General features: G+C 43.4%; 77 protein-coding genes, 1 tRNA gene and 1 pseudogene (1 of these 79 cut by a window edge). 38 read left to right on the plus strand and 41 right to left on the minus strand.

All coding sequences use genetic code 11. The annotated features are described in order from the left end of the window. The first annotated feature begins 157 nt into the window (after positions 1-157). A complete protein-coding gene (locus QZ942_RS00310) occupies positions 158-709 on the plus strand; it encodes an acyloxyacyl hydrolase (RefSeq protein ID WP_292992501.1) in 552 nt (183 codons plus the stop codon). A 181-nt stretch (positions 710-890) separates the two neighbouring features. After that, complete coding sequence (locus tag QZ942_RS00315) at positions 891-1,274, plus strand: VOC family protein (protein ID WP_292992503.1); 384 nt, start codon at positions 891-893, stop codon at positions 1,272-1,274. A gap of 155 nt (positions 1,275-1,429) precedes the next feature. On the opposite strand, the gene QZ942_RS00320 is transcribed toward QZ942_RS00315, so the two are convergent. Continuing rightward, on the minus strand, positions 1,430-2,602 hold the full coding sequence (locus QZ942_RS00320; RefSeq protein ID WP_292992504.1) for a type III PLP-dependent enzyme: 1,173 nt from the start codon (positions 2,600-2,602) through the stop codon (positions 1,430-1,432). A gap of 655 nt (positions 2,603-3,257) precedes the next feature. On the opposite strand from QZ942_RS00320, the gene QZ942_RS00325 reads away from it, so the two are divergent. Then, positions 3,258-4,454 (plus strand): site-specific integrase, encoded by a 1,197-nt coding sequence (locus QZ942_RS00325; protein WP_292992506.1) that lies wholly within the window; start codon positions 3,258-3,260, stop codon positions 4,452-4,454. On the opposite strand, the gene QZ942_RS00330 is transcribed toward QZ942_RS00325, so the two are convergent. The 23 genes from QZ942_RS00330 to QZ942_RS00440 all read right to left on the minus strand — a co-directional run bounded on the left by QZ942_RS00330 (position 4,455) and on the right by QZ942_RS00440 (position 15,274). Next, the gene (locus QZ942_RS00330) at positions 4,455-4,667 is read right to left on the minus strand and encodes a helix-turn-helix domain-containing protein (protein WP_292992508.1); all 213 of its coding nucleotides are present in this window, start codon (positions 4,665-4,667) and stop codon (positions 4,455-4,457) included. A gap of 12 nt (positions 4,668-4,679) precedes the next feature. After that, a complete protein-coding gene (locus tag QZ942_RS00335; protein ID WP_292992510.1) occupies positions 4,680-4,895 on the minus strand; it encodes a hypothetical protein in 216 nt (71 codons plus the stop codon). A 22-nt stretch (positions 4,896-4,917) separates the two neighbouring features. Then, the gene (locus tag QZ942_RS00340; RefSeq protein WP_292992511.1) at positions 4,918-5,184 is read right to left on the minus strand and encodes a hypothetical protein; all 267 of its coding nucleotides are present in this window, start codon (positions 5,182-5,184) and stop codon (positions 4,918-4,920) included. Continuing rightward, the gene (locus tag QZ942_RS00345; RefSeq protein WP_292992513.1) at positions 5,184-5,504 is read right to left on the minus strand and encodes a hypothetical protein; all 321 of its coding nucleotides are present in this window, start codon (positions 5,502-5,504) and stop codon (positions 5,184-5,186) included. Before QZ942_RS00345 ends, QZ942_RS00340 begins: the two co-directional genes overlap by 1 nt. Positions 5,505-5,506: 2 nt before the next feature. Further along, on the minus strand, positions 5,507-5,707 hold the full coding sequence (locus QZ942_RS00350) for a hypothetical protein (protein WP_292992515.1): 201 nt from the start codon (positions 5,705-5,707) through the stop codon (positions 5,507-5,509). Next, positions 5,700-5,921 carry a hypothetical protein gene (locus QZ942_RS00355; RefSeq protein WP_292992516.1) on the minus strand — a complete coding sequence of 74 codons (222 nt, stop codon included), beginning with the start codon at positions 5,919-5,921 and terminating at the stop codon, positions 5,700-5,702. Before QZ942_RS00355 ends, QZ942_RS00350 begins: the two co-directional genes overlap by 8 nt. Beyond that, positions 5,918-6,142, minus strand: a complete 225-nt coding sequence (locus QZ942_RS00360) for a hypothetical protein (RefSeq protein ID WP_292992517.1) — start codon at positions 6,140-6,142, stop codon at positions 5,918-5,920. Before QZ942_RS00360 ends, QZ942_RS00355 begins: the two co-directional genes overlap by 4 nt. 2 nt (positions 6,143-6,144) lie before the next feature. Beyond that, positions 6,145-6,402, minus strand: a complete 258-nt coding sequence (locus QZ942_RS00365; RefSeq protein WP_292992518.1) for a hypothetical protein — start codon at positions 6,400-6,402, stop codon at positions 6,145-6,147. A 12-nt stretch (positions 6,403-6,414) separates the two neighbouring features. Then, positions 6,415-6,669 (minus strand): hypothetical protein, encoded by a 255-nt coding sequence (locus QZ942_RS00370; protein WP_292992519.1) that lies wholly within the window; start codon positions 6,667-6,669, stop codon positions 6,415-6,417. A gap of 2 nt (positions 6,670-6,671) precedes the next feature. Further along, positions 6,672-6,863, minus strand: a complete 192-nt coding sequence (locus QZ942_RS00375) for a hypothetical protein (RefSeq protein WP_292992520.1) — start codon at positions 6,861-6,863, stop codon at positions 6,672-6,674. Next, the gene (locus QZ942_RS00380) at positions 6,856-7,080 is read right to left on the minus strand and encodes a hypothetical protein (RefSeq protein ID WP_292992521.1); all 225 of its coding nucleotides are present in this window, start codon (positions 7,078-7,080) and stop codon (positions 6,856-6,858) included. The genes QZ942_RS00375 and QZ942_RS00380 overlap by 8 nt, the downstream gene beginning before the upstream one ends. A 2-nt stretch (positions 7,081-7,082) precedes the next feature. After that, a complete protein-coding gene (locus QZ942_RS00385; protein WP_292992522.1) occupies positions 7,083-7,268 on the minus strand; it encodes a hypothetical protein in 186 nt (61 codons plus the stop codon). Between the two features lie 2 nt (positions 7,269-7,270). Beyond that, positions 7,271-7,885, minus strand: a complete 615-nt coding sequence (locus QZ942_RS00390) for a hypothetical protein (protein ID WP_292992523.1) — start codon at positions 7,883-7,885, stop codon at positions 7,271-7,273. Continuing rightward, a complete protein-coding gene (locus tag QZ942_RS00395) occupies positions 7,878-8,441 on the minus strand; it encodes a hypothetical protein (RefSeq protein WP_292992524.1) in 564 nt (187 codons plus the stop codon). Before QZ942_RS00395 ends, QZ942_RS00390 begins: the two co-directional genes overlap by 8 nt. Further along, positions 8,428-9,057, minus strand: a complete 630-nt coding sequence (locus QZ942_RS00400; RefSeq protein ID WP_292992525.1) for a hypothetical protein — start codon at positions 9,055-9,057, stop codon at positions 8,428-8,430. Before QZ942_RS00400 ends, QZ942_RS00395 begins: the two co-directional genes overlap by 14 nt. After that, positions 9,050-9,286, minus strand: coding sequence for a hypothetical protein (locus tag QZ942_RS00405; RefSeq protein WP_292992526.1), 237 nt, complete (start codon positions 9,284-9,286; stop codon positions 9,050-9,052). The genes QZ942_RS00400 and QZ942_RS00405 overlap by 8 nt, the downstream gene beginning before the upstream one ends. Beyond that, positions 9,287-11,011, minus strand: coding sequence for an AAA family ATPase (locus tag QZ942_RS00410; RefSeq protein ID WP_292992527.1), 1,725 nt, complete (start codon positions 11,009-11,011; stop codon positions 9,287-9,289). It abuts the gene before it with no gap. A gap of 48 nt (positions 11,012-11,059) precedes the next feature. Next, on the minus strand, positions 11,060-11,947 hold the full coding sequence (gene rdgC, locus QZ942_RS00415) for a recombination-associated protein RdgC (protein ID WP_292992528.1): 888 nt from the start codon (positions 11,945-11,947) through the stop codon (positions 11,060-11,062). Positions 11,948-11,975: 28 nt separating this feature from the next. After that, positions 11,976-12,458, minus strand: a complete 483-nt coding sequence (locus QZ942_RS00420) for a hypothetical protein (RefSeq protein ID WP_292992529.1) — start codon at positions 12,456-12,458, stop codon at positions 11,976-11,978. Between the two features lie 5 nt (positions 12,459-12,463). Then, positions 12,464-13,504, minus strand: coding sequence for a hypothetical protein (locus QZ942_RS00425; protein ID WP_292992530.1), 1,041 nt, complete (start codon positions 13,502-13,504; stop codon positions 12,464-12,466). Positions 13,505-13,509: 5 nt separating this feature from the next. Further along, positions 13,510-14,322 carry a PD-(D/E)XK nuclease family protein gene (locus QZ942_RS00430; protein ID WP_292992531.1) on the minus strand — a complete coding sequence of 271 codons (813 nt, stop codon included), beginning with the start codon at positions 14,320-14,322 and terminating at the stop codon, positions 13,510-13,512. 311 nt (positions 14,323-14,633) lie between these two features. Beyond that, positions 14,634-14,879: a hypothetical protein gene (locus QZ942_RS00435; protein WP_292992532.1), complete on the minus strand. Its 246-nt coding sequence runs from the start codon at positions 14,877-14,879 to the stop codon at positions 14,634-14,636. Further along, complete coding sequence (locus tag QZ942_RS00440) at positions 14,879-15,274, minus strand: hypothetical protein (RefSeq protein ID WP_292992533.1); 396 nt, start codon at positions 15,272-15,274, stop codon at positions 14,879-14,881. Before QZ942_RS00440 ends, QZ942_RS00435 begins: the two co-directional genes overlap by 1 nt. A gap of 320 nt (positions 15,275-15,594) precedes the next feature. On the opposite strand from QZ942_RS00440, the gene QZ942_RS00445 reads away from it, so the two are divergent. Beyond that, a complete protein-coding gene (locus tag QZ942_RS00445) occupies positions 15,595-16,344 on the plus strand; it encodes a DUF5131 family protein (protein ID WP_292992534.1) in 750 nt (249 codons plus the stop codon). Here QZ942_RS00445 and QZ942_RS00450 read toward each other — a convergent pair. The 10 genes and pseudogenes from QZ942_RS00450 to QZ942_RS00490 form a co-directional block, all read right to left on the minus strand. Beyond that, positions 16,339-17,256, minus strand: a complete 918-nt coding sequence (locus QZ942_RS00450) for a three-Cys-motif partner protein TcmP (RefSeq protein ID WP_292992535.1) — start codon at positions 17,254-17,256, stop codon at positions 16,339-16,341. The genes QZ942_RS00445 and QZ942_RS00450 overlap by 6 nt on opposite strands. A 208-nt stretch (positions 17,257-17,464) precedes the next feature. After that, positions 17,465-17,896 carry a hypothetical protein gene (locus QZ942_RS00455; RefSeq protein ID WP_292992536.1) on the minus strand — a complete coding sequence of 144 codons (432 nt, stop codon included), beginning with the start codon at positions 17,894-17,896 and terminating at the stop codon, positions 17,465-17,467. Beyond that, complete coding sequence (locus tag QZ942_RS00460) at positions 17,893-18,456, minus strand: toxin-antitoxin system HicB family antitoxin (RefSeq protein ID WP_292992537.1); 564 nt, start codon at positions 18,454-18,456, stop codon at positions 17,893-17,895. The genes QZ942_RS00455 and QZ942_RS00460 overlap by 4 nt, the downstream gene beginning before the upstream one ends. Continuing rightward, entirely contained in the window at positions 18,440-18,748 is a 309-nt protein-coding gene (locus QZ942_RS00465; RefSeq protein ID WP_292992538.1) for a hypothetical protein, read from the minus strand. Before QZ942_RS00465 ends, QZ942_RS00460 begins: the two co-directional genes overlap by 17 nt. A 112-nt stretch (positions 18,749-18,860) precedes the next feature. Then, positions 18,861-18,926 (minus strand): annotated as a pseudogene (locus QZ942_RS13995) (PEP-CTERM sorting domain-containing protein); the annotation flags it as partial. 11 nt (positions 18,927-18,937) lie between these two features. Further along, entirely contained in the window at positions 18,938-19,303 is a 366-nt protein-coding gene (locus tag QZ942_RS00470) for a hypothetical protein (protein WP_292992539.1), read from the minus strand. A gap of 54 nt (positions 19,304-19,357) precedes the next feature. Beyond that, positions 19,358-20,632 (minus strand): Y-family DNA polymerase, encoded by a 1,275-nt coding sequence (locus QZ942_RS00475; RefSeq protein WP_292992540.1) that lies wholly within the window; start codon positions 20,630-20,632, stop codon positions 19,358-19,360. Positions 20,633-20,947: 315 nt separating this feature from the next. Continuing rightward, positions 20,948-21,289 carry a hypothetical protein gene (locus QZ942_RS00480; RefSeq protein WP_292992541.1) on the minus strand — a complete coding sequence of 114 codons (342 nt, stop codon included), beginning with the start codon at positions 21,287-21,289 and terminating at the stop codon, positions 20,948-20,950. A 17-nt stretch (positions 21,290-21,306) separates the two neighbouring features. Then, positions 21,307-22,071 (minus strand): PEP-CTERM sorting domain-containing protein, encoded by a 765-nt coding sequence (locus QZ942_RS00485; protein ID WP_292992543.1) that lies wholly within the window; start codon positions 22,069-22,071, stop codon positions 21,307-21,309. 72 nt (positions 22,072-22,143) lie between these two features. After that, positions 22,144-22,587 carry a hypothetical protein gene (locus QZ942_RS00490; protein ID WP_292992545.1) on the minus strand — a complete coding sequence of 148 codons (444 nt, stop codon included), beginning with the start codon at positions 22,585-22,587 and terminating at the stop codon, positions 22,144-22,146. Positions 22,588-22,664: 77 nt separating this feature from the next. Between QZ942_RS00490 and QZ942_RS00495 the strand changes: the two genes are divergently transcribed. The 3 genes from QZ942_RS00495 to QZ942_RS00505 all read left to right on the plus strand — a co-directional run bounded on the left by QZ942_RS00495 (position 22,665) and on the right by QZ942_RS00505 (position 23,734). Beyond that, complete coding sequence (locus tag QZ942_RS00495) at positions 22,665-22,916, plus strand: helix-turn-helix domain-containing protein (RefSeq protein ID WP_292992547.1); 252 nt, start codon at positions 22,665-22,667, stop codon at positions 22,914-22,916. Between the two features lie 41 nt (positions 22,917-22,957). Further along, on the plus strand, positions 22,958-23,554 hold the full coding sequence (locus QZ942_RS00500; protein ID WP_292992549.1) for a hypothetical protein: 597 nt from the start codon (positions 22,958-22,960) through the stop codon (positions 23,552-23,554). 114 nt (positions 23,555-23,668) lie between these two features. Beyond that, positions 23,669-23,734, plus strand: a tRNA-OTHER gene (locus QZ942_RS00505). Between the two features lie 83 nt (positions 23,735-23,817). Here QZ942_RS00505 and QZ942_RS00510 read toward each other — a convergent pair. Next, on the minus strand, positions 23,818-24,135 hold the full coding sequence (locus tag QZ942_RS00510) for a hypothetical protein (RefSeq protein WP_292992551.1): 318 nt from the start codon (positions 24,133-24,135) through the stop codon (positions 23,818-23,820). Here QZ942_RS00510 and QZ942_RS00515 point away from each other — a divergent pair. From QZ942_RS00515 to QZ942_RS00615, 21 genes are all read left to right on the plus strand, one after another. Beyond that, positions 24,134-24,382: a hypothetical protein gene (locus QZ942_RS00515; protein WP_292992553.1), complete on the plus strand. Its 249-nt coding sequence runs from the start codon at positions 24,134-24,136 to the stop codon at positions 24,380-24,382. The genes QZ942_RS00510 and QZ942_RS00515 overlap by 2 nt on opposite strands. A 34-nt stretch (positions 24,383-24,416) precedes the next feature. Continuing rightward, the gene (locus QZ942_RS00520) at positions 24,417-24,731 is read left to right on the plus strand and encodes a hypothetical protein (protein ID WP_292992555.1); all 315 of its coding nucleotides are present in this window, start codon (positions 24,417-24,419) and stop codon (positions 24,729-24,731) included. Beyond that, on the plus strand, positions 24,724-25,527 hold the full coding sequence (locus QZ942_RS00525; RefSeq protein WP_292992557.1) for a hypothetical protein: 804 nt from the start codon (positions 24,724-24,726) through the stop codon (positions 25,525-25,527). Before QZ942_RS00520 ends, QZ942_RS00525 begins: the two co-directional genes overlap by 8 nt. Continuing rightward, positions 25,496-26,314: an ATP-binding protein gene (locus QZ942_RS00530; protein WP_292992559.1), complete on the plus strand. Its 819-nt coding sequence runs from the start codon at positions 25,496-25,498 to the stop codon at positions 26,312-26,314. Before QZ942_RS00525 ends, QZ942_RS00530 begins: the two co-directional genes overlap by 32 nt. 30 nt (positions 26,315-26,344) lie before the next feature. After that, positions 26,345-26,551 carry a hypothetical protein gene (locus QZ942_RS00535; RefSeq protein WP_292992561.1) on the plus strand — a complete coding sequence of 69 codons (207 nt, stop codon included), beginning with the start codon at positions 26,345-26,347 and terminating at the stop codon, positions 26,549-26,551. A gap of 105 nt (positions 26,552-26,656) precedes the next feature. Beyond that, complete coding sequence (locus QZ942_RS00540) at positions 26,657-27,007, plus strand: hypothetical protein (protein ID WP_292992562.1); 351 nt, start codon at positions 26,657-26,659, stop codon at positions 27,005-27,007. 354 nt (positions 27,008-27,361) lie between these two features. Next, positions 27,362-27,571, plus strand: coding sequence for a hypothetical protein (locus tag QZ942_RS00545; protein ID WP_292992564.1), 210 nt, complete (start codon positions 27,362-27,364; stop codon positions 27,569-27,571). Between the two features lie 3 nt (positions 27,572-27,574). Beyond that, the gene (locus tag QZ942_RS00550) at positions 27,575-28,267 is read left to right on the plus strand and encodes a DNA methyltransferase (protein WP_292992565.1); all 693 of its coding nucleotides are present in this window, start codon (positions 27,575-27,577) and stop codon (positions 28,265-28,267) included. Then, on the plus strand, positions 28,264-28,971 hold the full coding sequence (locus tag QZ942_RS00555; protein WP_292992566.1) for a hypothetical protein: 708 nt from the start codon (positions 28,264-28,266) through the stop codon (positions 28,969-28,971). Before QZ942_RS00550 ends, QZ942_RS00555 begins: the two co-directional genes overlap by 4 nt. A gap of 10 nt (positions 28,972-28,981) precedes the next feature. Beyond that, a complete protein-coding gene (locus QZ942_RS00560) occupies positions 28,982-29,389 on the plus strand; it encodes a hypothetical protein (protein WP_292992567.1) in 408 nt (135 codons plus the stop codon). Positions 29,390-29,668: 279 nt separating this feature from the next. Further along, positions 29,669-30,022, plus strand: coding sequence for a hypothetical protein (locus QZ942_RS00565; RefSeq protein ID WP_292992568.1), 354 nt, complete (start codon positions 29,669-29,671; stop codon positions 30,020-30,022). A 4-nt stretch (positions 30,023-30,026) separates the two neighbouring features. Beyond that, positions 30,027-30,521 (plus strand): hypothetical protein, encoded by a 495-nt coding sequence (locus tag QZ942_RS00570; RefSeq protein WP_292992569.1) that lies wholly within the window; start codon positions 30,027-30,029, stop codon positions 30,519-30,521. A 55-nt stretch (positions 30,522-30,576) separates the two neighbouring features. Further along, positions 30,577-31,230, plus strand: a complete 654-nt coding sequence (locus tag QZ942_RS00575; protein WP_292992570.1) for a helix-turn-helix transcriptional regulator — start codon at positions 30,577-30,579, stop codon at positions 31,228-31,230. Positions 31,231-31,236: 6 nt separating this feature from the next. Next, positions 31,237-32,217, plus strand: a complete 981-nt coding sequence (locus QZ942_RS00580; RefSeq protein WP_292992571.1) for a hypothetical protein — start codon at positions 31,237-31,239, stop codon at positions 32,215-32,217. After that, on the plus strand, positions 32,210-33,730 hold the full coding sequence (locus QZ942_RS00585; RefSeq protein WP_292992572.1) for a hypothetical protein: 1,521 nt from the start codon (positions 32,210-32,212) through the stop codon (positions 33,728-33,730). The genes QZ942_RS00580 and QZ942_RS00585 overlap by 8 nt, the downstream gene beginning before the upstream one ends. Before the next feature lie 13 nt (positions 33,731-33,743). Continuing rightward, complete coding sequence (locus tag QZ942_RS00590; protein WP_292992574.1) at positions 33,744-34,082, plus strand: acyl carrier protein; 339 nt, start codon at positions 33,744-33,746, stop codon at positions 34,080-34,082. Positions 34,083-34,097: 15 nt separating this feature from the next. After that, positions 34,098-34,343: a hypothetical protein gene (locus tag QZ942_RS00595; protein ID WP_292992575.1), complete on the plus strand. Its 246-nt coding sequence runs from the start codon at positions 34,098-34,100 to the stop codon at positions 34,341-34,343. Then, positions 34,340-34,807 carry a dUTP diphosphatase gene (gene dut / locus QZ942_RS00600; RefSeq protein ID WP_292992576.1) on the plus strand — a complete coding sequence of 156 codons (468 nt, stop codon included), beginning with the start codon at positions 34,340-34,342 and terminating at the stop codon, positions 34,805-34,807. The genes QZ942_RS00595 and dut overlap by 4 nt, the downstream gene beginning before the upstream one ends. Before the next feature lie 259 nt (positions 34,808-35,066). Beyond that, complete coding sequence (locus tag QZ942_RS00605) at positions 35,067-35,528, plus strand: hypothetical protein (RefSeq protein WP_292992578.1); 462 nt, start codon at positions 35,067-35,069, stop codon at positions 35,526-35,528. 270 nt (positions 35,529-35,798) lie between these two features. Further along, positions 35,799-37,331, plus strand: coding sequence for a hypothetical protein (locus QZ942_RS00610; RefSeq protein ID WP_292992579.1), 1,533 nt, complete (start codon positions 35,799-35,801; stop codon positions 37,329-37,331). A 288-nt stretch (positions 37,332-37,619) separates the two neighbouring features. Beyond that, the gene (locus QZ942_RS00615) at positions 37,620-37,979 is read left to right on the plus strand and encodes a hypothetical protein (protein ID WP_292992580.1); all 360 of its coding nucleotides are present in this window, start codon (positions 37,620-37,622) and stop codon (positions 37,977-37,979) included. Between the two features lie 383 nt (positions 37,980-38,362). On the opposite strand, the gene QZ942_RS00620 is transcribed toward QZ942_RS00615, so the two are convergent. Continuing rightward, complete coding sequence (locus tag QZ942_RS00620) at positions 38,363-39,592, minus strand: DUF3466 family protein (protein WP_292992581.1); 1,230 nt, start codon at positions 39,590-39,592, stop codon at positions 38,363-38,365. A 44-nt stretch (positions 39,593-39,636) separates the two neighbouring features. Continuing rightward, positions 39,637-40,245, minus strand: coding sequence for a hypothetical protein (locus QZ942_RS00625; RefSeq protein ID WP_292992582.1), 609 nt, complete (start codon positions 40,243-40,245; stop codon positions 39,637-39,639). A gap of 561 nt (positions 40,246-40,806) precedes the next feature. Here QZ942_RS00625 and QZ942_RS00630 point away from each other — a divergent pair. Both QZ942_RS00630 and QZ942_RS00635 read left to right on the plus strand, forming a co-directional pair. Beyond that, a complete protein-coding gene (locus QZ942_RS00630) occupies positions 40,807-41,295 on the plus strand; it encodes a GNAT family protein (protein WP_292992583.1) in 489 nt (162 codons plus the stop codon). A 107-nt stretch (positions 41,296-41,402) separates the two neighbouring features. Next, positions 41,403-41,678, plus strand: coding sequence for a hypothetical protein (locus tag QZ942_RS00635; RefSeq protein ID WP_292992584.1), 276 nt, complete (start codon positions 41,403-41,405; stop codon positions 41,676-41,678). 78 nt (positions 41,679-41,756) lie between these two features. Here the strand turns inward: QZ942_RS00635 and QZ942_RS00640 are convergent, their stop codons facing one another. From QZ942_RS00640 to QZ942_RS00650, 3 genes are read right to left on the minus strand one after another with little or no spacing between them, the layout of a single operon-like run. Beyond that, positions 41,757-43,775, minus strand: coding sequence for a transglycosylase SLT domain-containing protein (locus tag QZ942_RS00640; protein ID WP_292992585.1), 2,019 nt, complete (start codon positions 43,773-43,775; stop codon positions 41,757-41,759). 2 nt (positions 43,776-43,777) lie between these two features. Further along, positions 43,778-44,689, minus strand: coding sequence for a hypothetical protein (locus tag QZ942_RS00645; RefSeq protein ID WP_292992587.1), 912 nt, complete (start codon positions 44,687-44,689; stop codon positions 43,778-43,780). Between the two features lie 2 nt (positions 44,690-44,691). Next, a complete protein-coding gene (locus QZ942_RS00650; protein ID WP_292992589.1) occupies positions 44,692-46,347 on the minus strand; it encodes a hypothetical protein in 1,656 nt (551 codons plus the stop codon). A 161-nt stretch (positions 46,348-46,508) separates the two neighbouring features. Here QZ942_RS00650 and QZ942_RS00655 point away from each other — a divergent pair, with 161 nt between their 5' ends. Genes QZ942_RS00655 through QZ942_RS00685 form a run of 7 tightly spaced genes read left to right on the plus strand, consistent with a single transcriptional unit; the run spans position 46,509 to position 50,838 of the window. After that, positions 46,509-47,357 carry a hypothetical protein gene (locus tag QZ942_RS00655; RefSeq protein ID WP_292992591.1) on the plus strand — a complete coding sequence of 283 codons (849 nt, stop codon included), beginning with the start codon at positions 46,509-46,511 and terminating at the stop codon, positions 47,355-47,357. 8 nt (positions 47,358-47,365) lie between these two features. Then, positions 47,366-48,091, plus strand: coding sequence for a hypothetical protein (locus QZ942_RS00660; RefSeq protein ID WP_292992593.1), 726 nt, complete (start codon positions 47,366-47,368; stop codon positions 48,089-48,091). Continuing rightward, a complete protein-coding gene (locus tag QZ942_RS00665) occupies positions 48,091-48,423 on the plus strand; it encodes a hypothetical protein (RefSeq protein ID WP_292992595.1) in 333 nt (110 codons plus the stop codon). The genes QZ942_RS00660 and QZ942_RS00665 overlap by 1 nt, the downstream gene beginning before the upstream one ends. Continuing rightward, positions 48,420-48,908, plus strand: coding sequence for a hypothetical protein (locus QZ942_RS00670; RefSeq protein ID WP_292992597.1), 489 nt, complete (start codon positions 48,420-48,422; stop codon positions 48,906-48,908). Before QZ942_RS00665 ends, QZ942_RS00670 begins: the two co-directional genes overlap by 4 nt. An 11-nt stretch (positions 48,909-48,919) precedes the next feature. Further along, entirely contained in the window at positions 48,920-49,255 is a 336-nt protein-coding gene (locus QZ942_RS00675; protein ID WP_292992599.1) for a hypothetical protein, read from the plus strand. Between the two features lie 3 nt (positions 49,256-49,258). Continuing rightward, positions 49,259-50,350: a hypothetical protein gene (locus tag QZ942_RS00680; RefSeq protein WP_292992600.1), complete on the plus strand. Its 1,092-nt coding sequence runs from the start codon at positions 49,259-49,261 to the stop codon at positions 50,348-50,350. A gap of 5 nt (positions 50,351-50,355) precedes the next feature. Beyond that, entirely contained in the window at positions 50,356-50,838 is a 483-nt protein-coding gene (locus QZ942_RS00685; protein WP_292992602.1) for a hypothetical protein, read from the plus strand. A 72-nt stretch (positions 50,839-50,910) separates the two neighbouring features. Here QZ942_RS00685 and QZ942_RS00690 read toward each other — a convergent pair whose 3' ends face one another. Continuing rightward, positions 50,911-51,738, minus strand: coding sequence for a PEP-CTERM sorting domain-containing protein (locus tag QZ942_RS00690; protein ID WP_292992603.1), 828 nt, complete (start codon positions 51,736-51,738; stop codon positions 50,911-50,913). Positions 51,739-52,043: 305 nt separating this feature from the next. On the opposite strand from QZ942_RS00690, the gene QZ942_RS00695 reads away from it, so the two are divergent. Beyond that, positions 52,044-52,612 carry the start of a hypothetical protein gene (locus QZ942_RS00695; protein ID WP_292992605.1) on the plus strand. The gene runs 1,123 nt beyond the window's last position, so the window shows 569 of its 1,692 coding nt (coding positions 1-569); the start codon lies at positions 52,044-52,046; the stop codon falls past the right edge of the window.

A 52,612-nucleotide genomic window follows, 5' to 3' on the forward strand; every position in this document is an offset into this window, starting at 1 on the left:
GCCCATAAGGAATCTCTGAATAACTGTCATTTCGAGCAGAGCGAGAAATCTATATTGTTGATTGCCAAAGATTCCTCACTACGTTCGGAATGACAAAGGTGAGTTATTCAGAGATTCCATAAAGTAATCATCAGGATCTGAACGGGAGGATCTGATCATGCGTACACAGATTAAACTATTGTTTTGTTGCTTGAGTTGTGTGATTTCATCCGCTGTAGTCGCGGATGAACGGAGGGTATCCGCTTGGCTGCACGAGGTTAAGTTCGGCGTGCTTCACCATGACACGGGTGATTTGTGGAGTGGCTTTCGTCGCGAGAGCGGTGTTGATCTGAATCTGGAAGGTATTTTTTCGCCGCATATTAAATTTTTGGGCGGAACCGTTCGTCCCGCCTTGGGCGGATCGGTAAATACCAACGGTGATACGTCCAAGCTTTACTCCGGCCTTCGCTGGCAATATGAGCACGCGAGCGGTATGTTTTTTGGTATTGGTTTGGGCGGGGCGATTCATGACGGCAAACTCCATCTTCAGCACAATGACCGCAAAGCGTTCGGCTCACGAGTGCTGTTTCACATTCCGGTCGAAATCGGCTATCGCCTGACTGCCAAAAGTTCATTATCCGTGTACTTTGATCACGTCTCCAATGCCTATCTCGCGAATTCCAATGAAGGCATGGATACCTTGGGCGGACGTTTCGGTTACCGATTTTAGTATTCTTGGTGTAATGCGCTTCGCTCATTGACACCCTACATCATGGATGGATGCGCGTTCATTCAGCGTTATGTGCTTGAGTGGGGTGTTTTATCAAATAATTCAGCATATCTCTGAATTTTTGAGAAATTTCTGAGAAATCTCCTTGACTCTTAATAGATGTTTTTCGAAGGAGAAGTTTATGGCTATAACACTGAATCACACAATTGTGCCTTGCTTTAATAATGTCGAATCTGCCAGATTCTATTGCAAATTATTTGGTTTTGAATATGCCGGCGAGTTTTCACGTTTCATCGTAGTCCGTGTAAATGATACGTTGTGCTTGGATTTTGATAGTAGGGATCAGTTTGAATCCAATCACTATGCATTCAAAGTCTCCGAGCAGGAATTTGACGAAATATTCGAACGCTTACAGACCGAGAATATTAAATATGGCAGCGGACCCAGTGAGGTTGATAATATGATTATCAACCACAACTATGGCGGACGCGGGGTTTATTTTCGTGACTCGAACGGGCATTTGCTGGAGTTGCTGACAGTTGACTATGTTATACCTACCCACTAACCATAATCAGCACTACGGTCATTTAGGGAATCTCTGAATAACTGTCATTTCGAGCATGGCGAGAAATCTATGCTATTGATCCTCGAAGATTCCTCGCTACGTTCGGAATGACAAAGGCGGGTTAAGAGATTTCTTAGAAAACATTCGTTTTCGCGTTAGATGTAGTAATCCTTCAACGGCGGAAAGCCGTTGAACTCTACCGAGCTGTATGTCGTTGTGTAGGCGCCGGTTGACAGCCAATACAGTCGATCTCCGGTTGCGAGATTCAGCGGCAATCCGTACTTATAGTTCTCGTACATGATATCTGCGCTGTCGCACGTCGGCCCGGCGATGATCGCGTTCTCGAGCTCGCCGTTTTTCTCGGTGTAGATCGGATACTTGATCGATTCGTCAAGCGTCTCGATCAACCCGGTAAACTTTCCGACATCGGTGTACACCCATCGATGCAACGCCGTGCGTGATTTACGTGCGATCAGCACGACTTCGCTCACAAGTACGCCGGCATTCGAGACCAACGAGCGGCCAGGCTCGATGATAATTTCCGGCATGTCATCCATGAAATCTTCGTGCAGGAATCGTGTAATTTCCTCGGCGTAGATCGCAAGTTCGTTCGTGCGTTGCAAATAGTTGGCCGGAAATCCACCGCCCATGTTGATCATCTTCAGTTTGATGCGGTCTTCTTCCCACAAGCGGTTGAAGATCACTTTCACCTTGCCGAGTGCCGCGTCCCAAGCGCCGATTTCACGCTGTTGCGAGCCGACGTGGAACGATACGCCGTATGGTTCGAGACCGAGATCGCGCGCGAGGATCAGCAGATCCATAGCCATGTCACTCTCGCATCCGAACTTGCGCGATAGCGGCCAATCGGCGGTCAATGTGCCTTCTGTCAGGATGCGAGCGTAGATACGCGCACCGGGTGCAGCCTTCGCAATATTGCGCAGATCCGCCTCGGAATCGGTCGCGAACATGCGCACACCCTTCTGGTAGAAGGTGCGGATATCCTTGGCTTTCTTGATAGTATTGCCGAAGCTGATTCGATCGGGCGTCACGCCGAGTGCGAGCACCTTGTCAAGTTCGTATGTCGACGCGATGTCAAAGCAGGCACCTTTGTCTCTGAGCAATGTCAGGACTTGTGGTGCCGGATTGGCTTTGACCGCGTAATAGGTGCGCGCGTACGGAAAATGCCGCAACATATCATCGTATTGGCGATCGATCGTTGTGAGATCAACAACCAGGAACGGCGTTTCGTGCGTGTCGGAGAAGGCTTTAATTCGCCCCCAGGTGGTCTCATCGAAATAATCGTTAACTGTAACCGCTGTGTCGGACATTGGCTGATGGATTCTCCAAGTAAGGTGTTCGGGGATATGGGTACAGCGCGGAGATCTTACAGGGTATCTGGCTGTTATTGCAATTGGAAATTCTGGTTATTTTAAGGATTATAGTATCGAAGCTTATTGGTGGAGCTAACTTTGCGCAACCTTACTATTGAGCACCCTTCGTATTGATGGGGAATTGGTTGTGATGGGAATATTAATATTATTCGATGACAAGTGACTTAAGTGGTTATTCTAATATTTTGAATAGCTGGCTGATTCATTAGTTTTAGAGAAATTGCTTGATCAGTTAAATGAGAAAACCCTTTTTATGTTCGATTTATTCCAGTTCTCTACCTGCTTCGTTTAGAGTTGTATTTAAATTTCCTACATTGTGGCTACACAAGCGCAGAAAATAAAAAAGCACTTAAGATTATCGATCTTTAAGCGCTTGTTTTTATTGGTGGCCAAGGGCGGAATCGAACCACCGACACAAGGATTTTCAGTCCGAGTTCCGCGCCATTCTCGCACATTCACGCAGATTCATAAAAGTTCACAAAACTTGATGTAAAGCCATTCTTGGGGTAATCTGTTATTAATGGGCATTCATGAAAATACGTTAAAATGCCTGCAAATTGTTACCCCAATGTTACCCCGGTGTTACCCCAGAATGAGCAGAAGATTCAATTTCACAAAGTCCGAAATAGACGGATTACCAATCCCGGACCACGGCAAACGTGAAGATTATCAGGATACAAAAGCTGCTGGCTTGTATTTGCGGATATCGCATACTGGAATTAAAACATTCAGCGTTTTAAAGCGCATCAAACGCGGCCAGCTCGAAAGAGTTACCCTTGGGCGATACCCAGAAATGACGATTGATCAAGCGCGTCGCAAGACAATGGAAATAAACCTTAAAATTTCAGAGGGCAATAACCCGGCTGAGATCAAGCGCGCGGCAAGAGATGAAATTCTTTTTAGTGATCTTTTCGCTGACTATCTTGAGAGGCATTCAAAGCAGCATAAAAAAACATGGATGGAAGATCAGGAAAAATACAATAATCACATATCAGGCACGCTGGGTAACAAAAGGTTGTCAGCAATCGATAGGAGCATCATTTCAATGCTGCACAGCTCTATCACTAAACAAGGTCACCCAATCGCAGCAAATCGTATCCTGGCGTTAATTTCAAGCGTGTTCGGCTGGGCGATGTCAGCGGGTATGTGGGAATCAAACCCGGCATTGGGAATCAGAAGAAATAAAGAAAAAAGCCGCGATAGATTCATTCAGGGCGATGAATTGCCGCGATTCTTTCAGGCCGTGGCGGATGAGCCAAATGAAACTGTGCGTGATTATGTGCTAATTTCACTGCTTACCGGGGCAAGGCGCTCAAACGTTTGCTCAATGCGCTGGCAAGATATTAATTTTGATAGGGCAGAGTGGCGTATCGAAGAAACTAAGAACGGTACCCCGCAAACTGTTGCTCTGTCTCCAGAAGCGCTTCACGTACTCAGGAATCGCAAATCAGATAAGTCAGTTTTTGTATTTCCTGGCACCGGAAAATATGGATATCTTGCGGAGCCTCGTAAGGGATGGGAAAGAATTCTGAAACGCGCCGGGATCGACAATCTTCGGATTCACGATTTACGGCGTACTTTGGGAAGCTGGCAAGCTAAAACAGGCGCTTCTTTGGCGATTATTGGCAAATCTCTAAACCATAAGCACCAAAACACCACGGCGATTTATGCAAGGCTTGATTTAGATCCGGTGCGAGACAGTATAAATACGGCCACAAGCGCAATGCTGAGTGCTGCTGGTCTCAAAGAGCCTGCTGATGTGATCAACATCAAAAAGAAAACAAAGTAATCAAGCTGCGACTCTCTTGCTCTCAAGCCACGCAAGCAAATCCTGTTCTCGGTAATACACTTTCCCCCCCACTTTGTAGTATGGGATACTTTCTTTCTTCGTGCATCGCCATGCCGCCATTGTCTGTTTTGATACGCCCACAATTGCGGCGGCCTCATCTGGTGTGAGTTGCTTCGGTTTACTGTTTATGATTTTTTCTATCGCTTGGCTCATTATATTCATCCATCAATTAAGCACGAGGTTATCGTTAATTTCTTTCTTGCATTCAATCGTTACTACGTGAGTTCCGAAATCTACATCGTGATTGATCACCGCGCCCGGTTCATAATCGTTAAGAATATTAGAGATATACACCCCATAATATGCTCTTAGTTCTAGCTCGAATTCTTCCTGCGTCATTCCGCTTTCAAGTGCCAGTGTTTTCAGGTTCTTAGTGATCATTGTGTTGTGACATGGCCTTCAATCAATAATTAATCTTGTATTCTTCAATCTGTCCCGGTACCAAAAAGCAATTCACGCCTTCAAATGTAAGATTTAGAAAACCGTAACATATAGGAGGATTGTCAATTTTTGCTGCTTCCAAAAACTTGCTTAATCCTAAATTATTAAAAGTTATGCACTTTGGTATAGGGGGTAATGATTTAGCGAGTTCTATTCCGGCTTGTAGATCAGCTAATGTGAAATTCTTCTGCGTTCCGGTCGTGGCGATGCTTGCTGGATAAGCATTCATTACTTAATCTCCAATCTATTGGATTCATTGACGATAAGAATGGATTTATCCAAAGTTTCAGCATCAACAGTATCACCTGATTCCTTAACCACTTTTTCTAGCGCCGCCACTGCCCGCCTAATGTACTGTGGCACGCTCGCTGCTTTCCTGACGCTTTCCACAATCCGCTGCTTGGCTGCTTCATCAAGATCGTGATCGACTATTCCTGATAATTCAGCGCATCGTTGGATGGTTTCTTGCTCATCGCCACCGATTTGGCATTTAACATACCCAAGCAGCCGTCTTAAATGGTTGATGTCTGATTGTTTGATGGTTTTCATTACTAGACTGCCTTTGCCCAACGCGGGAATTTGTTGTCGCCGGTTATGCGATTCCACTGCTTGTAATACGCAGACACCTCATGTCGTAGAATTACATCGTTTTCATTGCTATGAGCGATTGATTCTAGTTCTTTCAGCATTGCCCAGAATGTGCCTAGTACGCCTTCTTGCTCGTTTTCAGGTATATGCTTTAAGTTAGGCATTTATGGCCTTATCCGCTAATTTATCTCTCAGAGATAGCATGTGGTTTTTCGCATCACCCGATGAGTCGAATACGCTTTGTGTGTTTAGTACAGGTCTACCATTTGGCATGGATATCCATCCTGAAAATTTACCGTTGCTGTCAGGACCGGCATACGTAAAAATAAGATCCTCGTTATTTACGATTATCATAGCGGTCAGGTTAGATATACTCACTTCAGCTCCTCCTGTAGCTCTTCTTGTTTCTCTGCAAAGAAAAGGAATTCGTTTTCGTTTGATGGGTCTCTATATTTGTAAGCTGGCTTGCATTCAGAGAAATTTGAGTCACAAGGAACTAGGTCGCTAACATCACATCCGCATTCAGCGTAGCCATTCACAAGTCCATCAAACTCGTTATCAACCAGGTGCTGTTTAAGTATTTCTATAACTGTTGGCATAATCACCGCTCCATCAGCTCATCAAGGTTTTTGATGTTCCCGATATTCGCGCTTGATATTGCTTTATCAGCCGCAGCCATGTCGCCCGCATCTAAAGCCTGCTCTATCAAATCAAGCCTGCGCATTTCGTGATCACACGATACCACAGTAACTGAAAACGGCTTTCCCTCTGATGCACTCATGCTATCAATGATAGATTTGCGGGTTTCCTCGAAAGCTGCCGGGTCATTGATTGTGTAAACCACTGTTAGGAATTGCATGGCTTCTCCTTATTACTCAGTATTAGTGCCATTGCCAGACTCAGATTCATCATTAATAAACTTGATCATGTTTGCAGCTGGTGTGATAACAGATCCATCTGGCATTTCTACTATGGCAGTCGAATATGAGGAAAAGCCACGATCATCTTCCATGCAGTCATATCCGAACTGATGGAATATGCCAGTTCCCAATTCACCTTTAACCAAAGGATCTCCAAATTTATTTGTGTACTCATAAACAACTACTTTTCTACGTTGCGCGCTCATATTCATCCATTCTCAGTAACCGTTTCCCATATTTCCTCGAGCTTATCGATCTGTGCCTCACTCAAATTCCGGCCCTCATCAATCTGATTGCGTATCGTTTCAATGAACTCACATTCCCAGTCACTCATCATCGATTTGTCGACCTCGCAATCTTCAATCATATTCAGCAAGTAGCTGTTATTGTCATTATCCATACCAGTCCCCTCCATCATTTTCTATGTTTATTGTCGCAACAACATGCTCCTGACAAACTCCGCCAGTTTCATTAATGGCTCTATTGTTTCCTCCTGCTTTCTTCAATACACATAGAGAACCTGATCCGGAGAAAAGCCATAAACTTTTTGGCCATTTCTTAGCTACTCTTTTAAGCGCATCAATCGCTTTTTTTTCTTCCTTACTAAGTTCTTCCATAATCACCTTCCACTCACGGGCACAAACCCACACTCATCAGTACGCATATCCGAAAAATCAATCGGTGGCTCACCATCGCTTCCCCACCATGCGCGTGCGTGCGCCATCACGTCATCATTAAAATTCCTGCTGCAATCGGTATTCGCGCACGGCTGGTTGCAGAATCGTTTGTCTAGGTAGCAGGGCATTTTTAAATCCGACAGCCCATGATTGCTCCGATTGTGTCAGAGCCTGTCCGAAACACGAGCATTCCGTTTTCTTTTGCGGAAGAGAATTCCAGGCTTTCTTCGTCGATTATTAGCCGCAAATACTTTTCTTGCACATTGATTCCGAGAATTTCCACACAAGCGTATGGCTTGTATACTTTCCCAGAGCCATTGCAATCCGGGCATGTTTCATCGGTTTCCAGATTGTTGTCATAACCGGCTCCACCGCATAGCGCGCACTGAAGATCATAGTATGTGCTGTAGTCTGTTTCCGCATCAACAGTGCCATCGCCTTCGCATTCTTCGCACTTTATTTTCTTTGCCTTGCCTGTGCCACGGCACACCAGGCATGGCACCATCTCCGGCAAAACCATTCCATCTTTATTCACAGTTAACCATGCGGTCGCTGATTCGATTATGTTTATCACCCGCGCAGCGTTGAACCTTTCCGGGCATTGCGGATACTCGTTTTTGCCGTCGTTTGGCATTACGATAATTACGTGTCCGTTAGTTGCAACAATTCTGTTGTCAACAATGAATGGTGCGTTTAGATGGCTGCGAATATCGTCTTTTCCGCAGAATTGATTAATGTCAATCATGTTTTGCCTCCAAATCAACTATTGCCGCAAACTTTCCTGGATGCCAACTCACGGTTCCAGCATCAACCAATGCTTTATTAAAGACTGCTAACGCCTCCTCTACGCTATCCGGCAATTCACCATCCTCTGGAAGATCGTCATTCCAATATTCCGAATTTATTTGCGACAATTCATTTGGTTCACAGATAAACAACTCCAATTCATCGGGATCTGTCACTTGGGTTTCGCACATCAAATCAAACAGATCATCTTTATCGAAGAGATACTTGTCATGATCCTGTGAATAGAGCGGCGTTTTATGATCCCATTCGATTTTTTGGGCATTCTTGTATTTCTCGATATCTTTCCTTCTTGAACATGCCCTGCAATAAGACCTTTGTTCAACTACCTCGCCACAATCGCAATGCCTATGCGTAGATCCTGAATATCTGGCCATTTTTTCATCGGCACCCCAAAACCGGCCATCACGATCAACCCACCCACTAATGCCGGTGACAAATTTAGCCGCTTCCTCGGATTCTGGGAATATTGGTTTTTCTGGGTTATTTGCTTGCATTTTTTGCCTCGTCATATTTCATGATCCCCCACACAATCGCGTACAGGTTCCAGATAAACTGCGGCGAATAGCATTCAGTTCCTCCGCCGTCAAAGAAATCAGAGAATTCAAATGTATGATCACCAATCTCATATCTAAAATCATTAACAGATTGATACGCCCTGTGTTCCTCGTCAGAGTTGTATAAAACCTCATCCTCTATTTCTTTCCACAATTCACCCTTCTGTAATTCATCCTGAATGCGGGTAACCATATAATCTTCAAAATGTTCTTTGACCCGGTTCTTGAATTTTTCCTGATCAAATCTTAGGAATCCCCCAAATCTGCTAATAGACTCAAGCTTTTCGCCCCAATAATGTGGATTGATTAACATCACTCCATTTTTGGATCTAAAAAATCCGAACATGTCGTTAGTGCGTGAAAAAACATAGGTACCGCAATCACCTGAAATACACAGTGTCCCAGACCAAGTAATGAGATTAAACCAATAAGTGCAGCTATCTGCTTGTTTGAACTGAATGTGTCTATGAACACCATCATCTTTGATGATAGTCATATGGTGACCCTTAACATCCTCAAGAAATCGTTCTTGAGTGCATTCGTGTTGGTTACTCATCACGCGCCTCTTTTGCTCGTTCTGCAAGATTCTTTATTGTTTCAAAAACAAGGTGAGCCTCATCTTTGTGCATTGGCACCGATACAAAAAGCCTTCCTTGCTCCAAATTGCTCCTTTCTTTCCGGATGACTCTCTCAGCAAACCACTGACCCCAGCCGAACCCGGAAACAAAAAATATGACAGCTATCACTGCAAAATAAGTAATCACGATTTTCATATCCTTGAGCATTTAAGCTGCCTTTGCCTTGTTATCCTGAGCAATAACCCCGTCCTGTATCCAATAAGCACTTGTTAAAGATGGAAGCTTTTCAGGCAATTCTTTGAGCGTTCCAAACACCATCACTGTTTCAATCTCTTTATTTTTTGCCAAGGTAACAAGCCATTTCATGCAAGTGACGCGACTAGGTGGATCAAGCAAATCAAACTCATCGGCCATAAAAAACTTCAATTCGGTTATGTGGCTGATAGCTTCTGCAATCATTACATTGGCGCGCCACTTGGCAGATTGTGATGCTAGACCGTATGGTTTGCCGCCATAACTGATGGTCATGTCATCATTGATAAAAACTTGCTTCCAGCCGGTATCTGTAGAAGTTTTTGCCAGCCGCTCATTGATTGGGGTAATTGCAGTTTTAAGTATTTCTCCTGGTATTCCATCAGGAGCTAATGCATACGAAATTGCATCCCATTCCTGAACATCAGTGTGATAGCCAGCGGCTTTTTTGGTCTTTTCATCTGCTTCAAGGGCAAGTTTTACGTTCTTATTGATCAGGTCGAGTGCATCCTGGGATTCTTTGCGCTTTGTTCTCAGCGAATCAAGCTTTTCTTTAAGTAGATTAATGCGTTCCTCGCTGATTACCTCTTTTGATTCTTTTTCGAGTTCTACCAGTTTTTCTTTGGCATATTTCGCAGCCGCAAGATCACGCTCACCGTTTTCAACTGAATTCTTGAGCAATGTAAGTGCGCTTTCTAATCCAGGAAGCGCCAAAACAGCATCTTCATTGCCTTGCAAATCGCCTTCCCGTTTAACAAGTTCCTTTCCATTCCAGAATAAGTCAGAATCGCATGATGGGCACTTGCACGCGATATTGTCAGGCGTTGATCCTTGAGCAAGTCTGCGTGCGTCCTCTACCTTTACCGTAATCAATGCTAGTTCTTTCTTATCAATCGACAACTTTGTTTCAATACGATCAATCTGCCCAGATTTAGCGCGTAATCCATTAATCTCAGCTTCATTCTTATTGGCATTGTTAAATTGTGTCTGCAATGATCCAAGTTTCTGGTTTTCCGCATCAAATTCAGCGCTGATATCTTCGAGTGCTTTCTGTGCCGCAGCCATTGCAGATTGATCCACTTCCGGCTTGACTGCCTTCCAATCGACAGCCTTTTTATCGCCATACACTTCGCCGGTCGTAGCTTTCCAACTGGATCGCGCATCTTTGGTATTATCGATGGCTTGCTTTTGGGCATTGCTAAAGCCTGACACCAGGAATGGCAGTATTGATTCAGTTTTTTTCTCATTGCATTTGCGTTCTAGCATTTTCTTTTTAATGCTAGGCAGGTCTCGTTTTGTACCGGTAATCTCTATGATGAGACCGCGCCTTAAATCCTCGGTGGCACTCGAAAATAGGGCAGGGTTTAGCACATACGGAAGGGCAGAATGAATCTGTTCTTTAATCTCATGCGCGCCATTAGGCAGGGTAATACTTGCGCGCTTGCCACCATCCCATTCAACGTAGCAATATCCAACCGTGTCATTATCATTAACAAGATGTTTTAATTCTTTTTTGCCTACCCGCGTGCTGGCACCGGTAAAAGCGTGAATGATTGCTTCATAAATACTGGATTTCCCGGCTTCATTTGATCCGCAGATCATGTTTACCGGGTTACTCAATTGGATATCTGCGCTTCTTGCTGCAATTATGTTGTGTGCTGATATTTGTTCGATTTTCATGATTATTCGACCTTAATTGATGTAAGTTCTTGTCTGTTTTGATGATGATTACGCAGCCGCTTTCTCATCACTCAAAGGCCGCTGCTCCCCCAGAGTACCAATTAGCTCATTGATTATTTTTAAGCACTGTCCTGACCGGATGGTGAACTCGTTATCAAAATAGTCATCATCTGTGTCGAATTCAGAGCGATCCTCAACTAGATCAGGAAGGGTGATTTTGCTAATCATTGATTTGTTATCAATTGTGAAAAAGCACTCATCCTTGCCAAGTACGATTTCTAACTTAACAGGGCGCTTACCCTGCAGAACGTAACTGGTAACCACGACCGTGTCCAAATGCTCATTTTTGTACGTGATTCTTTTGCTTTTTGCTTCCGCATCTTCAAGAACGCAACTCCTGCCCAATGAAAAATTATCAATGCTCGAATCATCATCAAGAACCAGTCTGCGCATAAACATTTCCACCGAACTACCAAATCTTAGAAGCGCCCCGGTGTATCCTAAGTGCTTAAAAAGGCGTGCCCATACATCATCCGCAACGGCACTGGAGGTAGTTTCAATGCACAGCAAATCATGTTCGGTATTAATCCAAACATTTATTGATTTGCTTGTTACAAAAGCTTTTGCGTACAGCTCAGAGATTAATTGCTCTTTTAATTCGCGCAACTGGCTTTTTGTAAGTTTTTTTACTTCGAGCCTTTTGCACAAATCATCGGCTCGCAGTTTTAACTCACGATTAATCACGCTGGCAGGTAGCAATTTCTCTTGTTTTTCGCAAACAAGCATGATGTTTTTGCCTACTTCGATGAATGGATCGCCATTGCGTAATTCCTTCCATGAGTAACCAACATGGCCTGGTATTGAGATTTCCTCTCTGAGCTTTTCCAGGTCTGGTACCCACCCTTTGGGCGATCTGAATATCGTTAAATTTTTCATGTTTATTTCCTATGTTAATTTTTGGTGGTTAATTTGATGCCAATAATTTACTTTCCTTTAAAACCATTCTCGCCCACTCAGCAGAACACCCAACTTCACGCGCCAGTAAGCTAATGTTGATTCTCTGTCTGCCCCTATTTAGCTTAATCATCCTTTTATAAACCTTAATAATCGTGACCTTTACAAGAGGAAGGCTAATATTCAAATGAGATCTTGTTTCCTGTATGTATTTGGCTATGCTGCTACTCTTTAAACACGGAATATCTTCATTGCTCTTATCTTCCGTAATAAGGCCATCCACACATAATTCGTAATGAATAACCTTGCACAAGGTTTTTCCTTCAAGAAGCTTTTTAGCAATCGTAGTCTTAATATTTTCTCTCTGCTCTTTGCTTATTTTTGTGCGTTCCCGATGACTGATTGAACATTTGCCAATATGAATCCGTGGCTTAACACCGTCTAAAATTGGCAGTGACTTATTCGCAAAGAAATTAATTGCAGCGCTATCCATGACATTTAATCGAGATTAAAATCTTTATCTGATGAAGATTCAGCAATCTCGCGCTGGCGTATCTTTTCTTTCTCTTCTGGTGATGGTGAATCAGAGTTTCCAGCTTGGGATTCTTCGGTTTTTATGCCTGGTCTAGCTTGCTCGTTTTGCTTTTGATCATCAGGTTTTTTATCTGCAGTTTCTGTTCTTTCCTTTGTGCGTTCTGAGCCACCAGACAAATCTCCAGCATCAGGAGATGATTTAAGGTCTTGGAGATTTACGTTGTTCGCAGAAAAAGATCCATCTGCCTGCTCAAAAACATCAATTACATCATTGATTTCTTCGGAGCTTTTCCCCATCCCCATAATCGCGTCTTGAGCGTATATCGATGCAAAGAAAGTACCTGCGCGATATTGGAGCATCTGGAATCGCATTTCTCCCTGCCATTTTGAGCCGTCTTTTGCATACCATCCTTCCTCTACTGCCATCTTCATGGATACCGGAATAGACTGCACAATATCTTTTGTCGGACGGCGGTTAGCGTCGAGAACATAAGCCCACGCAACACATTCCCAGTTATCTATTTCAATCTGTTGATCTTTGAAATTAAACCGGTTTAGAGTTTTATTCCAATCCTGCTTTTCTTTATATTTGGCCGTTATTCTGCCTAGGTTTGTGAGCTTAAATTGGAGCGGAGTAAATCTACCGCAGGCGTTAACAGCGGCTATTTGGAATTTTGACGACCAACGCAACTTGCCTTGGATTACATCAGCATTTTGCATGACGCTTATCATTGATAATCCGACTGATTTGGCAACTTCTATTGCAACCAAGCAATTTCCTAGTGATGCGGGGTTTCCAACAAGCGTTGAATTCCCATTAGATCCTTTTTTTTCATTGAATTGCCTGAATGCTGATGGCACTGCATCCGATGTTGAAAGAGCCTTGGCAATTTCGCACGCAAGTTCAAAGCCGTTCTTCGAGAAGAAATCAACTTTTAAATCCGGCTGCATTCCTATGGCTGTTCCAGTTTTCCTTATTTCTGATAATTGTGTTGTTTCATTCATTTGATTTAATCTCCTTTAAAAATACATTTTTTCCAGCGTGGACAATATTTCTCTGAACAGAGCGTAGATTTTGGATTCGGATAAAACATGCCAGTACGAAACATATTTGCAGCAAACTCAATCAAACCCTTATTGTTTTCATCACCAACCATGATCTGCTTCGCATTGCCTATTACCCCGGTAGCTATTTCCGCCTTGCCCTTGGTTTTTAGTCCGATAATCTCAGCCTCAGAGGTTATTTGTTGGCCGGTCGTGTGTTCATACAGCAATTCATACGTGCCTATTTGCGCAGCATGTCCCTTCGTTACTGCAACGCCGTTTTGAACAGAATTTCCACCACTTTTGAGGTCAGCAATACCAACCCCTGCGGTTGTTTTCTTTATCCTTGCTCTATCCAGCGTTCCTTTCAGCCTGATAACAACTCCGTTTCCGCAATCAATATCAAACTCCTTGGTATTCATTTCGATAGCCACAAAGTTGTATTTTGGGGACCATACTTGGCAATACTCTGAAACAAGCGACACCCCTATAAATTCCGCTTCTTTCATGGTGATGCCGTCTCTACCGTGATCGAATTCGTTTTCAGGATCGTGCAATTTGTCTATCATTACGCCGGTTGCATCTATGATGCTCACACCAGAGTCGTCTAATCTGCCTTGATCAAATGCCGCGGTTCCAGCATGAATTGCGGTACCTAATGCGGCTCGCAGTCCGACTGTGTTGCGCATGCCTAGCAAGTGAATTCCCTCCCATTTATACGCACAGTCAAAAAGACTGGGCCATGAGGATGCGCGAACGGTTAGCGACGGCTCTACCATCACTTCTTCTCTCGAGTAATTCTTGCCAGACGAAACGATTCTTTGAAACTGAACCCCTCACGCTTATAAAAAACAAAGTCACAGAGGAACTGCCACGCTCTCTTAATTTTTTGCATGATTTATTCCCTCACAAAACCCGTATGTCTTGCACCACCGCTCGTTTGCTTTATCAAAATCAATAAAGCTAACAACCGCAACCAATACGGCGATCCCGAATATCAGATGTTTAAAACCCATTAGTTCATTCATTTGAATACTCCACATTCATGTACAGTTGCTACAATCGCGATTTGTAGAGGAAGGCTCATAATTTAACTCTCTGTACGAGTTAATATTCCATCAGTAAAATCGTGGTCGTAATAACCTCGGTTCACCTTGTCCAAATCTATCAATACTGATTCCCAGTTTTCGTTCTGCTTCCCCTCCGCGGCAACACAAATCTCATGTTTAGAAACAAAACAGCCATCAACCGGAGTCGGGTACGCTGCATGGAACTTAACTGTCCCATCCAGATCTTGTGTTAAATATTTAAAAGTTGGGACCTCTAATTTAGGCATCACAGCACCTCGCTATCAGGTAAAAAATTCTTTAATTGCTGATTCTTTAGTTTTGCTTCAATGCGTAATTCACGCGCTTCTGCTGCAAATTTCATTTCAACAGCACGGAAAACGTCAGCAGACATGGAGTCAACTATTCTCATCACTTCAGTGTTCGGAATGTCCTCGTATCTTGGATAACTAGGATCAGGAATATTTAATTTTCTAACGAACCCGCTCAAAGAGTTACCACTCTTTCTTCTGTTAGCTAAATACTCTGAATGGTCATCAAGTTTTTTTGCTCGCTTTAATAGATCTTTTTCTTCATTGGCAATCTGGTTAAGGTTTTCAAGATTCATCACAGCACCTTTACTTTCACGCAGCACAATCCATTCATCGCTGCATACATTTGGCATGTAGCCTCACCAGTTGATTTGAACTGGCCATAAATCGGTTTGTGCCTACCGGCAGCAGTCCTGATTGTTATTACGCACTTGATCATTTTTATTCGCTCCGTTTGTTTGCTTATCAGCACTCACCTACGCTTAACGATTCATGGTGGTTGTGTTGATGTGATGATATTAGGCCATGCCTAACTACTTGTCAATAGGCAAAGCCTAATATTATTTGCTATACTCCAAACTCAAGTTGAAATTAAGCGTTGCTTTGAAGGCCGGGCAGGGCGTTGCAGGGAGATTTATTTGAACAATCTGAAATTAATTACTAAGATGCGAATATGGCTACTCAATCAACAATAGAATGGACGGAGCAAACCTGGAATCCCACTACCGGCTGTACTAAGGTGTCACCGGGTTGCAAAAACTGTTATGCAGAAGTAATGGCAAGGCGGTTACATGCAATGGGAACGCCTGGCTATGAAAACGAATTCAATCTCACTGTTCATGAAAATCGTCTTAGCCAGCCTTTACTCCGGAAGAAGCCAACTGTTTATTTTGTGAACAGCATGAGCGATTTATTTCATGAAGGCGTTTCTGATGAATTCTTGGATAAGGTGTTTGAAGTTATCGAAAATACTCCGCAGCATACCTATCAAATACTAACCAAACGAGCAGAACGGTTGCCGGTATATTTCAACCTGCGAAAATGTCCTGATAACGTATGGCTTGGCGTATCAGTAGAAGATAAGAAATATGGAGTGCCACGCATTGATTACTTGAGGCAAGTAAACGCAAAAATTAGATTTCTTTCAGTGGAACCCTTGCTCGAAGATGTGGGGAAAATGAATCTAACCGGCATTCACTGGGTGATTGTTGGCGGTGAATCTGGACACAAAGCCAGACCAATGAAGGCTGAATGGGTTATTAATATTCAGCAACAATGTGAAGAATCGGATGTGGCTTTTTTCTTCAAACAATGGGGTGGTTGGGGTGCGGACGGTGTTAAGCGTGACAAAAAGGCTAACGGGCGCATTTTTCGTGAACGCACATGGGATGACTATCCGAAAGCTTTGGGTTCGTCCTTATAGTGAATTCAGAATATCTTTTGCAATTTTGGTCGCCAGTCCATGCGCCTTAAGGCTAGGATTGGATGATGCAAAATACAGGGCGAAGAGTGGAGGGCCACTTGGATTTCTTGAATTTCCGCCCCGGTGCAGAATTTTTGGTTCAGTCACTGCGGGAAACAAAGTCTTCAATTGCTTTGATACAAATTTCAGCATCTGAGGGTGATCTATATCACGCACATCGCCATTTCCTCCGCCAAACATATCTGATTGTGGATTCTGGACATAGAATACCTTGCGCCATTCATCAGTCCCAAGTACGCGCGTTAGTGATGCCTCTTTGTCGGCATCAAGTGCGTCTGCGTTCTTTGTTGCCTGTCGATACAGTCCGGCATACGGGAATAAGTACCAGACATCAATCGCACCGGTTTTAGCAATAGTTTCCAACGTTGACCATTCAACATGCATTCCAAACGGATCAAGAAACAGTACGGCACGCTCCCGTCTCCAATGATATTGGGTGCACAAGGTTTTCAATGCCTTATTGGCATCGTCCTGGATAATCTCAATGATCTTTCCAGGATGCTCTGATCTCAAAGCATTCAATGCCATTAACTTCTTCGAGTGAAGCTCGATGAAACAGAATTTATGAAATGCTGGATTGATGTCCAATGCCCTGCGTGCAGAGCCATCGATAGTTTTATTCTCACCATCGACTTTGATATCGCACCGTCCCGTACCAGCAAAAGCATCGATATATAGACGGGTAAAACTTTGTTTGCTGAGAACAGTATTGAACGCAGCCAGATATTTCTCTAACGCCCCTAGCTTGATGAGAGTCCAAGCCCCGCCGAAGGAGTGCTGATCGCGTGAGACATTGTCTAATTCGTCTTCATCTGGCAACAGCCCATTATCACCTCCGATAGGTTCTACCATACACCCCTCTTAGTTCTGTTTAATAATAAAAAATATCATATTTCCAATTACTTGGTAACGTAAAATTTTTGATAAACTTGAATTCACCGCGATATCGTAAGGGTAAGGGAAAGAACGAAAGGGTAGGCGGTAGAAGGGGTGCGGTTATAACAGGCAATAAAAACCAGCCGGAGCGGATTAGTGGTCGAATTGGATTAAAATTAAATAGTTACACTTCAATTCTAAACTTATATTCTAAATCGGTTTCCTTAATTGAAACTACTAATTTATATTCACCAAGTTGCGTAACCTTAAATGGAACAAATTTTGCAATTAAATTAGCTTCTTTATGTGCGCTATTAATTCCTTCATCAACTATATGACCTAATTCACTATTTTCTATTAATACCGTGGTATCTGGCGCATATAGACTTATATTTACTGCAAAACTACCTTCAAAACCAACTAAACTAGCTAATATAGAAACACTTGGAATCATGACAGCCGCTTCTTTGGAAAGGGCTGGTATATCAGTAGGTAAAGTAATGACAATTCGATCTCTTGGGTATAGGCCGATTATGATAGGACGATTATTCAATTCAAGTCGAATATCTTCTGCCAAATAAAACTTTACTTCTTTTTTTTGAGATGTTTTTTTCATTGCTGGGTAATAAAATGTTCTGAGGGAGTGTTTTCCGCCATACTAATTGTCTTTCCTTTAAAAGCAATCATTTGTTTATTGCTAATAGTTTGAGGCGGGTAAGCGACTAAAATCGTATTACGCAAGTCATTTTTGATAGAAAAGAATTGGTCTTGTATGGATTTTAAAAAAACATGCTCTGTATTTTTACAACCAACATACTCAGAGATTGCTGAGACAATCAGTTGATTAATACTGGTATCTTCTAATTCCGCTAATTCTGCAATTTGTTTATGCAGTCCGCGTGGTATACGCAATGCTATCTTTCCACTATAGCCAGAATAATCTATTGGCTCCCTAACAGGATAGCCATTAGATAGAGAACTTTCTAGCCAAGAGAAAGCAGCTTCATTCAAATTATCGAGTGCCTCTTGCGGGGTATCTCCTTCAGCAAAACAACCTGGAAATTCTTGTATCAATGCTGTAAACCCGCCAGTCACGTCCGGAATAAGTTGTCGAGCATAGGGTTTCCTCAAAATATCTTTTATTTTGTCTAAGTGATGTTTATTGGTTTTTTTCATCTGATTCATTTTCTATTAAAAATAATTCCCATTCATCAACATCGTTAATAAGAAAATCAATAATATTTCTCGCTGTTCCAGGTTTGAGTTCATCCCGATGAGGGATACTTAATGAACCGTTTAGCCGTGGCGGGATATTTTTCCTTTCATAATAAGGTTCCTTACCATGATTCTCTTTTAAGCGACCTAATTTTTTAGCAATATTAACTAAAATCTTAGAGTTAATATTGAAGGGGGACTTACGTAAACTACTCAACTGTTTCTTAATTTCAGATAATTTCTTCTTGTTCATGATATCACAGGCAATATCATAAGCAAGTAATCGGAAGGAAAGAGATTTTATTTAACATTAATTTTATGACCTGATAATTATCTAAAACTTCCTCTCATTGATCACTATAATTTTAGGTCTTCTTGCGCATCCCCATAAACCCAACCAACCCCAACCCGGCCAGCAGCATCGCGTAGGTGTGTTATGAAATCACCAGACTTTTGTCGCTGTAATCTTATAGCCATCCGGCAACAAACATTCATATCCAATATTGGGGATGCAAGATACTTGTGTTATTTCAGCGATTGTATCCGTTTTAATTTCTATATCAGAGATTATATTGCCTTCTCCGGTGATATTGGTGATACGGGCTTTATTATCTGTCCTTGTACCTCTTGAAGCCACCCAATCTCCCCCATAATCGTCGTTATACACAGCAACAATAATCATTTCATTGTTATTTTCGGAAACAATGGCATATCCGTAAGGTTTTATTTCCCAAATGCCATCGAATGGCCCAGCCGCGAATGACTGCGCGGGTACAAGTAACAAAAGCGCTATAAGAAATTTTTTCATAATATTTTCTCCTAATTTGATCATTTCTGTTTTATAAACGTATTAACCAAATATCTAGTCGCTTACCGAAACCAACTCGTCCCAATCAGTTGTGTATCCTGGGCTTCTACTACCCTGTTTCATCTTCCATAACTGATCAGTACCTTCGGATGCTAACTTAATAGTGCCTTTGCCCATCCTGGCGTTAATTTGATCTATAACTTTCATCAATCTTTTCGACTTGCTATCTTCCAGCCGGAGCCCAAACAGATCGGTTTGCCGATGCTCGCTATCTACCAAGTCGGATAGCATCACCCCAGCTTTGTTGTATTTATAGCCGCGCCGGTAGATTTTGTGGAGTCCCCAAAGGGCAACTTTGGTCAGCAAGATAGTATCTGCAGATTGAGTTGGCAGCTTGATCTTGAAATCGTTATGATAGTTCTCTTCCGGCTTATTGAATCTGCTGGTGGTGATGAATACCTGCACCGATCCGGCATACGATTGCTGCCGGCGTAATTTCTCTGCCGCTCTGGCGATGTGTGAGGAAACCGATTCTTCCAGGCTAGCGAGATCTTTTACCGTGATTCCGAAAGATCGAGAACTGATGATCTGCTTCTTGGGAGGCGATATTTCTTCCATTGCTATGCAGGGTGTACCATTAATCTCATGAATAGTTTTTTCCATGACCACGCTAAAATCCTCCCTCAATCGCTTTGGATTTGCGTGTTTCAGGTCTAATACTGTCTTAATGCCATGTTTATTGAGTCGTGGTGCCAGGCGCCTGCCGATTCCCCATACTTCTCCAACTTCAATGCGGCTGAGCCACTCGTCATGGAGGGTAGGGGATAATGAATTAAGATCGCACACGCCGCTGAACTCTGGATTTTTCTTGGCAATATGGTTTGCCAGCTTTGAGAGCGTTTTGGTTGACCCAATTCCTACGCATACCGGAAGTCCTGTGCATTGTTTGATTCTTTGTCTGATGCCATGGCCATAAGTAGATTGATTCTGAAATCCGGTGAGATCGAGAAAGCATTCATCAATCGAGTAGATTTCCTGATTAGGGCTGTATTCAGAGAGTATGCTCATCACTCGACTGCTCATGTCGGCATAGAGTGTGTAATTGGATGAATAAGCAATGATTCCATGTTTCTTTGCCAAATCCTTCATCTCGAACCATGGCTGACCCATCTTAACGCCCAGGGCTTTGACTTCATTGCTTCTTGCTACCGCGCAGCCATCATTATTCGAAAGAACGACAACAGGCACGCCCTCAAGCTTTGGATTAAATACCCGCTCGCAACTCACGTAAAAATTATTGACATCGATGAGGGCAATTAAGCGGGGCATGATTTACTCTATTAATATTTTTCGTGTTCTGGCGTACAAAATAGAAGATAAAATGAATTCAGCATCCGAAAAGTTCATATCGCTCTCATCCAGAGTGGCCTCCCAGCCGACTTTGCTTTGGGGTGTGAAGAAGGCTGGGTTTATTTTCATTCTTTATTTTTCTTCCGGACCTGGTTCTGGAACAGGATCTGGATCTGGCTTTATGGGAAAAGCCAGATCCAGATGGTTGCAATTGCAATCAGCGCAGTAAAGATTAGTGGCTTAGTCGGAAAAATTGCCTTTTCCTGATTCTATAGCAGCATATTATGAATTAACTTATTTTTTACCGTATGGTATCCAGTCTAGCTTTTCATCTAAAAAGGCAATCCTATATGAAAGACATCGACGCTCAGCGAGAGTCACAAGCAAACTTAAGGTATGCACTTCGGTGCCCAGGTCTAATAGCCAACAGTTTTCGCCGAGCGCTTCAAGATTTTCGCCAGTATTCGAGAGATTTTTGCATCTCTCTCTATAAATACGTGAAATTTCGTCTAAAGCGAGACTAGCTTCATGAGGAATGCTTCCTTGGGAATCCTTTTCTGGTCTGAATATTTGTAAAATTGCTTGTTTCATAATGTTTATGGCGCTGATTATGATTTTTTCAATTTTTCTTTCCAAGATACGATTACCGCAAGCTACTGTTGTCTATTCCTACGCCGCACCATAAACCCAACTAATCCAAGACCTGCCAGCAGCATCGCGTAGGTGGATGGCTCTGGTACCGGCGACACTGGATCAGGATCTGGAATAAAAACTGGCGGCAGCGTTACATTAATGTTGTCTATCGCTAGGAAATTGGTGGTGTCTTTCGTGATTGTTACGCTTGCTAGATTGGTGAATCCTGTCAGATCGTGGTGAGTGAAATCATTCCCAATCTGAATATCGCTATTAAGGGCGGTGGCATCAAGTCCCACAGATTGACTGATTGAGCCGCCGCCTACAAAATTACCAGTAATGGTAGCCTGAGTCTCACCATAACCAGCCTGCCACATAACCAAGTCCAAGCCATTGAGAGAAAACGGTTCATTGCTGGCAAGATTGAACGTTAATGATGGAGAAAACATAGCGTAATCGGTCCCGTTCCAAGCTGTCAGGAACGTATCTATTGCAGCCCCAGAAAGCCCCGGATTGCTGCCCCAATTTTGCATATCAACAAAAATTAATCCATTATCAGCTCCGATAGATGGATTTAAACCTACGCCGCTACTAGCGAATTGGAATCCTCCAATAGAAGCTACTGCGCTATTGATAAGCACTGTCGACGCACTATCATGAGAATACTCTCCCGGCATATAGTTGCCAGCCAAGCCATCAAAAGTGATTGTTTCTGCCGCTGAATTTGATGCTAGCCCTATTGATAAAACACTTGCTATTGATGCTGCTATTAGTTTTTTCTTCATTTTTATTTTCTTTTAATTAAGTTCTTGCACTTACATTCTTCTTCATCGCACCACTCGTTTAAAAAAACAACGTTATTTGTCTCCATTAACATCATTTTTCTTTGGTTTTCCTGTCGAATCAGCAAATCTTCTAACGATTTTTTTTAAATCAGGACGATGATCTTTTTTTATTTTCATCACCGCTCTGATTATCTCTATCTGATCGAAATCTAAATTGTTCTTTTCAATACCAAGCAGATCTAATAGATCTTTATCTTCTGAAGTTTCCTCTATCGACGGGACGGGTGGTTTCTCTTTTAATCCCCAATGCTCTGGGCCTACCACATCAGAAAAATAATCCCAAAGCTTTGGCAATTTATCTTTAGAGATCGACCCTTTCTTTATCCAATCGTGTATCGATGGCGGCTGTATGCCGAAATAGTCAGCAATCTCTTTCTTTGACGAAACAGCGCCAGAAGCTATTTTTAATTTGATAGCTTCAGCTATTGCGTAACCCAATTCTTTTCCTTTAAGCATCGCCTAATTTTCGACCCAAAAAAGAATATAGGCAATTCCTATTGACAATTATTAGGCGTGGCCTAATAATGTTAAACATGAATACAGAAACCGTTAATTATCATTTAAAAAATGCATGCGAAATAGTTGGCGGGCAATGTACTTTGGCGCGCTTGCTACAAGTCTCATGCCCAACAGTTAACCAATGGATACACGGTATAAGGCCAATTCCAGCGAAGCGGTGCCCTGAAATTGAAAAATTAGTAAATGGGAAAGTTAAATGCGAGCAATTGCGAGCTGATATCGACTGGTCGTATCTACGCCAAACAAATTCAGAAGAAGCGGCATGATTTTTCATCATTCCAGTTTAGAAACATTGTCGAGGTAAGTCATGCAACATAAATCGCATAAAAGATCGTGGATTTCAGTTGTTTCTGACCATGTTGAAGAGTGGAAATCAGCAAATAAGTGGAGCCGCGAAACTGCAGCGGAGGCGATAGTCAACAAATACCATGAGGTTTATCCAAACGGATTGCCTGGGGTGGAAGAGTTCTCAAGTCACCCTGACATATTCACGCGCAATCGGGTAAATGCAACGCGCATATTCCGCTGGCTTGATGACCGTACAAAAGACAAAAACTTCCTTGATTCAAACTTTCTCTCAGTGATCCTGCAAGCATTGCCAGATGACATAAGGCTTCATTGTTTGAATGAAATGCTGCGGTCAATGGATATTGTTGCTGAATCAGTTTGGCAGCAAGTAAAAACCTCTGAAGATAAGCCAATTTCGCACTTAAAGGCATTGATAAAAGAAGGCTCGGAAGCCTGTAATGCGCTGACAGACTTACTTGATGGAGAAACATACGAAGAGTTGGCTAAGGCTCAACAGGAATTAGCAGAACTCGAACGAAGTGCAAAAATTTCCAGGTTATCAGTAAATGCAAAATTATCAGCCTTGAATGTACAGCCAATCAAAGGCAGTAAATAACAGAATTCATGTGAACCTCACTAGACCATGAATAAACCTCTTAACCCAAGTGCTGGAAACAGCATCAAAACGATACGAGATATCGGTGGAGTGTTGAATTGGGTTTCATACACAAGAGCTGTATTAGTGGTAGCACATGCAATTCCTTCATGTGCGCAGGTTCGATTCCTGCCAGCTCTTCCCGGTTTTACAGCAGCCCAGTGCGTTTTGTTTTACTCCTTGTTTAGCGCACTGGGTTTTTTATTCCTTACTACATTTTTTGATTACACAAGAAAAGACATGACATTAAATGCAACACCAATAACCTGCATAGAAAATCCTGCAATAAGAAGTCTCGTGCCAATTTTTTCTGCTTCTATTGCCTGTCCATGCATACCGTACATTTGAATATTCGGAATGGCTTCGCCTCTTTTTATGGCTGCGGAAATTTGTGCATTCAGATCGAGGGCTTCAACTGCGAAAGAAAGTGCTTTTAGTATTTTAGTGACCCGCAATGACACAAGGATAGTGCCAGCAAACATGAAGACAGCACTCAACATTTTTAATGAATCAACTTCAATAATTTCAAAAGGAATAACCATGTTTTGGCCTTTTAATAAAAAGAAAATAATTGCGAAGAAAGAAACTAAGCAACGAAAAGAATTCTATTCGTTCGAGCCTACCGAAGATATCACGGCCTATGAGTGTGCTCAATTTTTAGCAGAATTCACGTGGCGCGTATTAAAGGACGGGGACTATATAAGTAGTCTTCCAATTTCTGCAAGACGACATTTTAAAAAGATTCCGTTGCTAGATGAAGCGCAAACATTAACCAATATTGATGCGTAAACAAAGAAATCAATTCTTTAAGAGCAAAGAACAAATGATTAAGAATTCGTCATGGAATCTCCATAATGATGAGCGCACCGCACCATCCAGAGCACAAAATGCCGTGCGTAGACGGATGGATGGATTAATTAAAAGCATCATTGCAAATGAGAATCATTTGCAATTAATAAAACAATCGGGTAATATAACAATCTTCCATCTCTCATATTTTTTGGAAATACCGCAGCAACCAGCGCGCCTTAGAACGCGTAGTCGGATGGTAGCTTTATTCAAGTTTGTTGCCAATAAACCCAGCACACCTTCCTCCTTAGGTGTGCTGGGTTTTTCTTTGGGTAACGATAATGCCTAACCGTTTGCTAAAAGAAGGCATTTGTACGTCAGATGCCATCAATATGCTGTCAAGCGACAGCGAGGTGCTTTTCTATCGCTTGCTTGTAGTTGCAGATGACTTTGGACGCATGGATGGTCGAGTCCAAATAATAAAAAGCCAGTGTTTCCCTCTCAAAGATTCATTCACTCCATCAAAAATAGAGAAACTGCTTGTTGAGCTTCAACAAGCAACCTTAATTACATCCTACCAAGTTAACAATAAACCTTTCTTTATCATAAACAAATGGGAGCAAAGAGTTAGAAGTAAAGAAAAATATCCTGCGCCTCAAGAATCAATTGAGAGCAATAAGAATACATTTGACAGCAATCTGCTGACAGATGACAGCGAAGCGCAGACATGTGACAGCGATATGCAAACAGATGACCGCCTGGGTTTGGGTTTGGGTAAGGGTAGGGGAATGGGTAAGGGAATAGAAGAAACACACACTACCTATCCCTCCCAACAGAGTAGCGATTTATCCCTTTCAGCGAGTGTGTGTATTGCCATAAAAAAAATCGGAATTATCGACATCAACCAATCTCATCCTGAGTTCATTGAATTGCTAAGGATTGGAGCGACTATAGATGAATTTATGCATGCTGCCAGAACTGCCAAAGACAAGAAGTCTGGATTTGCGTACATGCTTGGAATCGTCAAGAAACAGCGCGAAAGAGCATTGGAATTAAAAGGAAAATTGTTAATAGGAACGCTACCGGAATTAACGGGAAAAACAGGATCGGATCATGGAAAGTACCAAACAGTCGAATCGGTTTGATGAAATGCAAAACATTTCTAATCTTGCAGAAATAGCGATTGGAAACGCAATGGATAAGGCCAAAAAATCTGAATTTATCCAAGAATTCGGAATCTGCGATACCCATGGTCAATATCCAGCGAACATGCAGGATACGAACGGTGTTTTACGCAGTTACAGACCTCCCGGATGTCCGGCGTGTTTAAAGCTGGAAAATGCCGCTAGATTGTTAGGTAAAAGCAACATTCCTAAGCGTTTTTTGAGTTGTGACTTCGATAATTACGAGACTTCAACTGATGTTCAGAAAAAGGCGCTTCATCAATGCAAATCATTCGCTGAAAACTTTGCAATTCATCGCAAAAATGGAGCCTGCCTTCTGCTTTGCGGTCGCCCAGGTACTGGGAAAAATCATCTTGCCACAGCGATAAGCAAAAAATTGTTAAGTGATGGCTTTTCAGTGCTTCGAGTCAAAGCAAGTCAGTACCTTGATGCTTACTGGGCAAAGAGTTTTGAAGAGCGCGAAGGTTGGTTGAATGACATAGCCAAGGTCGATTTGATCATGATCGATGAGATAGGCCGCAGCAGCAACGCAAAAAGCGCACAAGACGCATTTTTCAGACTGATTGATGCGCGATACGAAGCCCAACTACCCACGATGATTGCAACGAATATGAACCGTGACGAATTAATCGAAGTGCTTGGAGAAGCCACTTATGACCGGTTTCGTCAGGGCGGAAGTACCCGCATTACTTTCGACTGGGAAAGCTACAGACCAAACGCAGCAATGCAAGATTCTGGTGATATTTGAGCATCAAGTTGCTGTTAAGAAATGTCTGTCTTGGATAAGCCTGCAGAAGATAAAACTAAGTACAGAAAACCGACAGTAAAAGAAGGTGCTGACTTTATCGAAATGTGTATTACCAGAGAGTACAAATTTAGCTGCATAGCTTTTTGGCGAAGATTGTACGGTGATGAACTTGCAGATCAGATCATGAATGAGTTGAGAGCAAGGAAAAGGAAGGGGAAAAAAGAAAATGACAAATGAAATTAAGCTAACAAAAACCAGTTTATCGAAAATGGTAATTATGGCCATGTTTGCGGGAATAACTATTGGTTTTGTGATTGGTCTTGTTTGTGGGTTGATGGGCAAATGATTCTCGAAAAAGACGAAAAGATAATTGTCACTGAGCTTAAACCGATGAGCGATTGCCCGGTTAGAAAGAAAGTGATGATCGACTGCAATTTTAGCTCATGTCTTGAAATGGGTATCTTGAGTCAAGAGCGTGACAAGGTTTTTCTGATTCACGGCGGGATGAAAATCGATATTGATGATTGCAATGGGTGGTTGCCATGCTTCTCCTATATTCCAGAATCAAATGAGCCAGACACAAGCCAGCAGAGGTGCATTGAATGCGGCGCTGTGACAGCAAAAGAAGCTGAGGAAAAATGTATCAGCAATGCTGAAAAAGATTTGTGCCACGGCAATGAGTTGTGGGGTTGATTGTATGTACGATTGGCTAAAAAACCTAAAAACAGGTGATGAAGTTTGCGTTTGCCGGTACTGCGATGAGCGCATTGTTAAAGTAGATCGCGTCACCAAGACCATGATTGTTGCTGATTGTGGCGAGAGGTTTAGTAAGTTAAATGGTAGGGCGGTTGGTTCTCCTAGTTGATCGAAAACGCATATTGTTGAGTTAACAAATGAACGAAGAGAAGTAATTGAAAAGAAAGTTATTTGCGACCGGATTCGTCGGTGTACTTTTGAAGCTTTTAGTATTGAAAACCTAAGAGAAATTAAAAAGATAATTGATTTAGATAGACAACAGAAGAATAAACAATAACAAGGAGTTTTAAAGTGAAAGTTAGAGCAAATGTAATGATAACGAAACGTAAATTAGAGCAAGTTTTTAAAGATTGGAACGCTACCGCTAAAGCGTCCGAGAATGCGCCAGGTTGGCTATATTTTTTGGCCAAGCATTTCGGTGAAAAGCAGGAATTCAATACTTGCTACAGCATTCTTGAAGTTCGTCAGTTCTTTGGTGTTCAGTATTTGATCTATAAGTAATAAATGAACCAACAAACCATCAGAAACGCCACGATCATCAACGTTCACTGCATGAAATACATGCAGACGTTGGCTGATAAGCATTTTGATTTGGCTATTGTTGATCCTCCTTATTTTGATGGTCCGAACAGGGCGGGTTATTACGGCAAAGGATATTCAAGCCTTGGTGTGCAACGTGCCAAACACTATGGTGAGTGCAAATCTTGGGAAGTGCCGGATAGAGAATATTTTATTGAACTGCAGCGCGTGAGCAAAAAACAGATTATCTGGGGTGCAAATCATTTTGCCGGTCTATTTGATTCTAGCTCTCCATGCTGGATTGTGTGGGACAAAGTTAATGGAGCAAGCACATTTGCTGATGCTGAATTGGCTTATGCATCATTCGATACTGCTGTGCGTGTATTCAAATATATGTGGAATGGCATGCACCAAGGAAGTTTTGGCGGCGATGTTCGCAAAAACGATAAGCGCATTCATCCAACGCAAAAACCGGTGCCGCTTTACGAATGGTTGCTGCTCAATTATGCGAAACCAGGACAGAAAATACTTGATACGCACCTTGGTTCAGGATCGAGCGCAATAGCTTGTAACAACATGGGTTTTGAAATGGTTGGCTGCGAATTGGATATTGATTATTACCATGCGGCATGCGAGCGAGTAGATGAATACGCAAAACAAGAGAGGCTGTTTGCATGAGCCAAAACGAAGCCATAGCAGTATCAGGCACCAGGCGAAGTATGAAAGAGCTTGTGGACGGCACGATCAGAGTTCAGATCGATATTGACCCAGTCTATCGAGAGTTGTTCTTTAAATTGTTTGGGCAAATTGATATGCCGGTTGCAATCGCTCCGATGGTAATTAATTCGCCAATTCTATCGCCGGTACATGAAGAGCAGCGGAAACCGGATAAAAAAGAAGCTAATTATCTGGCTCAAAGCATGCACCGTGATGGCTATTTCCGCAATCCCAAGCTTTGGGATGCCATGGAAGAGAAGGGACTCTATACCCAGGAAATGCACAAAGTGTACGTTCAATCGCTTCCGTGCTGCGGAATCAAGTTTGCGCCACATATAAAGCCGTGCGATGGCGATGTTGTTATGCACCACGTCAAGACATCGGCGAATTCAGGGGTAAGAATTAAACCGCTGCACTGGTACGGCGTGCCTTTATGTTGCAAGCACCACATGACTTGGGCGCACGGTTCCCACAAAGGATCTGCCAGCCACGAAGATCGTCATGATGTCATGTTGCCGCATGCTGTAGGACTCACAGCAGATCGTATAAAGGCAGCATTTAAGGATTCTCTTGGACTTGAAAGCCTGTCAGAAATTACGCAGGAAATGCTTGATGATTTTGAGAAATATTTGTTTGGCAGGGTTATTAATAATTACGCGGCATAGGGGATCATAAATGACAGATTTCGTTACTGAAAACACGACACCGGCTAATGCTCCTGCAAAAGAGCCTGTAGAACAAAAAGATCCAGCAAAAGAGTACAGGGCTAAGCTGGTTCAAAAGTTAGTTGAGAACGTAAAGCGAGAAAGCGAATTCATGAGGAAATTCCATGAATTATTCGGTGACTATCCGGGGCTTAATAGCGATACCTGCTTATACCGGTTCGTGAATGACCTTCTTGCTGACCAAATCAGTATTGTTGCCACCTTGATCGGTGATACCAAGGTCGGTCTTGATTGGTTCCTTTTTGAAAATGAATGCGGTGACAAGGGGTACGAGGCCGGTATTGATGAAGGTGAAACAAGGCCAATTAAAACAGTTGAAGATTACCTTTGGTTGGTGGATGTAAGCAAGGAAATTTAATTCAGCGAGTACAAGTGATTGCGTGTGACTTGTTAGTAAGGCTTCAAGAGATGGCGGCATTGGAACCGGGACACAAGCAAGGTTCTGCAATCGTAAAAGATTTGGTTTTAGTGCTGCCTCCTGTTGGTGAGAGCAATCTGATAAGTAGGTAACAAAGGTCGCATGGTCGCGCTGCGTGAAAATCGCAGAATAGAGGGAATCTCGTTCGATTCGAGTCGCTATGCCGCCAACAGTCTATAAATGGAGAGTGAAATGCTGGAATTCAGGGAAACACGATATGTGGAACAGATCAATGTTTGGACAACCTGCAATGACCGCAGATGTGTCGGGCAGCTCATAAAAGAAGATGGTGTATGGGGAGTTCAGCATTTAGATTTTAGAGTAACAAGCGCATCATTTCTGCACCAGATAGCGGCAAAACTGTTTGAATTAAATGGCGGCAATACCCTGCAATTCATAGAGCAAGACGATGGTGTTATCAATGTAATGGATGAGTGCGGCGATGCTGTTGGTGATCTAGTAAAACATAATGGCAGATTCCATATAAGCTTTTTACATACTAATGACAATGCTGATTATCTGTACCAAATCGCAGACAAGCTGAAACAGTTGAATAGTGATTTGGATTCATAAAAAAATGACCGGATACTCACCCGCATTCAAGAAGGATATTGAGAATCGTATTAAAAACGGCACGCTAAAGGTTGCCGGCCAAGGTCCTGCGTTAGTCCCAAGTATTAAATCAGTTCTAGCCGCAATCAATCAAGGAAACTCAGGAAGCGAAACAATGCGCAACCTGCAGGCACTTGGTCGCATGAAAACCGGCAGGATGAATAAAACAGAGATTGCTTATTCGCAATATCTGGAAGGATTAAAAGCGTGCGGTGAGATTGTTTGGTGGAAGTTTGAGGCTATAAAGCTGCGATTGGCTGATAGCACGTTTTACACGGTAGATTTTTTTGTAATGAAAGCATCCGGTGATCTTGAGGCGCACGAAGTAAAGGGTCATTGGATGGATGACGCACGGGTGAAAATTAAGGTTGCGGCAGAATCATTTCCTTTCAGATTTATAGCTGTTCAGAAGAAATCCAATAAACAAGGCGGCGGTTGGAAAATTGAAGTTTTTGAATAACGGCAATTGCAGTATCACTGAATAAATATCGACAAATACACGAGGTAAATAGTTTATGGTCGAAGAAAAGCCGGTCTTAGAAGTTCCTAAAGCAAATTCACGTGCAGCACTGGCAAAGAACATGGGCATCAGGCTGCGCGCATCAAGAGAATCAATAGGCATGGCTCAGGGTGAAGCTGCTAGGCGTTTGGGTTATGCCAATCAGACTAAGCTTGCCAAGATCGAGGGTGGTACAGACACAAATTCAGTTCCGCATTGGATGGTTCTAAGAGCCGCAAGACTCTATGACGTATCGATCGATTACATTTATGGCGAATCAGATGACTGGGAAATGAGTGCCAGGGCATTACAAGAGCGCGATATGGCCAAATGGATGATGGAAGCATGGGAAGCCGGTCGCCAGAAAGATTTGGAAGTTTTGAGGAAGCTTAAAATAAGGATGAATGCTATCAGCGAAACGGTAACCGGACTATTTTCTGCATCGCAGGATGTGCAAGATGCGTTTAGAAGGTTCATTGAGCTTAATTCAGAAACATTCGATGACATGCGCGGCGGGGCGAAATTGCTTGCATCAGTTGACCGATTATTTAATTTAACGGGTACATGTAAGAGAACGGTAACCAGATTCAGCAATCAGTGCGCGGTATCAGGGATAGGTGCTGTTATTGTTTCCCAGGCCGATAAGCCGGTACAGCGGCAATTGTTGTAATCAATCATGGCAGCAAAACCGAAATTAACCCCGGAAGAGTGGGCGAAAGTACGCAGCACATGGGAATCAGACCCGCGTGAGGGTTATGCGTGGATTATTGATGAGCTGAGTATCCCGATGACGAGAGCAGCGCTGAGAAAGGTTGCTATACGTGAGGGATGGGTTAAAAAAGCAGGAAGCAAGCCAGAAGCCCTTATCGGAACTGTTGCAAAAAATGCAAGAGTTGCAAGCAAGGTATCCAGGAATTCCAAGGTACCCGTCAAGGCACTCGACAACTCACCTAAAGAATCGCCCGTGCACCCCGCCAGCAAAGGGAATAGCAAGAAGGTATCCAAGCCCAAGGTATCCAAGGTATCCCAAACAGCGATGGTATCCAAGGTATCCAATGATGATGGTTCGGATACCATCAATGACGAGCCGGATACCATCGAGGAAACCATCGAAGAGGCTGATAAGAATCCTGGGGGCAGACCTACACTTTATAGGGAAGAGTATAACGATCAAGTACATAGATTATGTGTATTGGGTGTGACTGATGAAGAGATAGCCAAGTATTTTGGGGTATCGAAAAACACAATAACAAACTGGAAGAATGAGCATCCGGAGTTTTTGGCATCCATGGAAGAAGGGAAGATGGAAGCTGATGCTGATGTGGCTATGTCAACTTACAAATCAGCGACCGGGAAGCACTATGTCGAGGAAGAAAAGATTGTTGTTGGTGAAGGAGTCAGGAATCTAAGAAGGCAAATCCCACCAGACGTTGCAGCACAAAGAATGTGGTTATTTAATCGCAGACCCAAAGAATGGAAGAATAAAGTCGAGGTTCAAGAAGATATCAATCTCAATGTATTCCCGCCCAAAGAAGTGCTTGATGCTGTTTACGCTGAAGCATTGGAGGTTGCCAGAAAGCGTGATGAAATGCTTATCGGCAGGCGCGAGCGGCTTGGAATTGTCATAGATCACGATACTGGTTTGATTGATGACTAAACGAGTTCTACTTCCCGAAGATCCGCGCTGGTTGCCTTTTTGCAAACGCTATGCAGGAAGCATTGAGCAATTCGCAGTAGAAGTAGTAGGAATACACCCTTCGCGGCAACAAAATGAGCTATTTGCCAGCGTATCGCCGTCGAGATCGCGTACTTCTGTTGCATCAGGTCACGGTACCGGCAAGACAGCCGGTATAGCAATTATCGTTTTGTGGCATCAGTTGTGCTACCCCATGTCGATTACGCTGCTTACTGCGAACGACATGGATCAGCTCAAAGCCACAGTATGGAAGGAAATAGGGATATCGCACGAACGCATCAGGCGCGGCAGGCACGGATGGATTGCAGAACATCTTGAAATACTGGCCGATGCTTCATGCCGGATAAAAGGATTTGAGCCGGTATGGTTTACCGAGAGCAAAACAGCCAATGAAAAGACCGCGAACAAAATGGCCGGTCGACACGGTGAATGGTTGCTGGTGATTGGTGATGAAGCGTCAACACTGCCGGATGCGGTATTAACCACTTTATCCGGGGCGCTGACAGAGCAGCATAACCGGATGCTTTTAACCAGCCAGTTCACGCGCAATGCCGGTTTCTTCTACAGAACCCAGAATGAATTATCAATCAGCAATGGCGGTGAATGGAACAATCTGAGGTTCAGTTCATTTGATTCGCCTTTCGTTAGCGATGCATCGCTCAAAGAGCTGTGGGACCAGTACGACGATGATGAGAGAAACGTTCGCCTGTTAGGAATTTCACCGCAGGATTCGTCAAAGCACATGATGAATAGGAAGGTGGCCGAGGCCATGTACCGGCGAGGGAGAATAATTGATGACAATGAGAATTTCGGCTGGATTGTCAGCGGCGATATCGCATCAGGTGAAGGATTGCGGGATAAATCGTCGTGCGTTATCGGGCGCGTCATTGGTTATGGTGATATGGGACCGGACGCGCGGCGTGTTGAAATAGTCAGGATACCCCTTTTAACAAATAAGATCCGCTCGAACATGTTTTCAGGTTATCTGGCTGATGAGGGTGCTGAGTACAGCAATGTAACTCATGTTGTTGATTCAGGCGGTCTGGGTATCAATGTATGTCAAGACTTGGAAGATTTGAATAAGGTAGTTCACCGGGTTAACTGGGGCAATCCGTGCTTCAAAAACAAGAATAAGGACAGATACCTCAATCTTCGCGCGCAAGCCATGCATCAAGCGGCCAGGGCAGCCAAGGAAGGCCGGTTATCTGTGCGGACACTGGATTATAAAAACGTGATGCTCGATCAATCGTCACGGATTCCCAAGACATTCACTGACAAGGGACGTATTCGGGTGCCACCAAAAGGCTCGACTGAATGGGATGGTATGGGTTCGCCGGATTTGTGGGATGCGGTCTGCTTTTTTTTCTTGGAAGATGTGAATTATATTGTTGCGGAAGGTGGAGTGGGAGGTTCTGGTGGATCAGTGGCCGCAACCGCCCAGGAAAAAGTTGATGATATGTTTGCTGGTGTTTAATTACAGGAGTGTTATGACTAGAAGAGAAAACCCGGTACCAACCATTAAATTTATTGTTTCAAAGATTCTGAAGTGCGACAAAAAAGAAGTTTTACTCAGAAAAGAGTTAATTAAGGATCTTGGGGCTGATTCAATGCAAGTGCTGCAGATAATCATCGTAATCGAGCGTGAATTCAGGGTGGAGTTTGATGATGAGCGTCTTGGCGATAGTCTCAATGGCGGTGGGATAACGGTTAGGAAATTGATTGATGAGGTGAAGCGTAGGGTGCATGCCTCAGATGCGTTTAAAAGAACCGTGAGTCACGCGGCAAGAGCGCCGATAATCGATGAAAATAGAGCAATAATTGATTAAAAAGGAGATTGAGTCATGAGATATATCATTGAATTGATTAAGACTGTTAGCAAGATCATTGAGAAATACGATACCAAGGATGATGTAACAGTTAGAGTAACCGCAAGGAGAAAGATGTTGATAGGCAATGGATGCTATGAATATAGAGCATTACCAATGGCGGTTGAAATCGAGAACGATATTAAGCCAATTGATAAAGATCATCCAATTTGGATGGCGGCTTATAGAGATTTGAAAAAATCAATGGGAGTTCAACAATGAATAAATTTGAACTAAAAATATTGAGTAACCTGATTGCAGCCGAAAATTTGAAGCCAAAGACACCTGGTAGTGCCGGTATCGATCTGATGGCGGTGACATTTCCTTCTATTTCATCTAACAATGACGGTTTTGTTGATATCAATCCTGGTGAGGTGATATTGATTGGTACCGGAATCGCAATTCATCTCGCAAACCCAGGATACGCCGGTATGATATTGCCGCGCTCTGGATTGGGGCACAAAGGGCTTGTGCTTGGTAACCTGGTGGGCTTGATTGATTCGGATTATCAAGGGGAATTAAAGGTTTCTGCCTGGAATAGAACGAATGAAGCTATTAAAATTAATCGAATGGACAGAATCGCACAGCTTGTCATCGTGCCGGTGATGGTTCCTGAATTCACTATTGTGGATAGCTTTGGTGAGTCTGCGAGGGGTGCTGGGGGATTTGGGTCAACGGGTTTGTGAGACAAAATATCTAATATAATAGAGATCATATAACAATAACTTGCAACTCTTGCCAGCTCTAAGACCTGTTTGTTTTGTGCCTAATTCGATGTTATTGACTCTCACAATGGCGCAATTTTGTCACAGTATTAGATATTCTATTAGACTCACTAGATAGTTATTTGATAGAATAATTTCGTTGGTCAGTGATCCCTGTTCTTATACATGTTTGATTAGACAGAATATAGCGATATTAATTTTTATTGCTAGCGGAGAAGTTATGGCAGATACAGATAATGTGCCTCAAAGGCAGTCAGTTCCAGAGATGGTGTCGTCTCGAAATAGCACATTTAAGTACTGGCAAAGAATCTGGTACGCAGTTCACTATTTATCCGGCCTTATCGCCGTCATTGCAGGTGGTCTTGCCACTGCTGCAGTTGCTATTACCACTGATCCAAATACGGTTAGTTATCCGGCATATTCCGCTTTTATCGAACAAGTTCCTTGGATATGGGGCTTGATTGCAAGTCTTTTTAGTGGGATTGTTACCTTTCTTGGGCCCTTACGAAAAGCCGAGAGTTACAAGCATGCATATTATCGTTTATCCACTGCTATTACTCGGTATGAGGAGAGCCTCATTGAGAAGGTGCAGTTACTTGAAGAGTTTGAGACCGCCCAAAACACTGTGCTTATTGGTGATCCCTCTGCTTATAAAGCACGTGACCGCACTCAGATAAATTAATAACTTGTAGTTCTTGTCAAAGCCAAAACAAGTCCCATAATGTACTAATCACGTTTATTTGTGCCAGAACTTGGCACAAAATTGTCACAAATTTACTTATATCCTGTTAGTCTTCCCGTTTATTAATTCATATACCTATAATGATCATAGCGCTATAAGAAAATTAATGTGCATGTAATATCGCAGTATCTTAGCAACAATCAACTTATATGGTCATTGTAATTTTGAGCTATTAAGAATTCTTTAATAAGGCTCTTCAGCAAAAAACAAATGTCATTACAACAATATAGATCTCAAAAGTATCAACGAAAGGCACATCAAATCAAGAAGCACCTTAAATGTTATGATGAACTTGATATATTGAATGCTTGTGCTGATTATATATATGCACCAATCAAGGAAGAGATAGATCATTTACAACGCCAACCTTGGGTAGTGCTATTGGTACTGAAATGGAGCTTTCTGGATAGAAGCAAAGAAGAAATTTATAGAAAAGATTATTTGGATAGCAAGAAATTCTATGATGTGATTAACAGGACATACAAGCTATCGAACTTGATCAAAATGCCCCATGAATATTCACATCACCTCCTATTTCTTAGAAATATAGCGTATCAACAATTTATCTATCAACGACCATTTTCTGCATCTATGTATGGTAGGCAAGTAAATTGGTTCGGAAATCTACCTCAGAACCATACACTAAGAAGAAGATTCAAAGAAATATATGGGATTGAATGTGAAGACTTTTTATCTCTATCTTTAGCTTTAATTACTAAGTTTTTTGATAGATCTAATCACACTATTGACTTGAACTGGTTTTCACCAATCTTCCCTACTTTTGAACCATCTTATATTGAAAGATTTCTGGATTCATTGAGTGTTGATATTGTTTACATTTCACGTGAACTGAAAGAAGTTAACCTATCGACAGGGGGGTATGAAGAGTATTACGAGCAATCCCCTTTTGCAAGATTTCCGCTAATAAAACATGAGAATAAGTACACATGCATACACCCATGTATTTTGTATAGGCGCTTAGAATATTTTATATACGATGCGTTAAAAGAGGACAACCCAAGTAAGATGATGGAATATTTCTCGGGTCTATTCGAGAGCTACCTATCAAAAGGCCTAGATTATGCCAATTTAACGTATGTTACTGAGAAAATACTTAAATCAAATCTACCAAATCACGTTAAATGTGTTGATTACGTTGTTTATGACGATTATGCGAATATTTTTATTGATGCGAAAGCTGTGGAAATGCCTTATTTAGGAAAAATCACTGGAAATCCAGAGATTATTCTAAACAAAGTAAAGAGCACGGCAATAAAAGCTGTTGAACAAGCAAATCGATTAAATGAATACTTATTTGAAATCCGTAGTGAGAAACTACCTCAATTCAAGAAATCTAACTATTTATTAGTAGTGACGTGTAAAGAACTGTATCTTGGGTCTGGGGCATCCTTGTATGATTCGATAGGAAAAAGGAAACTTGATGAGTTATATCAAACTATTCCGAACGAGGCTTTAATTGATCCTAAGCACATTTATTTTATCAGCGTCGATCAGTTTGATTTCCTAATGTCGATTATAAAAGAGAGAAATTTGTCACTTAAAAGTTTACTGGATCAAGTTATTTCTGAAGATGCTAACCCATCAACAAGGAAATTCGATTTTTCTCAGCACATTTATAGTTTGGATAAACAGGCCATTATTCCTAAGTATTTGGAGGAAGAAATAAACAGTAAATTTGAGTATCTTAAGTCTTTTACTATAAATTCGATATCGACCGGATAAATTTCGGACCGAACGATAGGATAAGAACATAAAATATTGAAAGTTATATATGGCTGCAGTTATTTTTTTGGTTCTACGGCGGACAGAAACCGTTTCCGGGTGCGACGGCCGACACGACGCAAGGCCATGATCAACTTTGTTGACCGCTTATTAATATAATTTTCTGGAATACTCGGCTTAGATCCGCCAAAAACTTAAGTAGAAATTACATATAAGTTATCATGTCTTATGTGCGGCGGAATCCAATATCAAGATCAAAAAATCTACTTTCCACAGCCCGAGGCTAGATTGCCTATAAATCTAAGGAAGGGCGGAATAACTTGGGTTGTTTGGGGTAGACGTAAAGATGAGTCAGTAGGTAAATTCCCCAATGGTGGATGGGCACGAATCGATTCCATCAAGATGGGCAAATGGAAACCTTGGCATCCTAGACCTGTATTGATTCCTGCTGAAAGCTTCATGGAAAAAGATCACGATAAACAATCCCATTGGATAACCTTGGTGCCGGGGATGGCAATTCAGGCGTTACTGGCTGAGCGTGAGGGTGAACAAAGGGTGTATGTGGTTACTGAAGAAACTCCACCTGAGTATCACTGGATTCATGATCGGTGGCCAAGATTGAGGAAGATCGCAACTATCGCGGATTGAATTTAGCGACATCCTTTTACACACTTAACTAATGCAATTTACAGGGCAAAACCATGCAAATAAACTGGACGAAATGCTCTGAGAAGATGCCTAGCTGGGAGCCTGATAACAAATTAATATGTCGATTCAGTAGTGAAGCTGATTATATTGTTGTTGAGGATTTTATGTACGATATCAACAGAAAGGGTTTCGTAAATCCTGTTAACCAGTACAACGCAATGGAATTGGATATTGAATGGACTACATTCACTTCAGAAAAATGGAATACTTGTATCAAATCGACGCAAGCAATGCGCTAGAAAAAGGTGATTCTGTCAAGTAATCTGCACAAAATAGCGGAATTCTCAAATTTTGAACCAAATTGTGCAGATTTCTCGAATCGCTTACGCCGCTGATACTTTCCTGCGATGTGCCATAAAACCCATTAACCCTAAGCCAGCCAAAAGCATAGCGTAGGTTTGTGGTTCTGGCACTGGAAATGGAGAAAGAAGAAATGCTTCGGTATGCCCATGAAATTTGCCATACCCAACAATTTGGCCATTATTATTGATTGCCTGCGCTACAACATTGGTCCATCCTGCGCCAATAACGGCAGGTAATAGTGAAAGATCAGTCATTTCATTATTGCTAAATAAGAAAGAGTTCCCGCCATCAGTGGTAGATAAATATCCGACTACTTGTCCCGAATCGTTGATATCTGTGGCGTAAGAGAATGCACCGCCCTGACCATCCAGCAAGTCGGTCGTTCCAACCCCATTTGGGCCTGTGATGAATGCATGATATACAGTATCTCCAGCAAGGTAAGACCCGCCCACCACTTGCCCTGCATTATTGATGCTATTGGCGTTGCTGTAACTTCCGCCAAGGTTCTCTAAGACAGTTATTCCTGTCCCGTTAGGTCCTGTGATAAAAGGACGTGTTAAATTTTCCGTGCCATTCATTAAATACCCTGTTACTTGACCGGAATCATTAATTCCTGAGGCGCTAGAATAGTTCCATTGGTCAAACCTAGTAAATCCATTCAGGCCAATACCATTAGTGCCAGTAATAAAGGCCGTTATATAAGGTTCCCCGCCATCAGTACCTGCAACTTGTCCAGAATTATTGATAGCAAAAGCCTCACTATATTCAAAGTCATTATTTTCACCAGGATGCACACTTAAAAATCCTAAATCGTTCATTCCACCACCATTAGGGCCCGTTATAAAAGCGTGAGTCCTGAAGTAGCCTAAGCTAGAAGATCCTACTACTTGTCCAGAATCGTTGATGCCGGTAGCTATACTGTTTTTTCCACCCAACGTGCCCAGGTCCGACATGCCAGCGCCATTAGGCCCGGTTATGAAGGCACGGTAGTTACCTATAGTGCCGTAAGACCCTACTACCTGCCCAGAATTATTTATATCATAGGCCTCACTTATTGTTCCTCCCAGAGTTCCCAAGGCACGAATTGACCAATCTGCAAGAGCCATCGTGGGTATTGAAGCTGCGGCAATCCCAGCGAGAAAGACTGCAGTGCGTTTAATTTTTGAAAGTTTATTGTTCATTATTTTCCTTTTTTGAAATCTCATTTTGCTCAGGCTTCTCCTTGGCACAGCAAAAGTATTGTTCAGCATTATTAAACTCTAAATACTGAGGGATCTGAATACATCATAAAAAATCAGAAAGCCCGAATAGCACGAACTCTCTGAGGAATATCTTTTTGTGTTGGATCTCGATTTTGATCTTGGTTATAAATATAAATGGAGAAAAGAACATCACTGCCCTCAGTGGAACTCCAATAAAAACTGTCGTGGAACCCAAACCCAGAATCACTTCTGCTCCAGATGTATAAGTTTTCACGCATCAGTTTTAATTCCTGAACTGAGGGTAAAAACCAATCGGAATAACCATTGAGTTCGTAATTTGCAGCAAGTTCTGCAGCTGTACCTGGTTCTGTACAATCCGCCAAGATATCGGCAGTATTTTGCGCGCCAGTTCCGACTTTATATCCTGCTGCTCCGGGTATATCTGAAACCGTAAGACATCCCCAGGGTGCATCACCTAGATCTGCTGGCGCGGTCTCCAATCCATGATGCCCGCGAACTCTACTGCCCCCACCATCGCTAATATGAAACACAATTCCACCGGCAGGTCCGGTTTTGCCAATTTCATAAACGGTAGCTGCTGCGGGTTTTTGGGGTTTCTGCGCAAAGACGTTGCCAGACAGAATTATTGCGATACTTAGCATTACTATGCTTAGAATCGTAGTTGATTGATATTGTTTCATGCTTTTCCCTTTCAATATGGTATTGGAATGACCAATGCTATGCCTAAACAATTGTGCTGTATATAGGTTATTTCACCCTGTTTTTAGGACATATGACTACAGCATGTTGTGCGCCATGGGGTTGTGGCGGGGGGGTGAGTGTTCCAAGATGGAGCTGTAATTCCGTTAAAAATTATTCACAAATTATTTCATACTGAATAATACTTTATCGGGTAAGTAATTAAGGTTTTGCTTTATATTCCGAAGCGGTTTGTAACCGCTGTCTCAAGCATGCAGTTCAGTTTGCGAAATTGTGCAAGTTTACAAATTGGATAATTTGCAAGGTTATCAGGTTGACAAAAGCGCGTTATTACAAGGTTGGTTGACAAAAACTGATTAATGCAAAGTCATGGAAGGCATTTGGATAGCACCTCAGTTTGAACTTCACTTGTAATGCTTTACATTTCCACCAATCAAGCTTTACATTTATCTGTATTCTTTAAAGTAAATGGATGAATCGATCCTGTCGTTCCAGGTTATGAGAAAATTCTTATATTATTTATTACCTATGGTTTATTTATAATGATTCCCTGCAATCTAGGCACAGTTACAGTTCGTTACCTTGAATGCCAAGATCACGAATCCTATATCGCATTGGAAAAGGACGCAGTGATAAAGCAATACGTTGGTGGCCCATCTCCAAGAACCAAGCAGGATCTTAAGGAAAATCTTGGTGAGTATCGCCCCCAAATCTCACTAATGGTGATAGCAGACTCTGAGACAAATAAATTTATTGGTCGTTGTGGTCTGCTTGAGGGTATGGGATTATATGAGGCAGAGTTATACATATTGCTTGCTAATACTCATCACAAAAGAGGAATCGCTAGTGTGGTTGTACCATTTCTTGTACAGCTTGCTTCATCGAAGGGAAAGGCCGCTGTTGCTTATGTTGATCCAAATAACAATGCAAGTATCAAGTTAATGAATCGAGTCGGAGCTATTCATGCGGGCATCGCTGAAGTTGAGGGCTATCAAGATGGCCATTTGCGCTATGTATTTCCAATCGTATAACCTTATACACTTAAGCGGAACGCACCTTACTCCACGTTAGGAATTAACCCATGTATCTCAAGATTCACAAGAGCAGAATAATCACATCTATCCTCGCGGCAATTTTCATGACTGGTTGCCTCTCTACCAGTCAGGTTTTAGAGATGGGGCGTGATACTTATTCCGTTACCTCAACCGCCGATGGATATCGCCTTGCGTCACAGGCGAGAGAAAGTGCATTTCAGGCGGGGACAGAAAAATGCACTTCCCTTGGCAAACGTTTTATGTTCATTAATGAATCCAGCGCACGAACACGTATGGGAATCGACACTACAGTAACTGTGACATTTAGATGTTTGAATGAGAACGATCCAGAATATGTAAGACCAAATGTCCGGCAATAAAAAAACAGCTAGGTTAAAGGAAAAACCGCGTTAGAGAGCGGACAGGATGTCACTTTTTGGAGTCTTGCCTTATATCTATCAATTACTTAACCCACCAGTAACAATATGAGCAATACGCCGGTCTTTGACATCCTGCCCAACTTCCTGCTGTGCTGAAGCAACAACATTCTGATTCCTGGTACCAATGCTTGCCAATGGTTCTACAATTGACGGCTCATCCGCTGGCAATTGAGGTGCTGGCATTCTCGGTGATTCCGGTACGTGCGCGTGAGCAGTTTGGACATTACCCACGGTTGCAGCATAGCGTTTATCCAGTGCAGCCCTGTTTGTGTCAATGTACTCTGATGCCGTTCTGCTATTAGCACCATAATTCAGATTCATTGATCGCTGAGTATTAGATGACAAGTCAGCCTTGGATTTTCCACCCTCTGACCCGCGTATTATTTCCTTAGCTGCGCTTGGTCCAAGCTGATGCATCATGTAAATGTTTTCTGCAGTGACCGGCAATCCTGCTTTTTTAAGCATAGCCATGTTCTGGCTTGTTAGCTTCATGCCGCCTTCAATGTTCTGATCGACATCAAAGCGATTCTTTATTCCAACGCCTGACGCTGTTTGGCCGGTGAATTGATATAACCCAAGCGCGCCGGTCTTGCTGATTGCATTAGGGTTCCCGCCGCTTTCCATCGCCGCTATTTTTTGCATCATTACCGGATCTAATCCATGCTTCTTAGCCTGGGCAGAAATCTTATCCTGTATTTCTTGAGACATTCCGCCCGGAATATTGGCTGATGTGTTGGCGGCGCTTGTCTTTAATGTCTTGATACGCTTGGCTTCAGCATCGGTATAGGTTCCATACTTTGCCAAGTCATCGCCGCCTTTAATGCCATCAAACATCGCTTTGTGGCGGTATCCTTTTAGCGTTACATTCTCTAATACAGATCCGGTCTCAGCCTTTGCAACATCGTATGCGCGCTTTACAGAGGATGTTACGCCCGATACTTTCTCGGAGATTTTTTCAGCTACCGGCTTTATCGCTTTTGGGATATCAATGCCAAACTTATCTTTTACAAATCCCGTAAAAGTGTTCCAGAATGATTCTATTTTGCTTGTAATGCTGCCAAGTACACCGTCAAATTTGTCTGTTGTGGAATCCCACGCGCTGAGAATCTTGGTCGCTACTGTTTTAAAATCGGTGACAGTAGAATCCCACGCTTTGCCTATTGAACCTCCTACCCCGGAAACACCGGCCATAACGAATGGCAATGCTAATGCAAGAATTGGGAGAATATACCTTCTTAACCAACTACTATCACCGCCCGATGCATCCCCACCAGCTGGATTTTCTTCAATATTCTTGAGGCTTTTATTGGCAGCTTTATTGAAGGCCGTTTCATCCTTCCGGAATAGCTTTATTTCGCCGAATATTTTCCTAAACCATCTGAAAGTATCCTTTTGTTCACGCCCGGTACCGGCTGTCAGAATCTCATAACCGCGAGCCATAGGCTGCGCTACTTCACTGAATGCCTTAATTGCCGGGTCTGTCTCTTCCATGCCGCTGCTGGCCGAACTGACAGCATTGGCAATCTTTTCTGCTGCCATACTCACCGCGCCGTTAGTATCTGACGACGAGCTATCAACGTACCTATCGTTACTAACCGCGTTTTCATCACCGAATAACTGGCTGCCATTCTTCTTTGCGAATCTGCCGGTTTTGATATCTCTTTCTGCAGCCTGATTTACTTTTGCGGCAGACCTGACGTTTCCCGGCGTTACTGCGGGTTTCAATGGTTCTAACAAAGCCTTGTGGGTGGTGGTGACCGGTGCTGCTGCGGTAGGCTGATTCTTATTAGATTCGCGCGCGCTTTCATCCCTGCGCTGCGGTATGGCTGCCGGTTGTTGCGGTATATTTTCGCTGTCACCCGCGCGCTTGCTTGATATTACCCTGCCGGGTGATAATTCAGATACACCTTTACCATTGAGTGCCAGCCGAACGGCTCGCATGTCATTACGAATATCGTTCCACAATTCAAACGTTCTGTTTAAATCAAGCGGCTCACCGATTAGGAATCCTTGATTGTCACTTTTAATATTTGCCATGGTTACACCTTGATGAAGGTATCGAGCTGCGAGAACGTCATTTGGATTTCCTGCATTGCATCATCGCGCCGTGACAGGCTTATTTCCAGATTTGACGGCCTGAACCATCCGATGCTCTCGTATGCCTCTGCTAGTGTGCTTTGTCTTGTGATGAAGGAATGCACGATCTTGATCTGTATGGCGTACTGACTGGGAGTTCCAACGGTGCCGTCCTGTGCTACTGTTGCCGCATGATGTTGCTCATACCAGCGTTTTATAGTGCCAAATTGATCATCCATTGTGGTTACGCGCAGCTCTACCGGTTCGCTGCTTTGAACAGAATCAAGAACAGCGACGCCAACTTTGCGTTTATCGCCAGATATGGTTAGGGGTGCATAATCCAGTTCCGTGGCGAATAGGTTGAACCACTGCGATATCCAATCACCCATAAGCGCGCTGGATACCTCAATCAGAAACAGATTCTTTTTTGACAGCCGGGCACTTCGCATTGTTTGGTAGATTTGCCGGGCTTCAGTGGGTGTAATGCCGCCAAACAATGGCGTTGGTCTGCCCCAATACATAACCTGAGACGCTATTCCGCTCATTCCAGGCAGGAAATCATTCAACAATCCGGAATCAAGTACGCGCAACCCGGCTCCGCTGATATCGCCGCGCATCAAATCGCCCACGACACCGCCGCCCACGTTCAATGCTCTATGGGCTTCGATAGGGATGTGCTGGTTAATTGCATTCCTGACCACATTAGTTGCCATGGCGCCGCCAATGTTTGTTACGGCCTGAGCCAATTCACCTCCGCCCATCATATTCGCGGCCTGTTTGCTGATTCCGCCAGTGATTGACGTGGCACCGGAAATGGTAGCTCCAATCGTTCCTTGGGCAGATAGCGCTTGCGATACGTTATTGTATAAGGACATGGTTATCCGCCTTTTCTACGGCGTTGTTTGCGATTTTGGATGATTGGGGCATCAATCTCTATCGCACTATCCATTTTTCCTTGACCGAATCCTTGACCAAACCCAGGACCGCCGCCAGATCCATCATCCGGGTTTTCATCCTTCATTTCTACAATTGGCGCATACAATTTGGCCTGATCCTCATCAAGCATCATGGTTTTGGATAAGAACTCTTGCATCATTTCTTTGGTAGCGCCAATATCTTTCATCTGCTGCATGGCTTGAACCAGTATCATTCCAGAATTCATTGAATCAGCTTTTGTGCGCTGCTTCTCCGCTTCTTGTGCTAAATTAGAGCCGTAGTAATTAACAGTGAATGGCCGCTTATCAGGATCAAATACCGTTCCATACTTGTGCATCGTATGGATATCAATAGCGTGATAAATAAATTCTGACAATGAGTTACGAATAATCCTAGAATTTTCCGCTGCCTGAGCCGACATCCTGAAAAATCCACCTTCACCAAGACCGCCAGCTAACTGATCGGCAAATCCCAGCATGGCCAGATCGACACCAATGGCACCGGAATACATGCGAGCGTGAAGCATGATATCTTCAATGCTGATGTTGTTGGTTCTGCCAGTCTGCCCGCCGTTTGCATTGCTTACTGTCGTAAGCTGTTTCTCATTGAATGTGGGGATAATGTGCCTAATTCGTTCTAGTACCGGCTGGCCATTCTTGACGGCATCTTCAGCGCGTTGTTTTGATGAGGTCAGCATGGCTTTGATGGAAGCTAGGAATCTGTTTTGCTGCTCAATTGTCATTGACGTGAGATTCACCTGCAGCATTTGCTCATCAATCGAATCGAGCCAGCGTTGGCCAACAATGCCGACAAGCGATGAATACAGATTGTCGTAAGGACCTTCAGCGTTATAAAACAGCGAGCCACCGGCCATGCTTGGCATGATTGGCAGGTTTTCAATATTATCTTCGGTAATGGCTATCCTCATGGCTTTCTCTACAACACCGAACTGAGGCACCCATTGCGTGCGCGGCATTTTGAAGCGTGCCATCTGCGAAACATCCAGCCTTTCGAAGTTTCGAGTTCCAGTATAAACCGCATAACCGACTGTTCTATTCCCCTTCTCAAACGGCTGTACCAATTGCGGCCTGATCATCTCGCCAGTGTAAAGATCCACAACGCCGCGCGATCTTTCCGAATAAATACGCGCGTAAGAATCGCCAAAAGATGCCCCGGTGTACGCTATTGTGCGTGCTTCACGGTTAATCATTGGCGATAAAGCGGCTGATATTTCATCAACAACCGCAGCCAATCGCTTATTCTTTTTAGCTTCCACAGTTTTTTCGATAAAAACCAGGTCTCCACTTGTTTCATGACCCCCAAGCGCGCAGGTAACCAGCAATCCAATTGCAGTAGATCCAATGGGGTCTGATTCCATGCTCGACCATTTGTTATAAATCTGTTGGCGTGACCGGGCGGCGCGCCTGTCAGTTCCAAGTAACGATGCGACAGTGGTTTGACCTGAGCCGTAAAGATATGCATCGGACTCATTGATTTCTTTGGCTACCGGGAGATTGGCTTTACTCCATCTGCTGGATGTCATGCCAATACTGGCAAGAAAGCTGTTCTTTTTGATGTGATTTGATGATTGCGGCATGTTTTGCGCACCATGAACATGATAATCCTATGATGTTATGGTTTTGAAACCCCAGAAATGCCTTGATTTTCCGCAACAGATGCGCGTTACCGGAAAACTGCCAGTAAGAGCGTTTTTTCAGAAGGCATTATTGACTCAATTAGATAAAACAAGGAGTCAATATGCCTATATCTACCCCAATGATTCAGTATTCCCTCAAAGACAGGGGGCGAAAACATACCGGGCAGGCGCGTAATTTCAATACTAAATTGATATGCGACGCTATTAATAGCCCAGCTTGCCAGGAAATGGTTTCATCCCGCGGGATGGTTGGGTATTACGGGCACTTCCCAAGATTACGATTTGGCATGATGCCATCGGAGGGTGGTATGGATGGCGGCAAGTATGTGCCGGTCGATCCCGCATTCGTTACCACGCACCTGAGCGCAACACCAGAGGGAATCATCCGGCATCAGGCTGAATTCCTGGATACCGCAGCCGGTTTGGTTGCGGCCAAAGCATGGAATGGCAGGGTAGGGGGCTTTTCTTCTGCTATCGATGAGTCTAAGCCGCAATTCTTTGGCTTTGACTACGTGTTACAGCCTAACTATCTGGGTAATTCTTTCCGTGGTGTTGTTTTGGATGATGTCATGGGCGGCAATTTTGGTGAGCTGACTTACGACGATATCTACGCAGCCGAACAAGACGAACAAAAACAAGCAATGATTGTATTGCTGGACAGCTTAGATCGTGAGCGTAACGTATCCAGCGAAACAATAGAGCGGCTGCAGCAAGAAAACGAGCAATTGCTATCCATGCTGGCAAAGAAAGGTAGCGATCCTTCCATGGTGCTTGATGCGTCTTATATTGCGCCCATCATGGTATCCGGTGGAACCCTTGACTCAATCCAGCGGGATATGGCGAGTTTCAAAAACATGGATTCGTTACCAGGTTTTGTTTCTCCCGTGAAAGAGGTGAGGGAAGAGACTGGTTCTGTTGTCAATCGCCTGCTCAATAGATTTAAGCGGTAGGGCTTGGCATGCTTGAGCCAGTCAAGGTAGCTTTTGGTGAATATATGGGCGCGTTCTACTCAGGAATAGCGCCTACCACCATTGGGTTGAACGAATATGTTACGCGTGGTCTCGCTAAAAGCATTGTGTGGGCACCGTCGAGAATGGTTGATGCTGTAGAGGAGATGCTTTCATCATGGCAGCGCAATGATACGGATGGCGCGCCCACGCAACCGGCCAAGATGCCCATTATCTTTGTGGCCATAGCAAAAGATTACACACCTTCCGGGCGTGACTATACGCGGCAAATATCCGAACAAGTAGAAGTCATATTGCCGGGCGATACCAAAGAGCGTGATTTCAGAGTGCGAGTTATTTCTGGCGATGTTCGCGCGCAAGTTGTGTTTTGTGCGTTCGATGAACCAACCGCCAGATCATTGGCAGCTCAGTTCCTCTTATATCTGGACAACATGGAGAATAGGCGGTTTTTCTCCACCTACACGTTTGCCGGTCAGAATCTCACTTGGCCGGTGCAAATTGAATCCCCAGACAACCCCGCCATGTCCATTCAAACGGACTCGAAGAATTTAACAATACTGGCATGCGATGTCACATTAAGAGCATCGATACCATTATTCAGTGCGCCTGCAGATAGCGACCCGAATGATGGCAAGGGAACTGATGGAGACCCAATAGATCCGCATGGTTACCAAGTGGTTGTGCAAGTTAACTACGATAAAGAGGATGTGCTTTGATGGAAATTTACATCGATGCTGACGTTGATTTGCTTAACGGCATAGCTATGGCTTGGCTGTTGATTGGGTTGGTCTGGTCGTTAATCGTGCTGCGGATGTGCGCGAGGAATCAGGATGATTATGAGTTTATCAATCAGAAGCTTGGGATTGTCATTCTAACCGCTGTTATCGGATGGCCGTACAACTTGTTCTGCTGGATATTCTCCTGGTCTGGGTGGTTAATGCCTGCTAAAGATGTGTTATGGGGTGAGAGCACTCCCACATTTATGGTTGCAGTGGTTTACCCCTTAATTGCTTCTGTCATTATCGCCTTTCTTGTCGGAGCGCTATGATCAAAATCCAAGCCACATTCATTGGCTACGGCGGGCGCGCCTGCACCCTGTTTTCGGCTATCGACCCTGATTCTAATGTTCTGGTTGTCAGCGTTGAATCTGAATATAGAACTGGCCGCATGGACGGCTGTATCGTCATAACCAATAATCCAGAAATACCCTACGACAGCTTATTTACTGACGACGATATCAAAGCGGCAATATCCGCCTTCTTTGCGTTTAAAACCGGCTTTGCCAATGACAACAAAAGCCAAAGATTGGTGTTTTCTGAGCGGGCGGCAAGATCAAACCCAGAACAATCAATTGAAAAGGACGGAATGGATTCTTCCGGCCCGCGTTTTCGAATATCTGAGGGCGTTACCTGCGGACAGATCGCAGCACTGGCTACGTGCCTGCACGCATCCCGTTCTGGCACGATTGAGCAAACACTGAATATGTTTGATGCTCTCAATGCACTTTCGCGCGGTGAAATTATCACTATTTGAGGGTTTCGCTGATGATTGATAAAAACTCCACGGCGGCCAAGAATTTCTATAAGGAAATACGTCTATTCTCCGAAAGAACAAAATCTTGGGACCCGCAGATATCCTATGAAACCAAGCCAGACGAAGCGCATGATCTGACGCTGGTTTCTCAGCGCGTATATGGCCGCCGCGATGAATATCTGGTGATCATGGCTGCTGCTGGTCTGGATATGGTCGATCAAGCTTTGCCACAAAAGCGCCTGACATTGCCTACTGAGGCGCAGCTATACGCCATTAAACGCAGAACAGGATTTGAATCAAAGGCAGATAGCCGGTTTAATTTCTCACCTACATGGGCAAGGTCCTAGACTATGGCCGATATATGGATGGGAAAAATCAAGGGGCATATCAGCGAGGCCAGAAACCGGGCTAAGGCCGATAAACTTGAACGGGAAGCCGCAGAAAAACACCCGCAGTCAATAATACTAACCAAGCGTGAAGTCCAAGGTGAATGGGATGCCAGCCGGGTACTTTTGACAACCTTGGGTGGCGGTGCCGCGCGCCCAATTACAACTAATGATCTTGCGCAATTCCGTCATAACATGAGGATGGCGCAAAAGAACTTTAACGGCGATGGTATTACTGCGCGTCAGGTTATTGATCTTGCCTCATCCAGACCCATGCCGGGTACGGGCACGGATACTGACATTAATCGCGCGAAAAAACAGATATCCATGGCCGTGCCAGTTTCGGCTTTCAATAACGAGATTCGCTTTATTACCAATGCCGGTCCGGAATCTGATGTTACCCGGCATCATGTTCTTGTTCGCTTCAATGCTTTTGCTGAAGCAGCCAACAAACTAATGGCATCGACCACCAAAGAGCGTAAAGATTCCAAGCAGGCGGCAAATTGGCTCAGAAAACAAAAACTGGCCTTCGATTGTGATTGCGGCAGGCATCGATACTGGTTTCGTTATATCAGCACAATCGGGAATTTTAACGCCGGTCGCAAAGAGCTTGGGTTTCCTAAAATACGCAACCCGAACCTTCAAGGCGTGGCATGCAAGCATGTTCTGCGCGTCATGTCTGAGGTTGAATCATCAATATCGGTGCTTAATTTCCTGACAAAGCACATGATAAAGCTGCGGGATTCACAAGATAACACTGCTCGGCACCAAGCCAAGCAATCGGATTTTGATGATGATGTTAAGAAAAAATCCACACGCAAGCAACCCAAGCCCATTAAAACCAGTGTTCAGCGCGAGAGAGAGCGGCAGAGGGCTAAGGAACGCGAGCAGCTGCATAAGAAAGCCAAGCAAGTTACCAGGATCACCAGAAAACCGGCAGCTACACGCAGAATCGAAGCGGCGATGGAATCAGGCAAACTCTCAGCATCGGATTTGGATGTCCTGCGCAGAATGGGATTCACTGATAATGAAATTGCAGCCAAACTCAAAGGGTAAACGACATGTTAACGAACGTACCGAAAGCAATTAATCGCATGGCGCGCAATATCGTCATCAATCATCCTAATTCATTTGAATGCCAGCTCTACAGGAAGTCTGTTAATAGAACAAATGAATCTACCGTTTCCGGCATGCCAACTATTGGCGGCCTGGGTGTCATCAGCGCTGAAGATGAAGAGGATATTTCCTACGACTTTCTTGGCAGCGGGTATGCGCTGCAAGCTGAACCGTTCTCGCCATCGTCAATGATGGAGCGGCAAGATGCAAATAATGGATTTGCCAATGAATTCCGTTTCTTGATCGAGCCAGAACAGCCTACCGGGGCAGAAGGCAGCTTCATGATAAAGAAAGGCGATGTGATGCTTATCGTGATATCGGATGAGGTCAGATTAGCCTACGAAATAGTCGAGCCAGAGACTGTTATGAATATCAGCCCATTCGCAATGCGGTATGTAACTAATCGCCGAGGGGATCTTGATATTTGATTTCATGTGTCTCGAATGTGCCAATTAAAAAAGGGAGCTGAGCCCCCTTTCTGGATAAAATGTCAGATTAAATTACAGGGCAGCTTCCTTTCTGCGCCCCGCGATAAATCCAATTAAACAAAGACCAACCAATAACATGGCGTAGGTTCCGGGTTCTGGAACAGCACCCATGATGTACTCGTAACCGAAAGTAACTGAATGGTGACTAGGAATGGTGCCAAGATTATAAACTAAGCCAATTGATGAGTCAGAATTTACATAATCACCAAGCGCACAGCAAGTAAAAGGAAAGGGAACAGGATCAATGTAAGACATTATGCCAAATGCTGATGGAGCAGTAGTGTTAGCTAACGTCACCGACCAACCATCCAAGCTCGTAGCCGATACAGAAGCGCCGTTTCCTGTTCCACTGATTATATTATGTGTGTCAGGGCCAAGACCAACCGGCAAACCTTGGTTTGGGTTAAATCCAACACGCCATTGTGAATCTATAGCTTCAAATCCGGTATTATTCGTAAGCTGAATCTGAACAGCAACATGACCATGCACTGGAATAGATACCGTTTCTACAAATTTCCAACCATCGGAATCTGCGCTGGTTACCATCACGATAATTGAATCGGTGGGGTCATTATTTTTATGAAGCGAAAAAACCATATTATTCAGTATACTTGATGTGCCGCCATTGAAAGACCAACTGCCGTGATCAAAGAACTCTCTTCCCATAAAACTTAGACCAAGGGAGGTAGCGCTGGGGAAATGATCGGGATCAGCGACCGTGGCAACGGTGCCCAAGTCGTCGGTAATAACAATAGGTGCGGCATGTGCTGTAACAAAGGTACCACATAGAGCTATCACCGCTATTTTCGCCAAGCAATTTCGTTTCAATTCAAATTCCATAATTACTCACTATTCCTTTAATTTAGATTGTTATTATTAATGGATGCGTCGAATCCGACATACTATTATGAATTTTTTGAATAAAATCAGCAAGAGAAACTCAGTTCCAAAAACCGTTTAGCAATAAAGGGAAGTCAGAGTAAAGCTAAGCTGCGTAGCATGCCTCCTTTGCATAATAAAACCGGAAAAACCCCCGTTTCAGCAAATTTCCAGATTCCAGAATAGGCACTTGCCAATGTTTAAAACATTGGAGGTGCCCGGTCATCCGTCCGGGTGAGTAATGTTAACCATAGGACAGAAGAATTATGACCAAGCGAACGGTTCACCAAGAATATCTCAAGAAACAAACCGCCGAAGTGGCAGTATTTGCGGCTGAGTTGCGAGATCACGGCACAAACAAAGAAGGCACCTTCGATTCTGCGGCTGCTAATGATTTTATGGCAACGGCAATCAATCAGAATATCGGCGTAAAAGTGCCGGAAAACCTGCAAATAGTCCTTGATGAAGCGCCGTCTGGAGAAGAGGGCGATGATGTGCGCAGTAAGATTACCAAGGCAATTCTTGATGGTATTGATATCTATGAAGCGCAGCACGGGTGCAATGCTCCGGCTGACGTTATTGAGCTTGGTTTGCATTTGGCTTACTCAACGAGCGATGCCGCGAAAAGAAAATATAGATTTGATTCCGCAAACTCGGACCATCAAGACAATCTTGCGTTGCAGCCAAACCGTGCCGTGCTTGCTATATTGTCTACCATGGGCGATGCAATTCCTTTTGCACATTATCTGCCAGCTGACATTGGTTCCAATAAAGGCGTTCTGGCTATTATGGCGCATCAGGCAGGCAATACTTATGGTCAATATACTGAAGGCGG

This window comes from Nitrosomonas sp. (assembly GCF_021731985.1).
Classification (GTDB): domain Bacteria; phylum Pseudomonadota; class Gammaproteobacteria; order Burkholderiales; family Nitrosomonadaceae; genus Nitrosomonas.

Excerpts from the sequence above, each read along its gene's own strand:
- QZ942_RS00495 (WP_292992547.1), top strand. The coding sequence starts at position 22,665 with ATGAATACAGAAACCGTTAATTATCATTTAAAAAATGCATGCGAAATA.
- QZ942_RS00530 (WP_292992559.1), top strand. The coding sequence starts at position 25,496 with ATGGAAAGTACCAAACAGTCGAATCGGTTTGATGAAATGCAAAACATT.
- QZ942_RS00330 (WP_292992508.1), bottom strand. The coding sequence starts at position 4,667 with ATGAGCCAAGCGATAGAAAAAATCATAAACAGTAAACCGAAGCAACTC.
- QZ942_RS00630 (WP_292992583.1), top strand. The coding sequence starts at position 40,807 with ATGATTCCCTGCAATCTAGGCACAGTTACAGTTCGTTACCTTGAATGC.
- QZ942_RS00660 (WP_292992593.1), top strand. The coding sequence starts at position 47,366 with ATGCTTGAGCCAGTCAAGGTAGCTTTTGGTGAATATATGGGCGCGTTC.
- QZ942_RS00685 (WP_292992602.1), top strand. The coding sequence starts at position 50,356 with ATGTTAACGAACGTACCGAAAGCAATTAATCGCATGGCGCGCAATATC.
- QZ942_RS00400 (WP_292992525.1), bottom strand. The coding sequence starts at position 9,057 with ATGAGTAACCAACACGAATGCACTCAAGAACGATTTCTTGAGGATGTT.
- QZ942_RS00375 (WP_292992520.1), bottom strand. The coding sequence starts at position 6,863 with ATGGATAATGACAATAACAGCTACTTGCTGAATATGATTGAAGATTGC.
- QZ942_RS00690 (WP_292992603.1), bottom strand. The coding sequence starts at position 51,738 with ATGGAATTTGAATTGAAACGAAATTGCTTGGCGAAAATAGCGGTGATA.
- QZ942_RS00345 (WP_292992513.1), bottom strand. The coding sequence starts at position 5,504 with ATGAAAACCATCAAACAATCAGACATCAACCATTTAAGACGGCTGCTT.
- QZ942_RS00390 (WP_292992523.1), bottom strand. The coding sequence starts at position 7,885 with ATGATTGACATTAATCAATTCTGCGGAAAAGACGATATTCGCAGCCAT.
- QZ942_RS00385 (WP_292992522.1), bottom strand. The coding sequence starts at position 7,268 with ATGCCCTGCTACCTAGACAAACGATTCTGCAACCAGCCGTGCGCGAAT.
- QZ942_RS00365 (WP_292992518.1), bottom strand. The coding sequence starts at position 6,402 with ATGCAATTCCTAACAGTGGTTTACACAATCAATGACCCGGCAGCTTTC.
- QZ942_RS00470 (WP_292992539.1), bottom strand. The coding sequence starts at position 19,303 with ATGAAAAAATTTCTTATAGCGCTTTTGTTACTTGTACCCGCGCAGTCA.
- QZ942_RS00655 (WP_292992591.1), top strand. The coding sequence starts at position 46,509 with ATGCCTATATCTACCCCAATGATTCAGTATTCCCTCAAAGACAGGGGG.
- QZ942_RS00465 (WP_292992538.1), bottom strand. The coding sequence starts at position 18,748 with ATGAACAAGAAGAAATTATCTGAAATTAAGAAACAGTTGAGTAGTTTA.
- QZ942_RS00515 (WP_292992553.1), top strand. The coding sequence starts at position 24,134 with ATGTTTTGGCCTTTTAATAAAAAGAAAATAATTGCGAAGAAAGAAACT.
- QZ942_RS00570 (WP_292992569.1), top strand. The coding sequence starts at position 30,027 with ATGACCGGATACTCACCCGCATTCAAGAAGGATATTGAGAATCGTATT.
- QZ942_RS00585 (WP_292992572.1), top strand. The coding sequence starts at position 32,210 with ATGACTAAACGAGTTCTACTTCCCGAAGATCCGCGCTGGTTGCCTTTT.
- QZ942_RS00310 (WP_292992501.1), top strand. The coding sequence starts at position 158 with ATGCGTACACAGATTAAACTATTGTTTTGTTGCTTGAGTTGTGTGATT.
- QZ942_RS00320 (WP_292992504.1), bottom strand. The coding sequence starts at position 2,602 with ATGTCCGACACAGCGGTTACAGTTAACGATTATTTCGATGAGACCACC.
- QZ942_RS00410 (WP_292992527.1), bottom strand. The coding sequence starts at position 11,011 with ATGAAAATCGAACAAATATCAGCACACAACATAATTGCAGCAAGAAGC.
- QZ942_RS00665 (WP_292992595.1), top strand. The coding sequence starts at position 48,091 with ATGGAAATTTACATCGATGCTGACGTTGATTTGCTTAACGGCATAGCT.
- QZ942_RS00490 (WP_292992545.1), bottom strand. The coding sequence starts at position 22,587 with ATGCTTAAAGGAAAAGAATTGGGTTACGCAATAGCTGAAGCTATCAAA.
- QZ942_RS00350 (WP_292992515.1), bottom strand. The coding sequence starts at position 5,707 with ATGCCTAACTTAAAGCATATACCTGAAAACGAGCAAGAAGGCGTACTA.
- QZ942_RS00525 (WP_292992557.1), top strand. The coding sequence starts at position 24,724 with ATGCCTAACCGTTTGCTAAAAGAAGGCATTTGTACGTCAGATGCCATC.
- QZ942_RS00520 (WP_292992555.1), top strand. The coding sequence starts at position 24,417 with ATGATTAAGAATTCGTCATGGAATCTCCATAATGATGAGCGCACCGCA.
- QZ942_RS00670 (WP_292992597.1), top strand. The coding sequence starts at position 48,420 with ATGATCAAAATCCAAGCCACATTCATTGGCTACGGCGGGCGCGCCTGC.
- QZ942_RS00675 (WP_292992599.1), top strand. The coding sequence starts at position 48,920 with ATGATTGATAAAAACTCCACGGCGGCCAAGAATTTCTATAAGGAAATA.
- QZ942_RS00315 (WP_292992503.1), top strand. The coding sequence starts at position 891 with ATGGCTATAACACTGAATCACACAATTGTGCCTTGCTTTAATAATGTC.
- QZ942_RS00595 (WP_292992575.1), top strand. The coding sequence starts at position 34,098 with ATGAGATATATCATTGAATTGATTAAGACTGTTAGCAAGATCATTGAG.
- dut (WP_292992576.1), top strand. The coding sequence starts at position 34,340 with ATGAATAAATTTGAACTAAAAATATTGAGTAACCTGATTGCAGCCGAA.
- QZ942_RS00620 (WP_292992581.1), bottom strand. The coding sequence starts at position 39,592 with ATGCTGAACAATACTTTTGCTGTGCCAAGGAGAAGCCTGAGCAAAATG.
- QZ942_RS00455 (WP_292992536.1), bottom strand. The coding sequence starts at position 17,896 with ATGAAAAAAACATCTCAAAAAAAAGAAGTAAAGTTTTATTTGGCAGAA.
- QZ942_RS00405 (WP_292992526.1), bottom strand. The coding sequence starts at position 9,286 with ATGCTCAAGGATATGAAAATCGTGATTACTTATTTTGCAGTGATAGCT.
- QZ942_RS00640 (WP_292992585.1), bottom strand. The coding sequence starts at position 43,775 with ATGGCAAATATTAAAAGTGACAATCAAGGATTCCTAATCGGTGAGCCG.
- QZ942_RS00380 (WP_292992521.1), bottom strand. The coding sequence starts at position 7,080 with ATGGAAGAACTTAGTAAGGAAGAAAAAAAAGCGATTGATGCGCTTAAA.
- QZ942_RS00325 (WP_292992506.1), top strand. The coding sequence starts at position 3,258 with ATGAGCAGAAGATTCAATTTCACAAAGTCCGAAATAGACGGATTACCA.
- QZ942_RS00680 (WP_292992600.1), top strand. The coding sequence starts at position 49,259 with ATGGCCGATATATGGATGGGAAAAATCAAGGGGCATATCAGCGAGGCC.
- QZ942_RS00435 (WP_292992532.1), bottom strand. The coding sequence starts at position 14,879 with ATGCCTAAATTAGAGGTCCCAACTTTTAAATATTTAACACAAGATCTG.
- QZ942_RS00430 (WP_292992531.1), bottom strand. The coding sequence starts at position 14,322 with ATGGTAGAGCCGTCGCTAACCGTTCGCGCATCCTCATGGCCCAGTCTT.
- QZ942_RS00510 (WP_292992551.1), bottom strand. The coding sequence starts at position 24,135 with ATGGTTATTCCTTTTGAAATTATTGAAGTTGATTCATTAAAAATGTTG.
- QZ942_RS00610 (WP_292992579.1), top strand. The coding sequence starts at position 35,799 with ATGTCATTACAACAATATAGATCTCAAAAGTATCAACGAAAGGCACAT.
- QZ942_RS00335 (WP_292992510.1), bottom strand. The coding sequence starts at position 4,895 with ATGATCACTAAGAACCTGAAAACACTGGCACTTGAAAGCGGAATGACG.
- QZ942_RS00590 (WP_292992574.1), top strand. The coding sequence starts at position 33,744 with ATGACTAGAAGAGAAAACCCGGTACCAACCATTAAATTTATTGTTTCA.
- rdgC (WP_292992528.1), bottom strand. The coding sequence starts at position 11,947 with ATGAAAAATTTAACGATATTCAGATCGCCCAAAGGGTGGGTACCAGAC.
- QZ942_RS00625 (WP_292992582.1), bottom strand. The coding sequence starts at position 40,245 with ATGAAACAATATCAATCAACTACGATTCTAAGCATAGTAATGCTAAGT.
- QZ942_RS00440 (WP_292992533.1), bottom strand. The coding sequence starts at position 15,274 with ATGCCAAATGTATGCAGCGATGAATGGATTGTGCTGCGTGAAAGTAAA.
- QZ942_RS00370 (WP_292992519.1), bottom strand. The coding sequence starts at position 6,669 with ATGAGCGCGCAACGTAGAAAAGTAGTTGTTTATGAGTACACAAATAAA.
- QZ942_RS00580 (WP_292992571.1), top strand. The coding sequence starts at position 31,237 with ATGGCAGCAAAACCGAAATTAACCCCGGAAGAGTGGGCGAAAGTACGC.
- QZ942_RS00395 (WP_292992524.1), bottom strand. The coding sequence starts at position 8,441 with ATGCAAGCAAATAACCCAGAAAAACCAATATTCCCAGAATCCGAGGAA.
- QZ942_RS00645 (WP_292992587.1), bottom strand. The coding sequence starts at position 44,689 with ATGTCCTTATACAATAACGTATCGCAAGCGCTATCTGCCCAAGGAACG.
- QZ942_RS00500 (WP_292992549.1), top strand. The coding sequence starts at position 22,958 with ATGCAACATAAATCGCATAAAAGATCGTGGATTTCAGTTGTTTCTGAC.
- QZ942_RS00460 (WP_292992537.1), bottom strand. The coding sequence starts at position 18,456 with ATGAAAAAAACCAATAAACATCACTTAGACAAAATAAAAGATATTTTG.
- QZ942_RS00450 (WP_292992535.1), bottom strand. The coding sequence starts at position 17,256 with ATGGTAGAACCTATCGGAGGTGATAATGGGCTGTTGCCAGATGAAGAC.
- QZ942_RS00555 (WP_292992566.1), top strand. The coding sequence starts at position 28,264 with ATGAGCCAAAACGAAGCCATAGCAGTATCAGGCACCAGGCGAAGTATG.
- QZ942_RS00650 (WP_292992589.1), bottom strand. The coding sequence starts at position 46,347 with ATGCCGCAATCATCAAATCACATCAAAAAGAACAGCTTTCTTGCCAGT.
- QZ942_RS00485 (WP_292992543.1), bottom strand. The coding sequence starts at position 22,071 with ATGAAGAAAAAACTAATAGCAGCATCAATAGCAAGTGTTTTATCAATA.
- QZ942_RS00550 (WP_292992565.1), top strand. The coding sequence starts at position 27,575 with ATGAACCAACAAACCATCAGAAACGCCACGATCATCAACGTTCACTGC.
- QZ942_RS00605 (WP_292992578.1), top strand. The coding sequence starts at position 35,067 with ATGGCAGATACAGATAATGTGCCTCAAAGGCAGTCAGTTCCAGAGATG.
- QZ942_RS00635 (WP_292992584.1), top strand. The coding sequence starts at position 41,403 with ATGACTGGTTGCCTCTCTACCAGTCAGGTTTTAGAGATGGGGCGTGAT.
- QZ942_RS00425 (WP_292992530.1), bottom strand. The coding sequence starts at position 13,504 with ATGAATGAAACAACACAATTATCAGAAATAAGGAAAACTGGAACAGCC.
- QZ942_RS00360 (WP_292992517.1), bottom strand. The coding sequence starts at position 6,142 with ATGCCAACAGTTATAGAAATACTTAAACAGCACCTGGTTGATAACGAG.
- QZ942_RS00575 (WP_292992570.1), top strand. The coding sequence starts at position 30,577 with ATGGTCGAAGAAAAGCCGGTCTTAGAAGTTCCTAAAGCAAATTCACGT.
- QZ942_RS00540 (WP_292992562.1), top strand. The coding sequence starts at position 26,657 with ATGATTCTCGAAAAAGACGAAAAGATAATTGTCACTGAGCTTAAACCG.
- QZ942_RS00420 (WP_292992529.1), bottom strand. The coding sequence starts at position 12,458 with ATGGATAGCGCTGCAATTAATTTCTTTGCGAATAAGTCACTGCCAATT.
- QZ942_RS00340 (WP_292992511.1), bottom strand. The coding sequence starts at position 5,184 with ATGAATGCTTATCCAGCAAGCATCGCCACGACCGGAACGCAGAAGAAT.
- QZ942_RS00475 (WP_292992540.1), bottom strand. The coding sequence starts at position 20,632 with ATGCCCCGCTTAATTGCCCTCATCGATGTCAATAATTTTTACGTGAGT.
- QZ942_RS00445 (WP_292992534.1), top strand. The coding sequence starts at position 15,595 with ATGGCTACTCAATCAACAATAGAATGGACGGAGCAAACCTGGAATCCC.
- QZ942_RS00560 (WP_292992567.1), top strand. The coding sequence starts at position 28,982 with ATGACAGATTTCGTTACTGAAAACACGACACCGGCTAATGCTCCTGCA.